Below are 54,992 nucleotides of genomic sequence, written 5' to 3'. Positions count from 1 at the left end.
CCGAGGATGTCGCGCGCGACGTCGCGGTCGCCCCCGGTCGCCTTGCGCGCGAGATTCGCCTTCACGCCGCGCAGCCACTTTTCGGTCGCGGCCTCGCCGTCGTGCGCGATCATCGCGGCGACGAGCGCGGTGTTGTACGGATGCTGGCCCGAGCGGATGCAGACCTTGCCTTTCCAGGTCGGATCGGCGAGCGATTCGTACGTGATCGCGTCGAGCTTCATGTTCTTGTCGACGTACAGCACGCGGTCGCGCAGCGACAGCGCGTACCAGTCGCCGCCCGCGCCGCGCAGGTTCGCGGGAATCGCGTCGTCGAGCGAGCGCGAGCGCACCGCTTGAGTGAGCCCGCCGTCGACGAGGTCGAGCAGGTTGCCGATGTCGACCGTCATCAGCACGTCGGCCGGCGAGCGCGCGCCTTCCGCCTTCACACGCTCGAGCAGGCCGTCCTTGACGAACACCGTGTTGACGGCGATGCCGCTCTGCTTCGCGAACGCGTCGACGAGCGGCTGGATCAGCTTCGGCTCGCGGGTCGTGTACAGGTTGACTTCGTTCGCGGCGTGCGCGGCGGGCGCGGCGGCGAGCGCAAACGCGAGTGCGAGCGCGCGCAGCGGCGGACGGACTGGCTTCAGGAACATGGAGGGCTCCGGCGAAAGACGTGCGATGGACGAACGCTCCGGCAGGCGGGGCATGCGGCCTTCGCGGAGCAAACATTACAAATTGAAAGATTTTGATTGTAATGCGAAACGGGAATGATTCACAAATGCGAGCCGTTTGCAAAAAACTGACGAATCGGGCGGCGCGCGGCCGGCCGCGATGCGCACGCGGTTGCGCGTAGAATGCCGGCTTGACGATTTTTTGACGGAGCGCAGCAGGCGATGAACGACCCGCGCAGCAAGAAGAATCCGGTTTTCGGCGTGGCGATCCTGATCGTCGTGGTCATCGGGCTCGTGATCGGCACGGTCCTGTACAACGCGATTTCGCAGAAACGCGAATACGACGAAGCGCATCCGCAAACGTCGTCGGCGCCGAGCGCGGCGTCCGCGCACGGCTGAGCGCCGGCGGGCGGAGGCGGCGCGCCCGCGCCTGCGTGCGCTTGAGCGTCTGAGCGTCTGAGCGTCTGAGCGCCGGCGGGCGCACGCCGTGCGCCGGCGTTCGGCCGCGCGCGGGCGTTCGGATGTCGCGTCAGCGCGCGACGGCCGCGAGCCGCGGCCGGATGCGCGTGTAGAACACGAGCGCGAGGATCGCGAGCCACGCGCCGCCGACGAAGAGCGCGACGCGCGTGTCGTCGAAATAGCCGAGCATCGCGATCACGAACGCCATGAACGCGATCGTGAGCGCCGGGCCGAGCGGCCAGAACGGCACCTTGAACTTGAGCGCGGCGGTCTCGGCCGCGCTGAGCCGGCGGCGCATCGCGACCTGCGACAGCAGGATCATCAGCCAGACCCAGACCGTCGCGAACGTCGCGATCGCGGCGACCATCAGGAACACGTCCTTCGGCATCAGGTAATTGAGCACGACGCCGACGAGGAGGGCGCCCGCCATCACGAGCACCGTGACCCACGGCACGCCGCGCGCGGACGTCGCGGCGAGCGCGCGCGGCGCCTGGCCCTGCAGCGCCATCCCGAACATCATCCGGCCCGCGCCGAAGATGTCGCTGTTGATCGCGGAAATCGCCGCGCTGATCACGACGAGGTTCAGGATCTCGGCCGCGGAGCGCACGCCGAGCGCCGAGAAGATCTGCACGAACGGGCTGCCGCTCGAGCCGACGCCCGTCCACGGGAAGATAGACATCAGCACGACCATCGTCAGCACGTAGAAGAGCAGGATGCGCACCGGCACGGCGTTGATCGCGCGCGGAATCACGCGCTCGGGCTCCTTCGCCTCGCCGGCGCTCATCCCGATCACCTCGATGCCGCCGTACGCGAAGATCACCACCGACAGCGACGCGACGAGCCCGCCCATGCCGTTGGGCAGGAAGCCGCCGTGCGACCACAGGTTCGCGACCGACGGCGCGCCGCCGCTGCCGAGCTTCATCCCGGTGAAGAGGATGGCGGCGCCGCCGCCGATCATCGCGACGATCGCGCCCACCTTGATGATCGACAGCCAGAATTCCAGCTCGCCGAACACCTTCACGTGGCACAGATTGAGCCCGCAGATGATCGCGACGATCGCGAGCACCCAGATCCACTGCGGGACGTCCGGAAACCAGAAGCCCATGTAGATGCCGAACGCGGTGATGTCGGCGATCGCGACGATCACCATCTCGAGCGTGTAGGTCCAGCCGGTGACGAAGCCCGCGAACGGCCCGAGGTTCTCGGTCGCGTAGTGGCCGAACGAGCCGGGCACGGGCTCGCGCACGGCCATTTCGCCGAGCGCGCGCATCACCATGTAGACGGCCGCGCCGCCGAGGATGTACGCGAGGATGACGGCGGGGCCCGCCAGCTGGATCGCGGACGCCGAGCCGTAGAAGAGGCCCGTGCCGATCGCCGAGCCGAGCGCGAGAAAGCGGATGTGCCGCGCGCTCAGATGGCGCTGCAAGTTCTTCATCGTGTCTCCGAATGATTGGTGTCGTCGGCCGGACGAAGCGGCCCGGCGCTCGCGCCCGTGAAGTTGTATAGACAACTTGGCGCGGGAAAGATCATACCAATCGGCGCGCGTGCGCAGTAGTCAGGGAATCCCTGAGTGCGTGCGCGGCGCGAAACGGTGCAGGGGAAAGGGGGACGCGGGCGACTCACTCGGGCAGGCGGATCACGCTCGCGTCCTTGCGGATCAGCAGCGACGACGCGAGCATCTGCTTGCACTGATGCGCGAGCACCTTCAGGTCGTGCGCGAGATCGGCGCTCGCGTCCGAGCGCTCGGCGTCGACGACCATCGAATCGAGCTCGCGCGCCAACTGCTTGCTCGTCTCGGCCTGGTTCGACGGCGGCGGCGCGCCGGCCTCCGCCTGCTCGAGATGCTCGCGCACGGCGGCCATCCCGCGCTCGAGCGCGGGCGGGTTGCCTTGCTCGCACGCGTGGCGCAGCAGCGGCGCGGCCGCGGTGATCTGCGCGCCGAGCACGTGGGTTTGCACGAGCAGGTCGTTCAGCTCCGGCACGAACCTCTGGTGCGCCTTCGGCTCGAGCATCATCCGCTGGAACGCCTGGCCGAGGTTCGCGAACGCGATGTGCACGTTCTTGCGCGCGAGCCGGTACGGGTAGTCGCCGTCGAGGCCGGGCGCCGCGGCATCGACGACGGCCGCGACCGCTGGCACGGCCGCCGCGCCGTCGGCCGCGGGCACGGCGGCCGCCGTCTTGCCGCGGCCCGCGCGCCACGTCGCTTCGAAGTACTTGCGGGTGGTCGTGAGCGTGTCGGCGACGAGCTTGCCGATCGCGCGGTATTCCCAGTACGGGAACAGCCGGCTCGCGGCGATCGCGATCATGCAGCCGACGACGGTGTCGATCGCGCGCTCGCCGATGATCCGCATGTTGCCGGGCGCGAGCAGGTGGAACAGGAGCAGCACGTACGACGACGTGAACACGACGCTCGCCGCGTAGTTGAAGAGCAGCAGGCTGTAGCTCATCACCATCGACGCGAACATGAACGCGATCAGCACGTGCGGCTCGTGGACCGTGTAGATGAGCGCGAGACTCGCCGTGCAGCCGATCAGCGTGCCGACGATACGCTGCACGTTGCGCTGCTTCGTCAGCGAGTAGCCCGGCTTCAGGATGATGATGCTCGTCATCACGATCCAGTACGCGTTCGTGAGCGGCAGGAGCCGCCCGAGCCAGAAGCCGACCGCGACCGCGATCGTCACGCGCAGCGCATGCCGGAAGCTCGGCGAGCCCATGTTCAGGTTCGAGAAGATGAGCAGCGGCGACATCCGGCGCTTCTGCAGGAAGCGCGTGAGCGCCTTGTCGATCTTCAGCTCGGTGCGCTGCGCGTCGGCGCTGCCCGACAGGTTGCGGCGCATCTTGTCGATCAGGCGCGTCGCGCTCCAGATTCGGCGGAAGGTCGCGAGCACGGCCGCGTACGCTTCCGGGTTGGTCGCCGCGAACTGCTTCTTGCGCATCAGCTCGATCTCGTATTCGATCGCGCGCAGCTCGGCCTTCACGCTGATCCGCGAATGCGGCAGCCGGTTCTCGAGCACCGCGAAGCCGATCTCTTCCAGATCGGCGGCGGCCTTGCGGATCAGGTCGCGGTAGAAGATCATCAGATCCGAGCCGCCGAAGGTGCTGCGCACGAGCGGGTAATCGGTGTGCGCGCCGACGAACATCTCGTGCAGGTCGACGCTGTTGATGAACAGGTTGAACATCATCGTGCGGCCCGGATCGAGCTTGCCGCGGCGCAGCTTCGGCAGGTTGCGCAGCACGATGTCGCGCGCGGTTTCCTGCGTCTCGACCGCGGTGATCTGCTTGGCGACGAGATTGCGGTAGCACTCGTCCAGGTCGGCGTCGAGATCGTAGAAATCCGCGCGCGCGAGCAGGTACGACGCGCATGCGAAGAGGCTCTCGGCGAGCGCCTGCTGCTCGATGCGGCGCGCCTGCCAGCGCGACACGAGCGTCGCCCAGTACGTGTACCAGAGCCCGCCCGCGAGAATCCACGACGCGTTGACGAGCGCCTGCAGCGGCGTGAACTTTTCCTCCAGCGTCATCACCATCATGAACAGCGTCGCGAAGCTGATCTGCGGCCAGCGGTTGCCGTAGACGACGATGAGCGACAGCATGAACGTGAGCGGCACGATCGTGAGCCACAGCGCGAAGATGTTCGGCGTCGCGAGCCCCGTGGCGAGCGCGGAGAAGAAGCCGATCACGCTGCACGCGAGCATTTCGTTGTGCTTGTACTTGAGCGGGCCCGGCATGTCGACGACGCATGCGCCGAGCGCGCCCGTCGCGATCGTGAAGCCGAGCTCGCGGTCGTGCAGCACGATGAGGCTCAGCACCGCGGGCAGCGAGACGCCGAGCGCGATCCGTAGGCCGCCGAAGAAATACTGGCTGTAGAAAAACTTTCTGATTTCGACCGAATAGCGCATCGATGGGCGAGTGAGCTGGCGACGGGGCGTCGGGGTGTTCTGGTTGGCGACGAGTCTATCGTATTTCCGCGTCGCGAAAGCCGCGTTTCGGGGCCGGGCGCCTGATGTTCGCGCGTTCGGGCTCAGACCGCCGGGCGGGCTGCAGGTTCGGCGCGTCGCCGGCGCGTCGGGCCGCGACGGCGCGCGGGCACGGGCCGGGATTCGGCCGGGCCGCGCGCGTCGCGCTTGCCGATGCGGCAACGGCGCGGGATCGAGGCGTGGATCGAAGCTGGATCAAAGCGCGGATCGGCCGATCGGCCAGGTTTTCGCGCGCTTCGCGCTTTGCTATCCTTGGCTCCTCGACTGGCCGGCCGTCCATCCGGCGTCCTTTGCTCCGTTTCATGCTCCATCTCTTCTACTCGAACCGCCACGAGACGCTTGCCGACGCGCTGCTCGACGATCTCGCCGTCGCGTCGGACGGCGCGGGGCCGTGGGCCGCGCAGCAGGTGATCGTGCCGAGCGCGGCGCTGCGCCGGCGGCTCGAGCTCGACATCGCGAAGCGCCACGGCGTGTGCGCGAACCTCCGCTTCAGCTATCTCGCGCAATGGCTGTGGGCGCAGATCGGCGAAGTGCTGACGGTTCCCGTGCATTCTCCGTTCGCGCCCGATCGCCTCGTGTGGCGCTGCTACCGGCTGCTGTCCGGCGACGGCGCGCAGCCCTGGCGCGCGTCGCCGCGGCTTGCCGCCTATCTGGCCGCGGCCGACGCGCCGATGCGCCACGAGCTCGCGCACCGGGTCGCGACCGTGTTCGACCACTATCTGACGTATCGTCCGGAGTGGCTCGCGCAATGGCAGGACGGCGAATCGATCTTCGCGCTCGAAGGCGCGCCGCGTCACGGCGGCGAGGCCGCGCGCGACGACGAGGGGTGGCAGGCGGCGCTCTGGCGGGCGCTTCTCGCCGAGCTGTCCGACAGCGGGATGCCGCCCGCGCACCGGTTCTTGCGCGACGTCGGCGCGCTCGGTTCCGACGTGATCGCGCAGGCCCGAGCGAAGTGGCCCGAGTCGGTCAGCGTGTTCGCGCTGCCGACGATGCCGCCGCTGCACGTCGCGCTGTTGCGCGAGCTGTCGCGTTGGATCGACGTGCGCATCTACGCGCTCAATCCGTGCCGCGAATTCTGGTTCGACATCGTCACCGCCGCGCGCGCCGAGTCGCTCGACGCGGCCGGGCAGCTCGACTATCAGGAAGTCGGCCATCCGCTCCTCGCCGAATGGGGGCGGCAGACGCAGGCGCAACTGCACATGCTGCACGAGCTGACCGAGAGCGCGGCGGCGAGCGACGCGTCGCGCTACGCGGAGAATCCCGCGCCGACGTGGCTCGCGCGCGTGCAGAACGCGATCCTCGACCTGCAGCCGGAGGACGCGCTCGGCGCGCGCCCCGCCGAGCGCGGCATCGAAGTGCACGTGTGCCACAGCCTCGCGCGCCAGCTCGAGGTGGTGCACGATCGGCTGCTTGCGTGGTTCGACGCGGACCCGAGCCTCGCGCCGTCGGACGTGCTCGTCGCGATGCCGGATCTCGCGGCGGCGGGGCCGCTCGTCGACGCGGCGTTCGGCACCTCGTCGGGCTCGGACGCCGCGCGCATCCCGTATCGGATTACCGGCTTGCCGCCGTCGCAGGCGAATCCCGTCGCGCGCGTGCTGCTCGATTGGCTGGCGCTGCCCGAGCGCAACGTCGGCGCGCCGGAGCTGGTCGAATGGCTGCGCGTGGATGCGATCGCCGCGCGCTACGGCATCGACGCGGCGGCGCTCGAGACCGTGCAGACATGGCTCGCCGCGTCGGGCGCGCGGCGCGGGCTCGCGCCCGACGCGGCGCAACAGGCGGGCGCGGACGCCGCCGTGCCCGCGCCGCGCCACACGTTCGCCGATGCGCTCACGCGGCTCTTCCTCGGCTACGCGATGCCCGACGGCGCGGCGCCCGTTGCCGCGTGGCTGCCGATCTCCGGCGCGGAAGGCGGCGAGGCCGAGCTGCTCGGCCGGCTCGCGCGCTTCACCGACGACCTCGACGGTTTCGCGAAGCGGATCGCCGCCGATCTGACGCCGCAAGGCTGGGGCGACGCGTTCGCCGATGCGCTCGCGCGCTTCTTCGATTCGGGCCCGGCGTTCGCCGATGCGTTGTCCGGCGTGCGCGACGCGCTCGATGCGATGCTCGCCGCGATGGCGGAAGGGGCGGGCGACGTCGAAATGCCGGCCGCCGTCGTGCGCGCGGGCCTTGCCGCCGCGCTCGACGATCCGGCGCGCGGCGGCGTGCCGTGGGGCGGCGTCACGTTCTCGTCGCTCACGAGCCTGCGCGGGCTGCCGTATCGCGTCGTGTGCCTGATCGGGATGGACGACGGCGTGCTGCCGAGCCTCACGCGCGCGGACGAATTCGACTTGATGGCCGTGTTCGCGAAGCTCGGCGATCGGCAGCGCCGCGACGACGAACGCAACCTGTTCCTCGATCTGCTGCTCGCCGCGCGCGACCGTCTGCTGATCGCGTACACGGGCCGCAGCATTCGCGACAATGCGCCGCTGCCGCCCGCGGCGCTCGTCGACGAGCTGCTCGACCATCTGGCGACCGTGTCCGCCGGCCCGGACGCATCGCCCGATGCGATCGAAGATGCTCGCCGCGCCTACGTGATCGAGCATCCGCTGCAGCCGTTCTCGGCCGAATACTTCGCGCCGGGCGGCGCGCTGTTCACGTACGACGCGTCGCGCGCGACGCTCGCGCGCCTGCTTGCCGAAGGCGCGCAGGCCGCGGCGCGGCCGTTTTTCTCGACGCCGCTGCCGGCCGAGCCCGCGGAGCCCGTCGCATTCGCCGATTTCGAGCGCTTCTGGCGCCATCCGGCGCGCTCGCTGCTGCGCGCGCGGCTCGGCATCGTGCTCGCGGACGCGCAGGCGGAGCTCGTCGATATCGAGCCGTTCGAGCTCGATTACGCGGGCAGCGACGCGCTCGCCGAACGCGTGCTGCCGCTTCTGGTCGAGACGGCCGACGCGGCGGCGTTCGAGCACGCGCTGCGCGTCGCCGACGCGAGCCCCGAGGTGCCGGGCGGCGCGACGGGCGCGGTGCGGCGCGACCACGAGCTCGACGCGCTCGCGCAGCTCGCGGGCAACGTGCGACGCGCGCTCGCCGACGGCGCGACGCGGGTGCCGTTCGCGTTCGAGATCGCGCCCGTGTGGCCCGCGGCGGGCGATGCGCCGTGGTTCGGCGCACACGATGCGGAGCTCGCGCCCTCCGCGACGCGCGAGCCGCTGCGGTTGCACGGCGCGCTCGCGCGGCTCACGCCGGCGGGGCAGGTGATCTACCGCTATGCGCGGCCGGGCGCGCGCGACTATCTGTCCGCGTGGCTCGCGCATCTCGTCTACTGCACGATCGATCCCGACGGGCCGCGCCGCACGCTGTGGTTCGGCAGCGGCGATACGTTCGAATTCGCGCCCGTCACCGCGCCGATCGAGCGGCTCGCGCCGCTCGCCGCGCTGTTCCGCGCGGGCCGCCGGATGCCGCTCGCGTTTTTTCCGAGAAGCGCCTGGGCGCTCGTGTCGGAGAGCGAATCGAAGGCGGCGGGCGTATGGATCAACGATCGCGTCGCGGGCGAGGCCGACGACGCGGCGCTCGCGCTCGCATGGCGCGGCGCGAATCCGTCGCTCGACGAGCCGTTCGGCGCGCTCGCGCACCTCGTGTTCGATCCGCTCGTCGAGCATCTGCGGAGGGCGTCATGAGCCGCGCCGCACCGGCCGCCGCGTTGCCGCGCGAGCTCGACGTCTTCGCGTGCCGGCTCGACGGCGTGAACCAGATCGAGGCGTCCGCGGGCACCGGCAAGACGTGGAACATTTGCGCGCTGTACGTGCGCCTGTTGCTCGAAAAGGATCTCGGCGCGGACGAGATTCTCGTCGTCACCTTCACGAAGGCGGCGACGGCCGAGCTGCACGAGCGAATTCGCGCTCGCCTCGCGCAGCTCGCGCATGCGCTCGACACCGGCGACGACGGCGGCGATCCGTTCGTCGCGCGCCTGTTCGAGACGACGCTATCGCCCGAATGCGGCCTCGATCCGCAGACGGCCGCCAAGCGCGTGCGTCGTGCGCTGCGCGCGTTCGATCAGGCGGCGATCCACACGATCCACGCGTTCTGCCAGCGCGCGCTGCAGGAAGCGCCGTTCGCGGCGGCGATGCCGTTCGCGTTCGAGATGGAGGCGGACGACGGCGCGCTGCGCTTCGAGCTTGCCGCCGACTTCTGGCGCACGCGCGTCGAGCCGGTCGCGGCCGCGCATCCGGCGTTCGCCGAATGGCTCGTCGAATACGGCGCGGGGCCCGCGGCGCTCGACGCGCAGCTCGCGCGGCGGCTGAAGAAGCCGCTCGCCGAGCTGCGCTGGGACGGCTTGCACATGGCCGACGACGACGCGCCCGCCGCCGCGCGCGCGCACTTCGACACGGCGGCGGGCATCTGGCGCGACGAACGCGGCGCGCTCGACGCGCTGCTCGCCGACGCGCAGCCGTCGCTGAACCAGCGCTCGCACAAGCCGGAAGCGGTGGCCGAGGCGCTCGACGCGTGGGCGCGCTATTTCGAGCAGGCGAGCGCGGTGGCCGCATTGCCGCGCGCGGCGCTCAAGCTCACGCAGGCCGCGCTCGAGAAGGCGACGAAGAAGGGCGGCGCGACGCCGCGCCACGCGTTCTTCGACGTCGCGCAGGCGCTCGAGGCGGCCGTCGCGGCGGTCGAGGCCGCGCAGCGTGGGCGCTGGCTGGCGCTCGTCGCGCAATGGCTCGACACGGCGCCCGCCGAGCTCGCGCAGCGCAAGCGCACGCGCCGCGTCGTGTCGTTCGACGATCTGCTCACGAACCTGTATCGCGCGCTCGAAGCGCATCCGTGGTTGCGCGAGACGCTGCGCGCGCGCTATCCGGCCGCGCTCATCGACGAGTTTCAGGATACCGATCCGCTGCAGTTCGCGATCTTCGACACGATCTTCGCGCCCGTCGGCCCGCTCTTTCTCGTCGGCGATCCGAAGCAGGCGATCTACAGCTTCCGCGCGGCGGATCTGCATACGTATCTCGCCGCGCGCGCACGGGCATCCGCACGCTACACGCTCGCGGTGAACCAGCGCTCGACGCCCGCGATCGTCGACGCGTGCAACCGCGTGTTCAGCGCGAACCCGCGTGCGTTCGTGCTCGACGGGCTCGATTACGAGCCGGTGCGCGCCGGCTCGCGCGTGCGCGCGCCGCTCGCCGACGCGACCGATCCGCTCGCGGGCGCGGGCGATTTCCGCGTGTGGACGCTGCCCGCCGGCGACGACGCGCTGACGAAGCGCGACGCGCAGCGGCGCGCCGCGCATGCGTGCGCGGCGGAGATCGCGCGATTGATGCGCGGCGCGCGCGAGGCGACGCTCGGCGGCGAGCCGATCGCGGCGTCCGATATCGCGGTGCTCGTGCAGACCCACAAGCAGGGCAGCCTCGTGAAGCGCGTGCTGGCCGCGTGGGGCATCGGCAGCGTCGAGCTCGCGCAGGCGTCGGTGTTCGCGACGATCGACGCCGAGCAGCTCGAACGCGTGCTCGCCGCGATCGACGCGCCCGGCGATTTGCGGCGCCTGCGCTCGGCGCTCGCGTCCGACTGGTTCGGGCTCGACGCGGCGGCGCTCTGGCGCCTCGAGCAGGGCGATGCGGCGCAGGGCGATGCCGAAGGGGCCGAGCGCGACGCGAAGGCGGGTGACGCACGACAAAGCGACGGCCGCGCGCGCGCATCGGCGGGCGCATCCGCGAAGCCTTCGGCGGACGCCGACGCGATGGGCTGGGTCGAGCGCTTCTCGCGCTACCGGCTGCTGTGGCGCGAGCGCGGCTTCGCGGTGATGTGGCGCACGCTCGCCAACGAGCTGCGGATCGCCGAGCGGCTGATGGCGGGCCCCGACGGCGAGCGGCGCGTGACCGACATCAATCATCTGGCCGAGCTCACGCAGGCGCGCGCGTCCGCGCAGCCGGGCATCGCGCCGACGCTGCGCTGGCTCGCCGCGCAGCGCCTCGAAGGCGGCGGAGACGACGCGCAACTGCGGCTCGAATCCGATCGCAACCTCGTGCAGATCGTCACCGTGCACAAGTCGAAGGGGCTCGAATACGCGATCGTGTTCTGCCCTTTCCTGAACGACGGCGGGCTGCGCGAGCCCGGCGGCTCGGGCTTGCCGGACGCGCGCGAGTATCACGACGAAGCGGGCGGCGCGGTGCTGCATTACGGTTGCGACGACGAGGCGGCCGAGCGCGCGTCGCGCGAGGCGATCCGCGAGCAGGCGGCGGAACGCGCGCGGCTCGTCTACGTCGCGCTCACGCGCGCCGTCTATCGGTGCTATCTGGTCGCGGGCACCTACGTATCGTCGCGTTCGACGAAGGAGGCGCGGCGCAGCGTGCTGAACTGGCTCGTCGCGGGCGCGGGACGCGATTTCGATGCGTGGCTGAAGGAGCCGCCCGAAGACGCGGAGCTCGCCGAGCGCTGGCAGGCGCTCGCGAGCGGTCCGGTGACGCTCGGCCCGCTGCCCGTGCCCGCGCATCGCGAGCCGCTCGCGGCCGGGCACGACGCGAGCGCGACGCAAGCGGCGCGGCGCGCGACGCGCGGGCTGAGAGACGCATGGCGGATCGCGAGCTTCAGCTCGCTGACGTCGGCGATCGCGCGCGAGGAAAGCGGCGTCGCGAGCGTCGCCGACGAAGAGATGCGGCCCGATCACGACGCGCTCGCCGACGCGCCCGATGCGGCGGTCGACTCGGGCGCGCCCGATGCCGTCGCGCGAGCGGCGGCCGCGGTCGCACCCGAGCCCGCGGAAGACGACATCCTCGCGTTTCCGCGCGGCGCGGCGGCGGGCGAATGCCTGCACCGGCTTTTCGAGCTGAGCGATTTTTCCGACGCGTCGACATGGCCGGCGGCCGCGCTGCGCGCGCTGCACGAGCGTCCGGTCGAAGCCGAGCTCGCGCTCGCCGAGCGGCTGCCCGCGATGATGACGCGGCTCGTCGCCGATCTCGCCGCCGCCGAGCTCGTGCCGGGCATGCGCCTGGCGGCGCTCGATCCGGCGCGGCGCCTGACGGAAATGGAGTTCCTGTTCCCGGCGCCCGCGCTCGATTTCAACGCGTTGCGGCGATTGCTCGCCGCACACGGCTATCCGGACGTCGCGCTCGAAGCGGGCACGCTCGCCGGATTCGTCAAGGGATTCATCGACATGATCGTGGAGCACGACGGCCGCTTCTGGATCGTCGACTGGAAATCGAACCATCTCGGCACGACGCCCGACGCGTACGGTGCGCGCGCGCTCGACGCCGCAATGGCGCACCACGCGTATCACCTGCAGGCGCTGCTCTATACGGTCGCGCTGCATCGCTATTTGCGCGTGTGCGTGCGCGATTACGACTACGACACGCACATCGCCGGCTACCTGTACCTGTTCGTGCGCGGCGTGCGGCCCGACTGGCGCAGCGGCGGCGCGCCGGCCGGCGTGCATGTGCGCCGGCCGGCGCGCGCGCTGGTGGAGGCGCTCGACGCGCTGATGCGCGAGGGGGCTGCATGACCACGGTCGACGATCGCTTCGCATGGACGGGCGGCCTCGCCGACCGCTTGCCCGAGCCGGCCGATTTCGGGCTCGCGCTCGCCGAGGGCTTCGCGCGCCGCATCGGGATGCTGTCGCGCCGCCTGGGCGCGCCCGCGGCGGCGGCGCGCTGGGCGGCGCGCGCGGCGTTCGCCGCGAGCCGCGCGACGGCGGCGGGGCACGTGTGCGTGTCGTTGCGCGCGCTCGCGCAGCGCTACGACGAGCCGTTCGACGACGTGCGCGACGCGCTCGCCGCGAGCGGCGTGACCGCGTTCGGCGCGATCGCGCGCGGCGGCGAGTGCCCGCTCGTCGTCGATCGCGACGCGCGCCTCTATCTCGCGCGCTACTTCGAATACGAGACGCGCCTTGCGAGCGCGCTCGTCGCGCGCAGCCGTCTCGCCGGCGACGCATCGTCGGGCGGCGCCGGCGGGCTCGCATCCGACGCGCCCGATGCGCTCGGCGAGCGGCTCGCCCGCTATTTCGGGCCGCAGAAGGAGCGGGGCGTCGACTGGCAGCGCGTCGCGGCGCTCGTCGCGCTCACGGGCCGCGTGACGATCGTGAGCGGCGGGCCGGGCACCGGCAAGACGACGACCGTGGTCGGCGTGATCGCATGCCTGCTCGATGCGCATCCGGACTTGCGAATCGCGCTCGCCGCACCGACCGGCAAGGCGGCGCAGCGGATGCAGGAGGCGCTGCACGCGCGCGCCGGCAGCCTGCCGGCCGAGCTCGCGACGCGCCTGCCGCAGACGTCCTATACGTTGCACCGGCTGCTGGGCGGCGGCCCGAACGGGCGCTTCGCGCATCACCGCGACAACCCGTTGCCGTACGATCTCGTCGTCGTCGACGAGGCGTCGATGATCGACGTCGCGCTCGCCGCGCACTTGCTCGACGCGCTCGCGCCGAACACGCGCCTCGTGCTGCTCGGTGACAAGGATCAGCTCGCGGCCGTCGAGGCGGGCGCGGTGTTCGCGGAGCTGAGCGCGCAGCCCGCGTTCAGCGCGACGGCGTGTGCGGCGATCGCGCGCGCGCTCGGCATCGGCGAGGCCGAGTTCGCGGCGGCGCTGCCGGACGGGTTCGCTCGCGGCGCGGCCGGGACGACGCACGCGGAAACGGGCGCCGATACGCGCGCGGTTTCGGTCGATGCGGACGCAACGGCTTTCGCGTCGGCTGGCGACGCCGCTCGGGCTGCGCGAGCGGCGGCCGCCGCTGCGTCGGCCAAAGCCGTTTCGGTATCCGCGCCGAGCGCGGCGTCGCCACGCGCGGGCCGGCGCGGCGGCATGCGCGGAACCAAACAGGCCGTCGACGACGCGCAGGGATCGCTGTTCGCATTCGACGACGAAGACGTGCCGGGCGGCGATACGCCGGGCACCGATCAGCCGGGCGGCGGTGCATCCGCATTCGTCGACGATCCGCGAAATCGGCGCAACACGCCGCAGTCGCACTCGCCGTCGGGCCCGCAACACGTTCATCGCGTCGAGCACGCAAAGGGCGCGCAGGCGAAGGCCGAGGAAGGATTCCCCGACGGCTTGCCGTGGGGCGCATCCTTTGGCGAGCCGGCCGCGTGGATCGACGCGGGCGAACTCGCGTGGCTCGACGACGCGGATTTTCCGGCGCCCGAACGCGCATCGACGAATACCGCATCCGATGCGCGGCGAACCGCAGCGGCCGCCGATGCAGGCGAGCGCACGCGTGCCGGTCGACTGACGGTCGCGAGCGTCAAGCCTGACGCCGAACCGGAAGAGGCGATAGCGACGATGCCCGCCGGGCCCGCATCGTCGGCGCTGCCCGCCGTCGCGCCGTTGACCGACTGCGTCGTCTGGCTCGAACGCAATTATCGTTTCGGCCTCGACTCGCCGATCGGCAGACTGTCGCTGGCGATTCGCAGCGGCGCGGTGCAGGACGCGCTCGATGCGCTGTCGACGGAAGACGACGCGGCCGCGCGCTTTTTCGACGATGGCGGCGCGACGCTGTCGGCCGCGACGATCGAGCGGCTCGCGCAGGGGTTCGCCGGCTACGCGGCCGCGCTGCGCGACGCGCTCGCGACGGCCGAGCCCGATCCGCTGCCGCTCTTCGACGTGCTCAACCGCTTTCGCGTGCTTTGCGCGACGCGCAGGGGCGGGCGCGGCGCGGACGAGGTCAACGCGCTCATCGCGGCCGAGGTGCGCCGCGCGGTGCGCGTGCCGCTCGCGATCGGCGCGCACTGGTTCGCGGGGCGGCCCGTGATGGTGACGCGCAATGATTACGCGCTCGGGCTGTTCAACGGCGACATCGGCATCGCGCTGCCCGACGCGCGCGGTGCGCTGCGCGTCTGGTTCCGCGGCGCGGACGGCCGCGCGCGCGCGGTGTCGCCCGCCGCGCTGCCGCCGCACGACACGGCGTTCGCGCTGACCGTCCACAAATCTCAGGGCTCGGAGTTCGACGACGCGGCGCTGATTCTCCCGGCGTCGTTCAACCGCGTGCTGTCGCGCGAGCTCGTCTATACGGCGATCACGCGCGCGCGTTCGCGCGTGCAGGTGATCGGCTCGCGCGCCGTGCTCGCGCTCGCGATCGCGACGCGTACGGCGCGCGACTCCGGCCTCGCCGCGCGGATCGCCGACGCGCTGCGTGCCCGACAGGAGGCGGCGCGATGACGCTGCATTACGCATTCTCGCCGGACGAAGTCGAGCTGAGCGCGGTGCGCGCGCAAGGCGCGGGCGGGCAGAACGTCAACAAGGTGTCGAGCGCGATTCACCTGCGCTTCGACATTCGCGCATCGTCGCTGCCCGATGAAGTGAAGGCGCGGCTGCTTGCGCGTTCCGATCAGCGGATCACGCGCGAGGGCGTCGTCGTCATCAAGGCGCAGGAGTACCGCACGCAGGAAAAGAACCGCGCGGCCGCGCTCGCGCGGCTCGACACGCTCGTCCGCGGCGCGGGCGTCGCGCCGCGCAAGCGGGTCGCGACGCGGCCGACGCGCGCGTCGAAGGAACGCCGGCTTGCGGAGAAGAGCCGGCGCGGCGAGGTGAAGTCCGGGCGCGGCAGGGTCATCGAATGAACGCGTTCGGCCTTCCGGGTGCGGTGCGCCGTTTGCGGTCGGCATGCGCCGGCCGTTAGCGGTCATGCTCGGCGCGATGGCGGCGGGCAAATTCGCGCAACCGCCGTTTCGCCGATGTCGCCGCATGCCTCGAGCGGCGGCGCGTGCATCCCGAAGACCCTCGTCCCGTGCGCCGAACGCGATGCGCGACCGTGTCGCCGTGCCTGGCCCTCGCCCCAGCCCTAGCCCTCGCCCTCGCCGTAGCCCTCGTCCTCGCCCGACGACGAGAAATCGAAGTCGACGCAGAACACCTTCAGCGTCGTTTCGAGATGGATCGCGACGGCAGCCGTGTAGCAGTCGCGGCCGTCCGTCAGCGAGAAGTGCGGCCCCATCAGCGCGACGCGTCCGGGCACCGCGATCGCGCGCTGGAAGTACGCGCGCCGCGACCAGTTGCTGTGCAAGTCCGGCAGCAGCGGCGCGAGCCGGCGCGTCGTCGCGTCCGGCGCATCCGGCGTCTCGGCCGTGACGGACGGCTCGATCTGCTCGCCGTTCGCCTCCACGATGAACACGCGCCGCACGATCGAATTCGTGAGCAGCCGCTGCGCGGTGCCGCGCAAATTGCGGGTCTGCGTATAGTCGGCGGCGCCTGTGAGCACGATCCGCTCGATCGTGTCGAAGCCGGGGTGCACGGCGTCGCTGCGCCGCTCCTTCGCGCGCTCGGCGAAACGCTTCCACGCGGCCTCGATGCGCGCCGGCGCGTCGCTGCGCGCGCGCTCGATCGACTGATCCGGCTGGCCGAAGCAGAAGCCCTGGACGAAATCGACGTCGGCGTCCATCAGGATCTGCAGCGCGTCTTCGTTCTCGACGCCTTCCGCGAGCACCATCGTGCCCGCATGGTGCAGCATCGTGACGAGATGATGGACGATCCGGTGCGCGTCGCTTGCCGCGAGCGATCGCTCGAGAATCGAGCGGTCGAGCTTCACGATGTCGGGCTTCATTTGCCAGATGCGATCGAAGTTCGAGAAGCCGGTGCCGAAATCGTCGATCGCGATCAGGAAGTCGCCGTGCTGGATCATGTCGAGCGTGCAGGCGAGCGCGGCCTCGTTGCGCGACGGCTGCTCGATCACCTCGAGCACCACGCGCGTCGGCGGCAGCTTGAAGTGCGCGCAGAGCGCCTCGATGAATTCGCGCGGCGCGACGCCGGCGTCGAACATCTGCGGCAGCACGTTCAGGAACAGCCAGCACGTGCCCGTATCCTGCGCGGCGAAGTTCGCGGCATGCAGGCAACGTGTCATCCGGTCGAGCAGCATCGTCTCGCCGCGCGCCTGCGCGCGCGCGAACAGCGTGTCGGGCGAGATCGGCGCGCCGTTCGCGTCGGTCGCGCGCACGAGCGCCTCGTAGCCGACGACGCGCTTGTGCGTGATCGAAATCACCGGCTGAAAGGCGCTTGCAAGGGCGACATCGTGATATTGCGCGCACCAGCCATCGTCGCAGCGGGCGAGCTGCGAGAGCAGGCTTTCGAGTGAGAGCCCCTGCGTTTTCGGCATGTTGTCAGCTTCGCCGCTATGAGCGGAAAACGGCGCGCATCGCGCGGCGGACGTGCGCGCGAGCGCTGGGGAAGGCCACGCGGCGAAAGACGATACGCGTCATTTCTGCTGTCCGGCGGGGAATTGAATCGAGTGTAACGAATGTCGGTGGGTCTTGCGCATCGGGGATACGCTTAACCCGGCGTCGCAATGTCGCGTCGCGGGCCGGGCGAGCGCCGGCTCGCGGCGGCCGACGAGGCGCGCGCACGAAGCGGCGGCGAGCCGGCGGAGGCCGGCGGGGCGGGGGATTCCGACATCCGTGCGGCGTCGCCGGAACGAGGGTATTCGCGGATTTTCCGTGGCGACGGGCGAGGCTGCGCGCCGATCGAGGCGAATCCGACTCACCAGTCGGTTCAGACGGGCGACGCCGGACGCACGTCGGCCGCGCACTGCGGATCGGGCCGCGCGCCGTCGGCCGGCTGACAAACGGTTGCGCGTGCGCCGCGGGTCGGCGCATTCACTGCTTGCAGCGCGCGTTTGCTACCGGTGCCGGGCTGCAGCGCCCGATCATTCGCTTGTCGGGCGAACCATGGCGTCTGAAACATGAGGGATCGTCGCGCGCGGACGACATTCGCGACTCGCCGGCCGTCCGGCCCGCCGCACGCGCTGTGTCGCGTCGCACGCCCGGCCGTACCGCCGTACCGCCGTACCGCCGTACCGCCGTACCGCCGTACCGCCGCAACGGCGCAACGGCGCAACGGCGCAACGCCGGCCGGCGTTGCCGCGCGGCATCCGACTTTCGTTCGACTGTCAGGCCACGCCGTTTCGTCGAACCTGAACGCCGGGAACCTGCTCGATCACGCCGATCGCGAGCGCAGCGCCGAGTAGCGTGCTCGACCGGCCTTCAAGTTTCGCGAACGACCTCCGCGCCATCCACTGACGACGCGGCACGCCACGCCGTTTCGTCGAACCTGAACGCCGGGAACCTGCTCGATCACGCCGATCGCGAGCGCAGCGCCGAGTAGCGTGCTCGACCGGTCTCCGAGCTTCGCGAACGACCTCCGCGCCATCCACTGACGACGCGGCACGCCACCCCGTTTCGTCGAACCTGAACGCCGGGAACCTGCTCGATCACGCCGATCGCGAGCGCAGCGCCGAGCAGCGTGCTCGACCGGCCTTCAAGTTTCGCGAACGACCTCCGCGCCATCCACTGACGACGCGACACGCCACCCCGTTTCGTCGAACCCGAACGCCGGGAACCCGCTCGATCACGCCGATCGCGAGCGCAGCGCCGAGTAGCGTGCTCGACCGGTCTTCGAGCTTCGCGAACGACCTCCGCGCCATCCGCCGACGACGCGACGCGACGCGATGCGGCGTGCCGCCCGGTTCCCGCACGACCGTCAGGCCGCCTCGTTCCGCCGAGTCCGAACGCCGGGAATCCGCTTGATCACACCGGTCGCGAGCGCGGTGCCGAGCAGCACGATCGCGCAGCCTTCGAGCATCGCGAGCGACACGTGTTCGCCGAGGAAGAGCGCGCCCCACAGAATGCCGAACACCGGGATCACGAACGTGACGGTGATCGCGCGTGCCGGCCCGATGTGCGCGATCAGGTAGAAGAAGATGAAGTACGCGATGCCCGTGCACGCGATGCCGAGCGCGAGCACCGATCCCCACGCGTGCGCGGAGACGGGCGCGGCGGGCCACGTCGCGAGCGCGAACGGCAGAAGCAGGATCGTCGCGCCGATCATGCTGCCCGTCGCGTTGACGAGCGGATCGACGCCCGTGAGCTTGCGCTTCGTGAAGTTCGCGGCGATTCCGTACAGCAACGTCGCGCCGAGCGCGGCGGCGGCGGCGAGCGCGGCCGTCGCGGGCGAGCCCGGATTCGCGCCGTGCGGCGAGAACACCTGATCCCAGACGAGCGTCAGCACGCCCGCGAAGCCGACCACGAGGCCGAGCGCGCGCGGCAGCGACAGCGAATCCTTGAGCCACAGATACGCGACGAGCGCGCCCCAGAGCGGCGTCGTCGCGTTGATGACCGACGTCACGCCCGCCGACAGCGTCAGCTCGGCGAACGCGAACAGGCAGAACGGCGCGGCGGAGTTGAGCAGCCCGACGACGAAGAGCGGCCATGCGTGCTTGCGCAGCAGCGTGGCCAGCTCGCGCGGCGAATGGCGCGCGAGCATCAGCGCGACGAGAAAGAGCGCGCCGATGCCGACGCGCAGCGCCATCAGCGGCGCGACGCCGAATTCGGTGACGCCGACGCGAATGAAGAGGAACGACGCGCCCCAGAGCGCGGCGAGGACGATCAGCAGGAAGGCGTTCTTGAGGTTCATCGAGGATCGGGCACTTGGCTGTCGACGGAGGGCTGGCCAAGCATCTTACACCGCGCTGTTACGCGATGTTTCAGGCTGAGATGAAACAGCAAGATTCGAGAACGAACGCCCGGGCCGCGCATCGACGGCGCGCGGCGGATGCGAAAGCGGGGCCGTCGCGCCGCGCGCGGGAAGTTCGCGCGCGGCGCGGGGTCAGTGGCGGTGCCAGCCGCGGCCGCCGCCCCAGTAGCCGAAGTTCAGCGACAGGGACGGCGCTGGATAGTAGTACGACGGATACGCGGGCGCGACGTACACGGGCGCGGTTTCCACCGGCGCCGCGTAATAGCCGCCCGCCGGGTAGTAGCCGTACGGGTAATAGCAGCCGGCGAGCGCGACGCTCGCGAGCGCGGCGGCGACAAGTGTCTTGTTCATGATGGTTCCGCAGTCGTGCGTGCGGGGCAGGATTCGATGCTTGCGAGCTTAGACCGCTCTCGTGTGAAACGCTGTGTGAAACGGTAACGGATCATTTCCGCCGCGGGCGCGGCGCGGGCGTCGCGTGCATCGCCATGCTCGCGACGCTATGCGGCGCGACCGGGCAACGACCGGGCAACGACCGGGCAACGACCGGGCAACGACCGGGCAACGACCGGGCAACGACCGGGCAACGAGCGGGTAAAACGGCCGGGTGAAACGGTTGCGTGAACCGGCTGCGCGAAACGGCCGGACGGTGCGCGCCGCGACGAAGGCGGCGCACGCCGTCCGCATTCAAGGGCGCGGCCCGTCTGCACGGTGCGCCCGATTCGCGGGCTTACTTGCCGACTTGGCTGCCGATCAGGCCGCCCGCGGCCGCGCCGCCGATCGTCGACAGGGCGTTGCCGCCGATCGCCGCGCCGGCGACGCCGCCGATGCCCGCGCCGATTGCTGCGTTACGTTGCTGATGGGTCATCGTGTCGCAAGCCGACAGACTGGCGGCTGCCGCGATGAGCATTGCGCATACCCCAATACGCCGAATCGATTTCATTGTTCATTCCTCGGATGAAAGAGACGCGTGGGCACGCATGCTTCGATGCAGCCCACATTCAAAATCTACGCGGGCGGTCCGTTATGCGCTGTAAGGACTTGTTAGAGCGCCGCGGCTTTCGTAATCAATTGTTTCGTCCCCCGAAGCGCCGTTGCGCGGACGCAAAAAAGCCCGCGCGAGGCGGGCTTTCGGGGCGCGGCGGAGCGTACGCCGGCATTACTGCCGGTGATAGATCTCCGAGCCGCTCTTCACGAACTCGACGGCCTTCACTTCCATGCCTTTCTTCAGCGCGTCGTTTTCCGACATGCCCTGCTGCGCGGCGAACTCGCGCACGTCCTGCGTGATCTTCATCGAGCAGAAGTGCGGGCCGCACATCGAGCAGAAGTGCGCGACCTTCGCCGAATCCTTCGGCAGCGTTTCGTCGTGGAATTCGCGCGCCTTGTCCGGATCGAGACCGATGTTGAACTGGTCTTCCCAGCGGAACTCGAAGCGCGCCTTCGACAGCGCGTTGTCGCGCACCTGCGCGCCCGGGTGGCCTTTCGCGAGGTCGGCGGCGTGCGCGGCGAGCTTGTACGTGATGATGCCTTCCTTCACGTCGTCCTTGTTCGGCAGGCCGAGGTGCTCCTTCGGCGTCACGTAGCACAGCATCGCGGTGCCGAACCAGCCGATCATCGCCGCGCCGATGCCCGACGTGATGTGGTCGTAGCCCGGCGCGATGTCGGTGGTGAGCGGCCCGAGCGTGTAGAACGGCGCTTCCTTGCACCAGTCGAGCTGCAGATCCATGTTTTCCTTGATCAGCTGCATCGGCACGTGGCCGGGGCCTTCGATCATCACCTGCACGTCGTGCTTCCACGCGATCTGCGTGAGCTCGCCGAGCGTCTTCAGCTCGCCGAGCTGCGCTTCGTCGTTCGCATCGTAGATCGAGCCGGGGCGCAGGCCGTCGCCGAGCGAGAAGCTCACGTCGTACGCCTTCATGATTTCGCAGATCTCTTCGAAATGCTCGTACAGGAAGCTTTCCTTGTGATGCGCGAGGCACCACTTCGCCATGATCGAGCCGCCGCGCGACACGATGCCCGTCATCCGGTTCGCGGTGAGCGGCACGTACTGCAGGCGCACGCCCGCGTGGATCGTGAAGTAGTCGACGCCTTGCTCGGCCTGCTCGATCAGCGTGTCGCGGAAGATTTCCCAGGTCAGGTCCTCGGCCTTGCCGTTGACCTTTTCGAGCGCCTGGTAGATCGGCACCGTGCCGATCGGCACCGGGCTGTTGCGGATGATCCACTCGCGCGTTTCATGGATGTGCTTGCCGGTCGACAGGTCCATCACCGTGTCGCCGCCCCAGCGGATCGCCCACGTCATCTTGTCGACTTCCTCGCCGATCGACGACGTGACGGCCGAGTTGCCGATGTTCGCGTTGATCTTCACGAGGAAGTTGCGGCCGATGATCATCGGCTCGGTTTCCGGGTGATTGATGTTCGCGGGGATGATCGCGCGGCCGCGCGCGACTTCGTCGCGCACGAACTCCGGCGTGATCTGCGCAAGCGCGCTCGCGCCGAAGGCCGCGGCGCCGAACGCCTGGCCCGCGTGCTGGCGGCCCATCATCGCGGCGAGCTTCGCGCCGTTCGGGCCGCTCGCCTTCAGGCTTTCGAGATACTCGGCGCGGCGCTGGTTCTCGCGGATCGCGATGAATTCCATCTCGGGCGTGATGATGCCCTGACGCGCATAGTGCATCTGCGTGACGTTCTTGCCCGCCTTCGCGCGGCGCGGATGGCGGTGCAGGTCGGGGAAGCGCAGCTCGGCCGTCGCCGCATCGGCCGCGCGCTCGCGGCCGTACTCGCTCGTGAGGCCCTCGAGCGTCTCGGTGTCGCCGCGCGCGTCGATCCAGCGCTGGCGCAGCGCGGGCAGGCCGGCGCGGATGTCGATTTTCGCGTCGGGGTCCGTGTACGGGCCCGACGTGTCGTACACGTAGATCGGCGGATTCCGTTCGCCGCCGAAGCTCGTCGGCGTGTCCGACTGCGTGATCTCGCGCATCGGCACGCGAATGTCGGGCTGCGAGCCCGTCACGTAGATCTTGCGCGAGTTCGGCAGCGGGGCGACGGCGGCGGCGTCGACGCGGGCGTCGGCCGACAGGAATTTGGGATTGGCGTTCATGCGATCTCCTGTGTCGACTCGAGCTGGCGCTTGAGCGCTGACTCGGGTCCCATGCAAAGCGGGTGTGGGGCGCTAAGCAGGAGACGAGATTCGCGACGCGACGGGATTCTGACGTGGAACGGCGGCGAAACCCGGACGCTTCCCTGCGCTGGCATTACCCAGATCAGGTTCAAAGGGTATTTCTCACCCGCGCCGCACGATCGCTTGACCGAGCGCAATGCAGGACCCCCGCGTTAGCAAGCGCAGAAGATACACCGGGTCGGCCGAGGTTTCAACAGGGGACAGATCGGTTGCGCGCGAATGCGCGGTCGGGCGCGCATGCTGCGGCGCGGCGCGGCGGGTGCGGATCGGGCCGGCGCGCAGGCATCCGGGCCGCGCGGGCGCCGCTTCTTGGGGCGCGGGGCCCCGGTCGGCGCGCGCGGCGGCGCGATGGTGCGCCGCGCGAGCGCCCGTCGCCCGCGCAAGCGCCGGTGCCGAAAAAAAATTTTGCGGCCGTTGTCATATTCGCCGTCGCATCCCGACTATTCGGCTCCTCAATCAATAACGATGGAGCTATCCCATGAAAAGGAATCTGTTTGCTTTCGCCTGTGTCGCCGGTCTCGCGCTCGCCGCGCCGCTCGCCCATGCGCAGAACGACGCGATGTCGAAGGATGCGATGTCGAAGGATGCGATGTCGAAGGATGCGATGTCGAAGGGCGAGATGTCGAAGGGCGCGATGTCGAAGGACGAGATGGGCATGAAGAAGCAAGATCACATGGCGAAGGGCGGCATGAAGAAGGGCCACACGCCGAAGGACGCGATGAAAAAGCCGATGTCGTCCGACAAGATGAGCCCGATGTCGAACTGAGCGGCGTCGTCGAACGCGCGCTTGAACGCGCGATCCGGCTCGGCCCGCCCGCCCGCTCGCTCGCCGTGCGGGCGGCCCGTGTTTCGCGGCGCGGTGCGTCGCGCGATGCCGGATCGCGTCGCGCAGTTCGCGTCGCGCATGCCGGCGCGCGCGGCGCACCGCGCCCGCGCTCCGGCGCCGAACGATGAGCTTTTCCATGTCGAATTCATTTTCCGTTTCGATGCGCGCCGTTGCGGCGGGGCTCGCGCTTGCCGCCGCAGGCATCGCGCAGGCGGCCGCGGGCGGCGCCTGCGTCGCCCGCAGCCCCGACGGCCGGCAGGCGCTCGTCGAGCTTTATACGAGCGAGGGCTGCAGCAGCTGCCCGAGCGCCGACGACTGGCTCGCGCGGCTTGCCCCGCATCGCGCCGCGCTGCGGGTCGTGCCGCTCGCGCTGCACGTCGATTACTGGGACGGCCTCGGCTGGACCGACCGCTTCGCGCAGCATCGCTTCACCGAACGGCAGCACGCGCTCGCATCGCGCGGCGGCGGCCGCTTCGTCTATACGCCGGAAGTCGCGGTCGCGGGCCGCGAGCTGCGCGACTGGCGCGATGCGAGCGCGTTCGAGCGGCGCGTCGTCGCGACGGCGGGCGAGCCCGCGCGCGTCGGCATCGCGCTGTCCGCCGCGCGGCGCGCGGACGCCCTCGACGTCGAGCTGTCCGTGACGCCGCGCGCCGGCGCGCCGCGCGCGCTCGACGCGTATCTCGCGCTGTACGAGAACGGCATCGAATCGCCGGTGCGCGCGGGCGAGAACCGCGGCGCGACGCTGCGCCACGAGCGCGTCGTGCGGCAGTGGATCGGGCCGCTCTCATTCGGGCCGCTCGCGTCGACGGCCGGCGCGGTCGCGCCGCTCGACGTGCGGCGCACGCTGCCGCTGCCCGCGAACCTGCGCGCGCAGGACGCCGCGCGCTACGGCGTCGCCGCGTTCGTCGAGGATCACGCGACGGGCGACGTGCTGCAGGCGCTCGATCTGCCGCTGTGCGGGTGAGCGACGTGCGCGCGCCATCGACCAACGAAGGAGGGCATCGCCAATGAACGCAATAACGACGAAGGGCGCGAAGGGCGCGAAGGGCGCGTGGACCAGGGCCGCGACCGGCGCGCGGGCGGACGCGGGGGCGGGTGAGTCGACCGGCGCGTCGACGAGCGCGGCGGCTGACGCGGAGGTGCGCGGGAAGGTGTGCGGGAAGGTGCGCGCGGTGGCCGGCGCAACCGGCGACGCGAAGGCCGATGCAACGACCGGCGCGACGCCCGGCGCAATGACCGATGCCGCGGCCCCCGCGATGGCCCGCGGAGCGGCCGGCGCAATGCCACACGCCATGCACCACGCGCCGCCCCGCGCGGCGAACCCGGCACCGACGGACGCGCAAGCGACGGACGCGGCAACGTCCGCTTCCCGCCCGCGCCGCCCGATCCATCCGCTGTGGGTGCGCGCGAGCCACTGGCTCAACGCGGTCGCGGCCGTGACGTTGGCGCTGTCGGGCTGGCGGATCTACGACGCGTCGCCGATCTATGCGGGCTTCACGTTCCCGCGCGGCGCGACGCTCGGCGGCTGGCTCGGCGGCGCGCTGCAATGGCACTTCGCCGCGATGTGGCTGCTGTTCTTCAACGGCGTGTTCTATCTGACGATGAGCGCGGCGACCGGGCGCTTCAAGCGCAAGTTCCTGCCGCTCAGCGCGACGGGCGTCGCGCGCGATCTGCGCGATGCGCTGCGCGGCCGGCTGTCGCACGACGATCTGTCCGTCTACAACGCGGTCCAGCGCGCGGCGTACGTCGCGACGATCGCCGATCTCGTGCTGCTCGTGCTGTCCGGGCTCGTGATCTGGAAATCGGTGCAGTTTCCGCTGCTGCGCGAGCTGCTCGGCGGCTACGACAGCGCCCGCGTCGTGCACTTCTGGGCGATGGCGTTTCTCGTCGCGTTCTTCGTCGTGCATGTCGCGATGGCGGCGCTCGTTCCGCGCTCGCTCGTCGCGATGCTGCGCGGACACTAAAAGGAGTCACTCATCATGTCCGAAAGCGACAGAAAAAAGCCGGCGGGCGACCTTGCGCGGATCGATCGCGCGTCGCTCTTGATCGACGTGCGCAAGGAGCTCGCGCTGCCGTCGCGGCGCCTCTTCGGCAAGCGCGTGCTGACGCTCGGCGGCCTCGCGATGCTCACGGGCTGCACGCTGCGCGACGACGCGTCGGTCGACGATTTTCTCGAGAAGGTGTCGCGCGCGAACGATCGCGTGCAGGCGTGGCTGTTCGGCCCGACGCGGCTCGCGCCGACGTACGCCGAAGCCGACATCACGCGCCCGTTTCCGTTCAACGCGTTCTACGGCATCGACGACGTGCCGCGCGTCAGCGCCGACGATTTTCGGCTCGCCGTGTCGGGGCTCGTCACGGGCAAGCGCAGCTGGACGCTGCCGGAGCTGTACGCGCTGCCGCACGCGGAGCAGATCACGCGGCACATCTGCGTCGAGGGCTGGAGCGCGATCGGGCGCTGGGGCGGCACGCCGTTTCGCGAATTCCTGCGCCGCGCCGGCGCGGACACGACCGCGAAATACGTCGGCTTCAAATGCGCGGACGATTATTACGAGAGCATTGACATGCCGACCGCATTGCATCCGCAAACGCTGCTGACGTTCGAATACGACGGCAAGCGCCTGCCGCCCGAATACGGTTTTCCGATGAAGCTGCGCATGCCGACCAAGCTCGGCTACAAGAATCCGAAGCACATCATGGAGATATTCGTCACCAATACGTATCCGGGCGGATATTGGGTCGACCAGGGCTACAACTGGTTCGGCGGGTCGTGACGCGCTCGGGCGACGCCGCGCGGGCGGGGCGATGCGTGGCGCTCGTCCGCTCGCGGCTCGCGCCGCTCGTGTTTTTGCGGCTTCGTCTCGACGGTCGAAAAACGAAAACGCCGGTGTGCCGCGAATGAAATGTCGCGCCGACGCGTCACCGAGCGCGCGTTCGATTCGCGCCGGCATTCGTTTTCCATTCCTTAATGCATAATGCTGGCGGTATGCGGCCGCCCGGCCGCGCACATATTCATTCGAGTCCGTTCGCCTTCTTCGGTCATGTTCGCCGCCGCACGCTCCGATTCGTCGTTTCGCACGCCGCCGTCTCTCGTCATTCCGGATATATCGGGGCCGCTCGCCGGCAGTCGCGCCGCTTTGCGCGCGAACGCGCGAAGCGGCACGCGTCACTCCGTGCGGGCACGCTGACCGATGACGCCGTTCGATCGCCCCCTCGCGTTCCTCGCACGCCGTCCGCTCCGTTTGCCGCAAAGCCGCGGCGGCCGCGTCGCGCTCGCGCTCACGTTCATCTATTTCGCGTGGGGCTCGACGTATCTCGCGCTGCACGTCGCGCTCGAATCGTTTCCGCCGCTGCTGCTGTCCGGCTTGCGCAACCTGCTCGCGGGAATCGGGCTCTTCATCTTCGCGATGCGGCGGCGCCCGGTGCGGCCGACGCTCGTCGAGATCCGCAACGCGGCGCTCGTCGGCACGATGCTCGTCACGATGTCGTCCGGCCTCATCGCGCTCGGGATGCGCACGGTCAGCAGCGGCTCGGCCGCCGTGATGGTCGCGACCGTGCCGCTCTTCGCGACGGTGATCGCATCGGTCGCGGGGCGGCGCGTGACGGGCGGCGAATGGGCGGCCGTCGCGCTCGGGATGGTCGGGATCGTCGTGCTGAATTCGGGCGGGCCGTCGTCGCCCGGCTCGACGCTCGGCAGCATCACCGTGCTCGCGGGCGCGCTCTTCTGGGCGGGCGGCGCGCATCTCGCCGCGCGGCTCGCGCTGCCGCACGACCTGTTCCTGTCGACCGCGCTGCAGATCGGCCTCGGCGGCGCGGCGTCCACCTGCATCGCATGGGTGCTCGGCGAGCGCATCGAGCACGTCGCGTTTGTGCCCGGCGTCGCGTTCGTCTACCTGATGCTCGCGGGCACGATGGCCGCGTACGTCGCGTACGGCTACCTGATCCGTCACACGAGCCCGATCATCGCGAGCAGCTGCATGTACGTGAATCCGGTCGTCGCGGTCGCGCTCGGCGCGCTGCTGCTCGGCGAGCCCGTCACGCTCGCGACCGTGATCGCGACCGTCGCGATTCTCGGCAGCGTCGGGTTGTCGTTCGCGTTCGATCCGGCGCGCAAGCGGATGCAATAACGCCGCGGGTAGCGTCGCGACGATGCGCGGCGCGGAGCACGAGGCGAAAGCGGCGCGAGGCGTCGTGCGTCATGCTTCGTGTGGCGTGCATCGTGAACCCGTGAACTCGTGAATCCGTGAATCCGTGAATCCCTGAGTCGTGCGGCATGCGGCATGCGGCGGCCGTGCGCCGCCGCGCCGGGCGGTTACTGCCCGCTCGCGCGGCCGCGGTAATGCACGATCGCCGCGACGGCCGAGAACAGCAGGCCGACCGCGCACATGCCGATCCAGCCCATCGCGCGCCATGCGGCGACGCCCGCCGACGAGCCGATCGCGCCGCCGATGAAATAGCAGGCCATGTAGACCGTGTTCACGCGGCTGCGCGCATCGGGCTTCAGCGCGTAGATGCGCGACTGGTTCGAGATCTGCGCGGCCTGCACGCCGACGTCGAGCACGATCACGCCGATCACGAGGCCGACGAGGCTGCGGCCCGACATCGCGAAGATCACGAACGCCACGGCCATCAGCGCGATCGCGAGCGTGATGATCGCGCGCGGCCCGCGCTTGTCGGCGAAGCGGCCCGCATACGGCGCGGCGAGCGCGCCCGCCGCGCCGACGATTCCGAACAGGCCCGCCGCCTGCGGCCCCAGATGGAACGGCTCGCCCGCGAGCAGCAGCGTGAGCACGGGCCAGAACGCGCTGAACGCCGCGAAGATCGCCGCGCCCGTCATCGACGCGTCGCGCAGTCCGCGCAACTCGCGCGCGAGTTGCCACATCGACGCGAGCAGCTTGCCGTACGGCAGCGTCGACGTCGGCGAACTGCGCGGCAGGCGCGCGACGATCACGGCCGCGAGCGCGGCGAGCGCCGCGACCGACGCGGCGAACACCGCGCGCCAGCCGAAATATTCGGCGACGAAGCCCGCCGCCGTGCGCGCGAGCAGGATGCCGAGCAGGAGCCCGCTCATCACGGTGCCGACCGCCTGCCCGCGCGCGGCGGGCGGCGCGATCTCGGCGGCGAACGGCACCGCCTGCTGCGCGATCGTCGCGAGGATGCCGATCGCGAGGCTCGCGGCGGCGAGCACGGCGAGCGTCGGCGCGGCCGCGGCGATCACGAGCGCGGCCGAGAGCCCGGCGATCTGCAGCAGGATCAGCTTGCGCCGGTCGAAGCGGTCGCCGAGCGGCGCAAGCAAGAACATGCCGGTTGCGTAGCCGAGCTGCGTCGCGGTCGGCACGACGCCGATCCACGACGCGCTGCCCGGAAACGACGCGCGGAATGCGTCGAGGAGCGGCTGGTTGTAATAGATGTTGGCGACGGACACGCCCGCGATCGTCGCGAGCAGCAGCAACAGGCTGCGCGAATAGCGGTCGGGCGCGTCGGCGCGAGGGCGGGGCTGCGAGGGCATGGTGCGTGTGGGCGAAACGCGGCGCGCACGGCGCGCGCGGACCGCGTCGTCGATCGAAACAGGGGAGGCGAAATGCCGCGAGCGCCGATCATACCGGACGTCCCGAAACTCTGCTGGCGGGCGGCGCGTTCGCGGCCCGGCGGCCGCCCGCCGCCTCGTTAATGTCGCCTTAAGCGGCCGGCCTGCATAGTGGCGTCCGAGCGAGCCGTGGGAGCGTTCGTCATTCGCCGCGCCGCCGTTGCCGGAATCCGGCTCGCTCTGCGCAACCGGCGCGACCAGGAGAATCCGATTGAACCAGCCAGCCCGTCCGCCTGCAGCCGCAGGCATGCTCAACAAAGTCCCGGAAGTCACGCTCGCGTTCTGGATCGTCAAGATCATGTCGACGACGGTCGGGGAGACCGGCGCCGACTATCTCGCCGTGCACGTCGGGCTCGGCGCCGCCGTCACGGGCGCGCTGATGTCCGGCCTGCTGATCTGCGCGCTCGCGCTGCAATGGCGCGCGCGCGCTTACGTGCCGTGGATCTACTGGCTGACCATCGTGCTCGTCAGCGTCGTCGGCACGCAGATCACCGACGCGCTGACCGACGGCCTCGGCGTCAGCCTCTACGTCAGCACGCCGCTGTTCGCGGCCGCGCTCGCGGCGACGTTCGCGCTCTGGTATCGCAGCGAGCGGACGCTGTCGATCCATACGATCGTCACGCCGCGCCGCGAAGGGTTCTACTGGGCCGCGATCCTGCTGACGTTCGCGCTCGGCACGGCGGCGGGCGATCTCGCGACCGAGGCGCTCGGCCTCGGATTCCGGCTCGGGATCGTCGCGTTCGGCGGCGCGATCGCGCTCGTCGCGGCGGCCGCCCTCGGCGGGATGAACCGCGTGCTCGCGTTCTGGCTCGCGTACATCCTCACGCGCCCGCTCGGCGCGTCGCTCGGCGATTTCCTGTCGCAGGCGCAAGCGTACGGCGGCCTCGGGCTCGGCACGATCAAGACGAGCGCCGTGTTTCTCGCGGTGATCGTCGTGCTCGTCGCGGGGCTGAGCGTCACCGCGGCGCGCGCGGATCGGCTCGGGGCGCCGGCGCGCGGACGGTGATGTTGTTGCTGTTGTCGTCGCAGTCGCAGTCGCAGTCGCAGTCGCAGTCGCTGTCGCTGTCGCTGTCGATGTCGATGTCGCAACCGAGGCCGGCGTCGCATTCATCCGTTTCGTTCACATTCACCACCAGGAGATTGAACATGATCAAGCGCAAGCTCATCGCATTCGCCGTCGCGCCCGCGCTGGCGGCCGCCGCATTCGGCATCGGCGCCGTGTCGCCCGCAGGCGTCGCGCCGAGCGCGGCCGAAGCCGCGACCGTCTCGAAGCTCGGCGATCTGTCGCCGTTCCGCGCGATCGCCGTCGACACCGCGAAGCTCGTCGACAAGGGCGATCTCGCCGGCGCGAAGGCGCGCATCAAGGATCTGGAAACGTCGTGGGACGACGCGGAGCCGTCGCTCAAGCCGCGCGCGGCGGCGGATTGGCACGCGGTCGACAAGGCGATCGATCGCGCGCTCGCCGCGCTGCGCGCCGACCGGCCGCAGGCCGGCGCGTGCAAGCAGGCGCTCGCCGAATTGCTCGCCGTCATCGACCGGACGAGCGGGGCGCGCTGATAGCGGCTTCGGCATGAAACGGCCGGCTCGTGCGGGGGCGCGATGCCGGCCGGCTGGAGTGAAGGGCGGTGGGTGAAGAGCGCTGAGCGATGAGCGGTAGACGGTATTGCCCGGATGTTCGCCGCGTGGACGACGGCGTACACGTCAGCCTACACGTGAGCGTGCGTGCTCCCGGTGTTTGTCGCGTGGGTGATCATGATGCCGCCGCACGCCGCACGCCGCACGCCGCACGCCGCACGCCGCACGCCGCACGCCGCACGCCGCACGCCGCAGACCGCAGACCGCAGACCGCAGACCGCAGACCGCACATCGCACATCGCATTTCGCATTCCGTATGAGCATGTCGCAAACCGTATGCCGCACGCTATGCGAAGTGCGACGTGTGCGATGTCGGTTGCTGGACGGGATGCACGGCGGCCTATGCGGCCCGATGTCGCGGCACCGTTCTGCGCGGCCCGGCAGAAGCGCGCACAGGCGCGGCGACGCGCTTGCTGCGCGTAATGGCATCGCTCAGGCGATCAATCGGTGATCCGACCAGTCGGTTGCCGATCGACGATCGCTGAATCGTTCAACCGCCAACCGCCAACCGCCAACCGCCAACCGCCAAACCGCCAAACCGCCAAACCGCCGAACGGATCACCTCCCACCCGGTCGCTCAATCGATCAACACCCCCGTCGTCTCGAAGAACGGATGCGGCCCGTCGCTCGCATCGACATACACGTGATGCGACGCGAGCCCCGCGTCCGGCGCATAGCGATGCACGGCGAACGCGGGCGGCTCCATCGAGAACGACGACGGCCCGTCGTCGCGCAGGTCGAACGTGACCTGATGCGCGGGGGCGGGCACCGCCGACGCGATCGTGCCGCCGAAGCGCGCGAACATCGTCCGGTGCACGTGCCCGCACAGCACGCGCTCGACGTTCGGAAAGCGCCGCAGCAGCGCGTCGAGCCGGCCCGACGCGGCCGGCTCGAGCCGCATCGCGTCCATGTGGCCGATGCCGCACGCGAACGGCGGATGATGGAGCGCGACGATCACCGGGCGTTCGCGCGCGGCGTCGAGCTGGCCGGCGAGCCACGCGAGCCGCGCGTCGCACAGCGTGCCGCCGCTCGCGCCCGGAATCTGCGAATCGAGCGCGATCACGCGCAGCGGACCGAGATCGAGCGCGTACTGGACGAACTCGCCCGATTGCAGCTCCGCGCGATCGGGGAACGCGCGTCGCAGCGCCGCGCGGTCGTCGTGATTGCCGACGAGCAGGTAGTACGGAATCGCGAGCGGCGCGAGCAGCGATTTCAGATGCGCGTATTCGTCGTCGTCGCCGAAATCGGTCAGGTCGCCCGTGACGAGCACCGCGTCCGGGCGCGGCTCGAGCGCGTTCAGCCGCGCGACGCAGCGCGCGAGATGCGCGGCCGTGTCGACGCGCCGATACGCGAGCATGCCGGGCCGCTTGATGTGCAGATCGCTGATGTGGGCAAGCAGCATCGTCTTCCTCGTTGTGTTCGTCGTCGCTTGAATGTTTCGAATCGAGCGCGGGGCGTCCGTCACGCGAGCGCGATGAGGCCCTCGGCCGCGATCGCGACGCCGACCGCGGTGCCGCGCGCGAGGTCGACGCGGCCCGGCATGTCGATGACGAGCGCATCGGGCGCCGCCTGCTCGACCGTCACGCGCGTGCGCTCGCCGAGGAACGCGCAGTGCGCGACCGCTCCGCGCAGCGTGGCGCCGGACGGATCGACGAGGCGCGCGTCCTCCGGTCGAAAGAATAGCTCGTTTGCCGGCGACGCGGCGGCGAGCTTGCCGCCCGTCGTCACGAGCGCGCCGTCGCGCCACACGCCTTCGATGCGGTTGAGCGTGCCGATGAAGCGCGCGACCGCGCGGGTCGCCGGCCGATAGTAGACGTCGCGCGGCGCGCCGATCTGCTCGATCTTCCCCGCGCTCATCACGACGATCCGGTCGCCGAGCTCCATCGCCTCGGCCTGGTCGTGCGTCACGTAGACCGTCGTCACGCCGAGCTCGCGCAGCAGCGCGTTCATCTCGCGGCGCAGCGCGTCGCGCAGCTGCGCGTCGAGCGCGGTGAGCGGCTCGTCGAGCAGCAGCACGCGCGGGCGCACCGCGAGTGCGCGCGCGAGCGCGACGCGCTGCCGCTGGCCGCCCGACAGCGCGTCGATCGGCTTGTCCGCGTGCGCGGTGAGCCGCATCATCGCGAGCAGCTCGTCGACGCGCTCGCGCAGCGCGCGCGGATCGGTGCGGCGAATCCGCAGCCCGTAGCCGACGTTGCCGCGCACCGACAGGTTGGGGAACAGCGCGTAGTTCTGGAACACCATGCCGACGCCGCGCTTTTCGATCGGCAGCGCGGTCACGTCGTCGGCGCCGAACGCGATCGCGCCGCCCGCGTCGGGCACGTCGAGCCCCGCGATGAGGCGCAGCGTGGTCGTCTTGCCGCAGCCGGACGGGCCGAGCAGCACGAGCGTCTCGCCCGCGCCGATCGCGAGGTCGAGCGGCTCCAGCACGCGCGCGCCGTGGAAGGTCTTCGCGCAACGGGTCAGGGTGATCGGTACGGATTCGAGTTTCATCGGCGGGGCGGCGAGAAGGCGGAGAAAGAGGCGGTGAAATGAAGCACGAAATGAGCGGCACATTGAGCGGCGAACGCGCCGCGCGATGACGGCATCAAATCAGCGGCGCTTGCGCGCATCGCGGCGCGCGCCGGACGGATCGACGCCGAGGCGCTGCATCGCGACGAGCAGCGGCAGCGTCATCAGCAGGAACAGGATCGTGTACGCGCTGCCGATCTCGAGGCGCAGCGACGCGTACGTGTCGGCGAGGCCGACGGGCAGCGTTTTCGTGTCGGGCGTATGCAGCATCCACGTGAGGTTGAATTCGCCGATCGACAGCGTGAGCACCGCGAGCGCGCCCGCGACGATGCCGGAGCGCAGGTTCGGCAACACGATCGTCGCGAAGCGCGTGACGAACGATGCGCCGAGGCTCGCCGCGCCTTCCTCGAGCGTGCGCAGGCCGGCGCGCGCGGCGACGGCCGCGACCGCGCGGACCATGAACGGCAGCGTGAACACGACGTGGCCGACGACGATGAACCACACGCTCGTGCGGAACGCGGCGAAGCCGCCGTAGACCGAGAGGAGCGCGAGCGCGGACGCGAGGCCCGGCAACGCGACGGGCAGCACGAGCGCCTCTTCGATCACGCGCGACACGCGGCTGCGGCTGCGCGCGAGCGCATAGCCCGCCGGCACGCCCGCGACGAGCGTGATCGCGAGCGTCGCGGCCGCGACCTCGAGCGACAGAAACACGGAGCCGTGATATTGCGTCCACACTTCGCCGAGCCAGCGCAGCGTGAGCCCGCTCGACGGCCCGCGGAAATAGTTGACCGTGAGCCCGGCCAGCACCGACATCGCGACGGGCACGATGAGGAACGCGCAGAGCGCGAGCGTGACCGCCCATTGCGCGGCGGCGAGCCAGTCGAACGCGGCGCGGCGCGGGCGGCGGGCCGTCGGCGGCTCGTCGGAATCGGTCACGGCGGCGGCGGGGCGGACGAGCGCGGCGGCGTCCTTGAAGGTTGGCGTCATGATGCGTGCGGAAGCGATGTAAACGTTTTCGTCGAGGGGATTATCGAAGGCGTCGATGAAGAACTGATGACGGCGCGACGGGAGCCGTCGGCGCGCGCGCGGGGCGGCGAGCCGGACAGACGATGGGCGCGCTGTGCGCACGCCAAGCGCATGCCGAGAGCAGACCAAGCGCCGACCAAGCGCACACGATGCCCGCTTGCACGATCGATTGAACGCGCATCGTGGCGCGACAGTTTTAAACGTTTGAACGAAGAGCGGGGGCGCGGCCCGTGCCGCATTCGTCGAATGTGGCGAGCGCGGCGATTCGAGGCTGGGCCTCCGCCGTGCCGCCGCCGCGTCGAATCACGCGAGCGAAACGAGAGCGAAGTACGAGCGGAACGTGCGCGAGCCGTTTCGAAGCGCATGCGAAGCGCGACAGGGAAGCGCAGGCGCGCGCGACCGCCGCAACGCCCGCGCGCATCGCCGGGAACGACGCCGAGCAATCCGTCTAATTGCCGGTTCCCCCGATGTCGCCGCGCATGCCGTTACGCTATATTGAATCGCCGAATGGTGTTGAGGACTCCGGGCAAACGGGCCGAGCACCAGGCGCGTCGTACGACGGCATGCTTCGGCCGGCGTGTCATGCGGCACGTTGCGGGGCGATTGTTGATGACCAGGAACGAGAGTGGCGACCCCGCTCTTTTTTGTTGTCTACGAGGAGGGAGTAATCGATGCAAACGATATCGATGGAGCAATGCCGGCGCATTCACGGCGGCGATAACCTGATCAACGGCACGTTCAATCTGCTGGGCGGCACGTTCACGATCAACAGCAGCGCGTTGAGCACGCTGCTCACCAATGCCAATACGCTCGTCGTCAATGCGAACAACTGGTTGACCAACCCGAAGGGGCAATTGTCGTCGGCGAAGGCGTAAGCGCCGGCGCGACGCGCGGCCGACGCCCGCATCCGGGCTCGCGGCCGCGGCGCGTCGATCCGACCCGGCCGGCAAGGACGCGCTTTCCCGGCGTCCCGATTCGAGCGGTCCGGCGTCGGATCTTCTTTCCCTCCCTTTCCTTTCCATTGCGGCGACGATTCGTTCGCCGTCGCGCCCGCTTCACGCGGAAGCCGCCGTCGCCTGCCCCGTCAGGTTGCGCGCGAGCGCAAGCACCGCCCACGTGACGATTCCGAGCAAGATCGACAAACCGGCCGCCGTCGCGATGTTCGCGTTCAGCGTGAACTCGGTGTAGATCGTCATCGGCAGCACGTCGAGATCGGTCGCGAGCGTGAACGCGGTGCCGAACGCGCCCATCGCGGTCGCGAAGCAGATCGCGCCCGCGGCGACCAGGCCCGGCGCGAGCGCGGGCAGCACGATGTCGCGCAGCACGTGCCACGGCGACGCGCCGAGCGAGCGCGCGGCTTCCTCGAGCGACGGGTCGAGCTTCGACGCCGCGGCGATCACGGTGACGATCACGCGCGGAATCGAGAAGTACAGATAGCCGACGAACAGGCCCGCGACCGAATACGCGAACACCCAGCGATCGCCGATGAACCGTTGCGACAGCATGCCGATCAAGCCCTGCCGTCCGGCGAGCATGATCACCATGAAGCCGACGACGACGCCCGGAAATGCGAGCGGAAACGTGAGCAGCGCGATCAGCGTGCGCTTGCCCGCGAATTCGCGCCGCGCGAGCAGCAGGCCCGAGATCGTCGACAGCGCGAGCGTCGCGAGCGTGACGGCGGCGGACAGCGCGACCGTCGACGCGAGACTCTTCATGTAGCGCGCGTTCGACAGCAGCGCGGCATAGGCGTCGACGAACGCGCCGTCCGCCGACACCCGCACGAGCGAGACCATCGGCAGCAGCCAGAACGCGACGAACACGGCGAGCGCGGGCGCGACGAGCGCGATGCGCCAGCGCGACGGGAACGTGAGATCGGACATCGTGATATCGACTCGTGTGGACAGGGGAGAGCGGCGCGCCGCACGTTCATTGCATCACTTGCAGATACTGCTTGCCGAACGCCTGCTGGCCGGCCGCGAGCTTGCCGAAATCGACGCTCTTCGCGCGCGCGTATTCGCTCGCGGGCAGGAATTTCGCGGCGACGTCGGCCGTGAGCGCCGGCGCGCGCACCGGGCGCAGATATGCGTTCGCCCACAGCTTCTGGCCTTCGTCGGACAGCACGAAGTCGAGCACCTTCTTGCCGTTCGCGTCGTGCGGCGCGCCTTTCACGAGGCTCATCACGTACGGCACCGCGATCGTGCCTTCCTTCGGAATCACGAATTCGACGTTCGCGTGGTCCTTGTATTTCGCGCGATACGCGTCGAAGTCGTAGTCGAGCAGGATCGGGATTTCGCCCGACAGCACGCGCGCGTACGCGGTCTGCTTCGGCACGATCGGCTGGTTCGCCTTCAGCTTGCGGAACCAGTCGAGCGCGGGCTGGAAGTTCTCGAAGCCGCCGCCGAGCGCCTCGTTCACCGCGACCGCGCCCGCGTAGCCGACGAACGCGCTCGACGGATCGAGATAGCCGACCATGCCCTTGTACTCGGGCTTCAGCAGATCGGCCCACGAGCGCGGCACCGGCTTGCCGTCGAGCGCGTCCTTGTTGACGAAGAAGCCGAGCGTGCCCGAATGGATCGCGAACCAGTAGCCCTGCGGGTCCTTCAGGTTGGCGGGGATGTCGTTCCAGTGCGCGGGCCGGTACGGCGCGGTCACGCCCTTGTCCTTCGCCTGGAACGCCGACGACACGCCGAGATAGACGACGTCCGCGACGGGGCTCTTCTGCTCGGCGATGAGCTGCGCGATCGCCTGGCCCGAGTTCTTGTTGTCGAACGGCACGCGGATGCCGGTCTTCTGCTTGATCGCGGCGATCTGCGAAGCCCAGTCGGCCCATTCGGGCGGGCAGTTGTAGCAGATCGCGGTGTCTTGCGCGTGCGCGGCGCGCGCGCCGAGCGACAGCGCGAGCGACGCGAGCGGGATGAGCGCGGCGGCGCACGCGCGACGCACGGCGGCGAGCGGCGAGCGCGGGAAGAAAGAGCGGCGGACGGTCACGGCGGGTCTCCTTGGGCGGGCGAAACGAATGAAGTCAGGGCGGGTTCGATGCGCATCGACGGCGGGGGCGAGGCGAACGCGGCGCGAATCCGGCACGAATCCGAAGCGAAGCCGAAGCGAGAGGGGAACGAACCCGACGCGAATCGGGCACGAACTCGGCACGAATCCAGAACAAATCTGGAACGAACCCGACGCGAATCGGGCGCGAACGCGGCGCGCGTTCGGCGCGCATTCATACGGCTCGCCGCGGCATGCGCGCATCGCGCGGCGGCGCGACGGTCGCGCCTTCGCGCACCGTGTGCGGCAGCGTGAGCCACGGCTGCGCGTGACGCTCGCCGGCGATGCGCTCGGCAAGACGCCGCCACGCGGCGCGGCCGATCTCGCGATTCGGCGTCGCGACGCTCGCGAGCGGCGGCGCGAGCAGCGCGCCGACCGCGAGGCCGTCGAAGCCGAGCACCGACATGTCGTCGGGCACGGCGAGGCGCGCATCGCGCAGGCCGCGCATCACGACCATCGCGAGCCAGTCGTTGCTGCAAAAAAGCGCGGTCGGCCGCGTCGCGCGCGCGCTCAGATGCGCGAGCATCGCGTGCGGCAGCGTCGGCGCGTTGAAGTCGATTTCGAGCGCGGGCAGCGGCTCGAGCCCGTGCTCGTCGAGCGCCTGCGCGTAGCCGCGCACGCGCAGCCGCGCGCGGTCCGACGCGTCGAGCGAGCCCGCGAGCATCAGCACGCGCCGATGGCCTCGCTCGATCAGCATCCGCACGCCGTCGTACGCGGCGCGGCGATTGTCGACCGCGACCGACGGGCGATGCGGCGTGTCGTTGTGCATCAGCACGTAGAGCGAGCCGTCGCGGTCGAGCTCGTCGAGGAGCGGATGCGCGTCGGCGTCGGCGACGGTCAGCATCAGGCCTTCGACGCGCTGCGCGCGCAGCGTCTCGATCGCGTGGCGCTCGCGCGCGGCGTCGTATTCGGTCGACATCACGATCAGCTTGAAGCCGGCGCGCGTCGCGAACTCGTCGACGCCTTGCAGGCATTCGGCGAAGACGGGGTTCGACAGCGTCGGCAGCACGACGCCGATCAGTTGCGTGCGGTCGCTGCGCAATTGCCGGCCGAGCGGGTTCGGGCGAAAGCGCAGCGTGCCGATCGCGGCGCGGATGCGTTCGAGCGTCGCGGGATTGACCGTGTGCGGCGCGTTGATCGCGCGCGACACGGTCGCGATCGACACGCCGGCGAGCGCGGCGACGTCTTTGATGGTCGGCGTCATGAAGCGTGTGGCGGATGCGTGTAAACGTTTTCGTCGTCGGGATTATCGGCGGCGTCGATGAAGAACTGATGACGCAGGGGCAGGGCCGTTCGTCGAGCGATCGATCGCCGGCGTTGACGCGTTGGCGGCGGCGGATTCGAGGCGAACCGCGGCGATGAGCGGTGCGCCGACGGGCCGCCGCGGGCCAGGCTATCGAGGGGCGAAAGCGTATTGGGGAGGGCGCAGCGGTGGTAGAATGCGGTCCGCCCTTGCCGGGGTGATGAAATTGGTAAACATAGCGGACTTAAACGATTGAGTGCCCGGCCGGAAACGGCCGGTGCAGAACCCTTCAAATTCGGCGAAACCCCTGGCGCGCGATGCGCCGAGGCAACGCCGAGCCAAGCCCGAAGCGGTCGCGAAAGCGGCGGCGGGGAAGGTGTAGAGACTAGACGGGGGGCGCCTAAGGCGCACGAGCGGCAGCAACGCTCGCGCGCGACGGCGAAGGCATAGTCCAGCGCACGAACGGCGCCGCGCGGCGCCGGCTTCGAAAGAAGCAGTGTGACGAAAATCCGCCGCCTTGATTGGCTTGCCGGTTCGAGTCCGGTCCCCGGCACCATCACATTCCGTAGCGAAAGCTATCCTGTCTGTAGTAACTCCAATCCAGTAAAGGCTTTCCGTGCTATCGTCCCGATTCGGGATGGTAGCCGCGTTGTAGCGAAAACAAGTCGTTTTTGCATCCGCGTGCACCAGAAATGCACCACGATTTGCACCAGGGGCACGATGGCTACATACACGAAGCGGGGCGGCGTATGGCGCGCGCAGGTGCGCCGCAAGGGCGTCAGCATGTCGGAGACGTTCTCGAGCAAAGCCGACGCGGTCGCGTGGGCGACGCGGATCGAGCACGAAATCAACGTCGGGAAGCTGACGCCCGGCACGAAGCACACTTTCGCGGATGCACTGCGCGAGTATGAGAAGCGCGTCAGTCCGACGAAGCGCACCGCGCGATGGGAAGTGATCCGGTTCGCCGCGTTCGTCAAGCACTTCCCGGATCTCGCAGCTATGCCGCTCTCCGACGTTACGGCCGACCACATGGGCCGATGGCGCGACGCGCGGCTCGCTGGCGATGAGGCCGCCGGCCGCGGCAAGGTCGGCACGGCGACGGTGCTGCGGGAGATCAACCTGCTATCGCACGTGTTCACGACCGCGCGTGATGAATGGAAGTGGATCAGCGAAAGCCCGCTCACCGGGATGCGCCGTCCGACCGAGCCAGAGCCGCGCAAACGGCGCATTACCGACGAAGAGATCGCGCTGCTGCTCGCGCGGCTCGGCTATCGCGATGACGAGACTCCGACCACGAAATCGGCGCGGATCGGCGCGATGCTCGTTTTCGCGATCGAGACGGCGATGCGCGCCGGCGAGATTGAGGGAATGAGGTGGGATGAAGTCGATTTTAAGAAGCGGTACGTGCATTTGCCGCGCACGAAAACAGGTGTCGCGCGCGACGTGCCATTGTCGCCGCGCGCGCTCGCGCTGCTGAAGCAATTCGAACCGCTCAGGAAGGAATTTGGAGGGAGTGTGTTCGGCGTCGAAGCAGCGCTACGGAGTACGCTGTTCGCGAAGGCGAAGAAGGCGGTGATGCTGGACGACCTGCATTTCCACGATGCGCGCCGCGAGGCGCTGACGCGACTGTCGAAGATATTCAGCGTGATGGAACTGGCGAAGATCAGCGGCCACCAAGACCTGCGCATCCTACAGGCGGTGTACTACGCGCCGCACGCCGCTGATCTTGCCGACAAGCTCCATCAGGCTTCGACGTGAGACTCGGCCCACGCGATCACATCCTTCGCGCGCCAGAGCGGCCGCGCGCGCTCGACCGCACTTTTCCCTGACGGGATGCGGATCGGCCGCGGGAACCCGTCCTGCGTGATGATCCACTGGCGCGTGTGCTGCTCGCTTCGATGCAGGTATGCGGCCAGCTCGGCCAGATCCCAAAGCGCGTGCGGCGTCAGGCGCGCGGCAATTTCCTGTGCGAGTTGAGAGAGTTCGGTCATCGTGCCCTCGTGGTCATGGCAAGGTCGACGCGGCGGCTGATCTCGCGATCGTAGCCGGCGAGCGTGGATTGCAGGTTGGGGGCGAGGCGCGGCCCGGCGGCCGGCGTGTCGAGCGCCGCGCGCGGAACAGCGACCGGCGCCAGCTCGTAGCCGGTGTCGCGCTGCACGCGCCGATCGATCCGGATCTTCCCGGCATAGAACAGCATGTCGATGAAGTGCTGGACGACAACGGTCGACGTGCGTAGCTCGTTCGCGATCTGGCCGACGGTATGCGTGCCGGCGCGCAGTACGCCGGCGACGGCTTCGCTGTTGATGCGACGGCTGGTCATGATGCATCTCCTGCGTATGAGGCATCGCGGGCCAGCTCGAACGCTTGACGTTTGATGATGATGACGAAAACCACGTTTTCCCATTCGCCGGTGGCGATGTCGCGCATCGAGATGCAATCCGTGCCGAAAGAAACTTCCACGTAGCCGCGTCTCTGCTTGCCGCCCGTGATCGACTCGGCCAGGAATTGCACGCCGACGTTATCCACGCCGACACGCTGAATCAGTTCATCGAGCTTCATTGGCTGCCTCCCGCTTGGAAGGCAGCACGATCAAGCCGTTCGATCTCCGCGAGGATGAGCGCGCCAGCCTTCACCAGATTGCGGCGCTCGTCTGTTGGCTTCCACCAATCCAGATCCCAGGGCCAGAGATCGGGCGGCTCGGTCGGCGGGTAGTTCTCGTTATCGGCCACGGCATAGCACGCCGCAGCAAGCGCCATGTCGCCGGTCGAATGTGCGTCGTCGTGCTTCGGCGTCCATCCTTCGGCTTCAACCTGCCGGCGGCGCTCGGCGAGCACGTCGCGCGCGGCGTCCGTCTCCCGTTCTTCTCGTTTCCAGCGCTCGCGCAGCGATTCGTGCTTCTTCTCGCGTACATACAGCGCGACCGGGCCGTTCTCAGTGTCGAAGATTTCGAGCAGCAGCCAGCCATCACCGGCCGGCGCACTCGGCGTCCAGAAGCTGCAGTTCGGATCATTCGATTCGACGTACTGGTCGTACGCATCGCCATCGACGTCGGTTTCCATGTTGACGAACGTCGATTCGAGGCCGAACGCGCTGAAGAACGTCTGGTAGTTCACGTCCTCATCGAGGTACGGGATCGCCGGATGACTGAGCATCCCGTACTGGTCGCGCACGATCGCGCGCGTCGTGAGGATCGCACGGCGCAGCCCTTGGAGGTCGGCCGGCGCGGCGTCGCGCGGGGTGTCGGTGGTGGTCATGCTGATTCCTCCTCGCTGAAGAGGCGCGGCTGGATCGCGCCATTTGCATATACGACGTCGAGCACGACGTCTCCTGTCGGCTCGTCGCCTTCCCATCCCTGCGGCCACGTCCCCGCGGCGATCAGCTCGCGGATCCGGGCCTCTTCTTCGGCATCGATCAGGTCGATCGACGGACGCCCAGTGGCGCGCGCGATGTGGTTGCATTCGGCCTGGATCGAAAGGATCCGATCGAGCGCCATCAATCGCGCTTCGAACGTCAGCGGTCCGAGGCGCTGCGGATTCTTCGCGACGCCGCCGCTTTTCAGCTTCTCGAGCCCCGGTTTGCGCAGGCGATGCTGCGGCTCGCGCAGTTCGCGCCATAGCGGCTTGATGCCGCGCAGGGGTGTGAGATAGGCCCACTGCGGTGTCGCAAGCACCGTTTCGAGAGCCTTTTCCTCCTGGGCAAGTGCGCATCCGATACAGCCCGTGCGCGCGTTAATCTCCTCGGCCTCGTCGCCGCCGTACGCGTCCGCGATTGCGGCCGTCGACCAATCGCCGAACTCAGCCGCCGGCGCCCAGTGGCGCAGCCATTCCCACACGTGGCAGACGCGCCAATGCAGCAGCGGGGCGAGCGTCGCGATCCGGCCGCGCAGGCCGCGTGCGTTCGGTAGCACCTGCTGATACCAGCCCTGACCACACTCGGCGCCATCCTTGCCGCAGCTCATCTCGATCCGACGATCGCGGATTGCGCTTTCGCCCTGACGGACGCCGGTGATCATGAGGATCGAGCCGTCGATGCCGTCGAGTCGTTTGCGAAGCGCCTCTTCCATCGGGTCGATCTTGATCTGCCGCGTACACCAGCGAAGCGTGTTGTTGTTCGGCGGCGGCACGCCGCGGCCGAGGATGTAGACCATGAATCGCTTGTCGAGCGGCGCTCGCACGACGTCCACCTGGATGCCGCGCTCGTGCAGCTCGTCCATGATGTGCAGCGCGGAAATCGCGAGTGGTGGAAGCTCCTGCCGCGTGTCGGCATAGAACACCGTGAGCGTCTTCGGCGCGGCGATCTTGCCCGTGTCGATCAACCAGCAGATGATCGTGAGTGTCGCGGTGCTGTCCTTCCCACCGGACCACGCAATACCCCAGTGGTCATGATCGGGGCCGTATACCTGCATCGATTGGATCGTTAGCTCGATGGATTCGGTCATCTGCAGGCGCTGCGCGCCGGCAGCGAAGATGTCGGTCTGGTGGCTCATTTGCATTCCGATTCAGAACGTCTTGGTGAGGTCGCGATCTATGGCTTTACCGAGCGAACGCAGGCGGTTTGCGAGGCTCGCGCGGTCCTGATGGCTGGCGGTTGCCTGGCGGAGCAGCCCGAAATACGAATTCGCGACGGGCATTAGGTCGGCGGCCGGCGTCTCGGCAACGCGCCGTAGCGCTTCGTTGCGCGTGCGTTTCCGCGTTTCACGGCGCCAGGGCTTGATGACCTGACCGACGAAGTCGATGCCGCGGTCGATCGGCTGCAAAATGGTCTTGCGCGGGTTGATACGCGCGCCGAGCCGTGCCGGCAGAAAGGCGGTGACATCGGCGAGGATCGCGTTCAGGCGCGCCGGCGACTCGTGCAGGAACACGAAATCGTCGACGTACCGGATGTAGTGCCGCGCGCCGAGCATGTGCTTCGCGCGCTGATCGAGCACGTCGAGGTACACGTTCGCGAAGAACTGGCTCGACAGGTTTCCGATCGGCAGCCCGAGATCCGGCGATTGCTCCATCAGGCGCTTGTGCGGCGGCACGCGCTCCATCATCGCCGGGTCGCCGCGGTAGACGTAGTCGGCCCGTGGATCGTGCATCAGCACGAGCTCGGTCAGCTTGCGCCAGAATGGCTCGTGGATCTTCGCGACCAGCAACTCGCGCAGGATGCGCTTGTCGATGCTGACGAAGAAATTCGCGAGATCGCACTTCAGATAATGCGCGGGTCGCGACCAGTTCTGCGTGATCGAACGCACCTTCGATTCGAGGCGCTGCGCGGCGTACAGGGTGCCGCGCCCCTCGATACAGGCGCACGAGTCGACGATGAACGACCGCTCGAAGCGAGGGCCGATCCGGTTGTAGAGCAGGTGGTGCACGATGCGATCGCGGAACTCGGCCGCCCAAACTTCGCGCGGCTTCGGTCGCGTGATGACGAAGCAGATCGAGCGGCCGGGCCGATAGCTGCCGTCGGCCAGCTCGTCGTGCAGTAATCGCAGGTTGCGTTCGAGGCCGATCTCGAACGCGAGCGCGGTATTGCTGTTTCGTTTCGTGCGCCGGCAGTCGAGATAGGCCTCGACCAGCTCGGCGAACGTGAATCGATTTTCCCAATCTGCGGACGGCGCGGGCGCGGAACTCGTTGTTCTGGTTGTTGTAGTTCTGGTTGCCGTTGTTGAAGTTCTGATACCAGGCCCAGCCGGAAGTATCGTGCTATCTACGTCGCTCTGCTGAAGGTCCTCGCCGATCAGCGGAGAAACTGCGCTGGACCTTCCCGCACGCCGGCGGTCGGTTTCCTCATTGCGCATGGCGGTGGCCTCGTGAGCCAGCGGCACGACCAGATTGAAATATCGCTCAGCCATGGAAGCCTTGACCTCCATGGAGCGGGCGACGGTCTGCGGACTTCTTCCACCCGGTGGCCTGCTTCCCGATACTGGTCGTCTGTTCGATTGCACGCGCATACGCCGGACGCAAGATCAGACGTTTATCCATGCCGAGCCGGAGAAGCAACTCGATCACCTGCAGGCGTTCGAGCAGCTCGGTAAGGTGAGGCGACTTGTCAGTCGCCACATTGGCGCGAAACACCAACACCATGATCTCGATGCATTCCCCGCTGATCTTCTCGCCGATGCTGCGCTTGAAGTCGCGGGGCATGTTCTTGACCAGGTCAGTGACGACGTCGAGCAGCGCGTAGGCCGCTCGATAAATCGGGAGTTGAGTGTGCAGGGCCATGATGGTCTAAATGATCAAATTACCGAAGGAATAAATCTGCGGACGGCGCGGGCGCGGAACTCGTAGAGCTGGTAGTGGCAGGTCTGGCTGCCGTAGTGGAAGCCCTGAGACCAGGCCCAGCCGGAGTTTTCTTCGTGCTGCTCGCAGGACCAGTAATAGCGCTCGTCGAACTCGTGCTTCAGGTTCGCGAAGAGCAGCGACTGCTCGCGTCGCGTCGGCAGTTCACCGCCATGCTCGGCCGCCCATGCGATCGCACCCTTCCAGTTCACGTCCTCGGCCTGACCGGGCAATAGGATCAGGTAATGGCTCAGCGTGCCATCGTCGTTCAGGATCGCACCTGCGAAACGTTCGCCGGCCGCGAGCGGGATGATGGCCGCGTCGACGCGATATTCCGTCGCCTGCGACTGCGTCTTGAATGTCTCGATCATGGCGCTGATGCGCGCATGCTCGTTCTCGATTGCTTGAAGCGTGATCGTCATTGCGATGCTCCGTTGTGAATGGATGAAGGGTTAAATCGACAATCTGCGGACGGCGCGGGCGCGGAACTCGTTGTACTGGCGGCTGTAGTGCTGGGTGCCGTTGGTGAAGAGCTGACACCAGGCCCAGCCGGGATCTTCAGCGTCTTCGGTGTTCGACCAGTACGCGGCCTTCTCGAACAGGTCGGGATGCTTGGAGAATGCGAATGCTTGCTCGTAGCGGTTCAGCAGGTCGCCGCCGAGGCTCTCGGCCCATTCCTTGGCCTTGTGCCACGTCGCGCGGATGTCGCCGGGCAGGAGGATGACGTGCTCGACGTCGCCGGTGGCGTTGACGAAACCGCCGAGATAGACCTCGCCTTCGGCGAGCGGGGGAAGTTGGATCTGTTGCATGGTTTCTCCTGGATGATGTAGAACAACTGGTCGCAACGATGGACGCTCGGCTCGCATGAGGCAGCGGGTTAGCATGAAAGCGCCGGGAGTCGAGTCGGGGCAGTGACGGCGCCCACCCGTCACACCGAGCGCCCACCATTGAGACCTAGGGAAGAGAAAAGAGGGCCGGCGCGGTCGGCCCGTGGATGCTTATCGCGCGCGCCACTCGCTGCCGCGCACCATGCGACCGATGGGTTCGAGCACAAGCACTTCCGATTCTCGCTCGGAGCGGATGAGCGCCGATGCACGGCGCTGTGCCTTCTCGATTGTCGTGTGGCGCTTCGGCTTCGCTTCGCGGCCCATGGTGACGAACACCGACCCGAGCGGCCGCACGTCGCCACTGAGCGCGTCGATGCGTTTTTCGAGGTCGGCATTGTTGGCTTTCAGGCGGGCATTCACGTCCTTCAACGACTCGATCTCGGAGATGAGCCCTTTCTGCTTGTCGCGTCCTTCCTGGGCGGCTTGGGCGCGCTCGCGCGCCACCTCGATCGCGATTGTCAGCGACGACGGCAGATCGAGAATCTTCAGCAAATCGAGCACATCCGACGAAATCATTTCGGCCGCGAGTCTCGCCATGGTCGACTGAGCCTCGATCTGCGTCGGCTTGATCACCTTCGCATCCTGATCGACAGTCTGTTCGACGATCCCGACCGCCATCGGCACGTTCTCAGCAGCGGCCGGTGCCGCCTGCTTGCCGCGCACGAGCCAGTACGCATACTCGTTGCCGCCTCCGGCGCGTTTCTCGCGCTCGACGACGCCCTCGGTATGCATCCGATTCAGTTCCTTGGCGACGTCGAGCTGCGGCAGTCCGACGTTGATCGAAATCTTCTTCGCGGTCGAATCGACGACGGTGCCGAGATAGGTTTCGATTTCGGATCTCATGCTTCCTCCGCCTCGTTGGCCGGATGTTCCTCGTGCCACGACTTCCAGCCCTTGACCCATGCGATGCACAGCTCGCCGCCCATGACCGGGCATTCGCTTTCGGGCTTGCCTTCCTCGGCAGCACGGCGCCCGGCCGCGAACTGCTCGTCGATCTCGGACTGCAGCGGCCCGTCGCCGAGCTGCGGCACCTCGCGCGCGTCGACATCGACGATGTCGCCCGGACCATCCATGCCGTCGCCATCGTCATCGGTGTATTCGCGACCGAGATCGAACCCGCGCTGATCCGATTCGCCGCGCACGTCATTCATGCCGCCGGTGTGCTCGTCCGGATTCGCCACGACGACCAGCACCGCTTTCCCGCTCGCGTCGTACAGCTCGTGCAGGTTCGGCGCGGCGCCACTGAATTTCACGACCGCCTTCACGCCATCCTTGATCGTGATCTGTTCGAGATCACCGGCCACGACCGTGCGGCCGTTGCTCGCGATCAGGTGCGTCGCCATCTTCACGTTGTGCTCGACGCGCGAGCGCAGGCGGTCGATGACGTCGTTCTGCTTCTTCTCGGACAACTTCACCCAGACGTCGGGCAGCAGCTTCAGCTCGGTCACGAGCGCAGACAGCAGGTCTTTGCCGATGGTGTCGGCGGTCATCTGGAGAACGTTTTTATCGGTCATGGTCGGATCGTCCTGATCAATGGAGAGAAGGGTTTATGCAGCGCGTGCAGCGATCACATCGTCTTCGAACACGTGCACGCCATCGAGCGGGCAGTTCTTCTTCAGCGCGAGCGCGATTTTGTTGACGGCCGGCATGTTCGCGTCGAGCAGGTCGACGTATTCCGGATGGGCGGCCACGTAGCGGATCAACGCGAGCTTGTCGCTGACTTCGGCCTTCCAGACCTTGCGCGTCGAGACGCCGGCCGTGCGAACTGGCGCGGCTACGACGGGCGCCGTGACGAGCGTCGCCGTCGTCTGTAGCGTGGCAACCTCGGCCGCGCCTTGCTCGACACGGCTTTCCGCTTCTGCATTCAGGCGCGCAGCCGATTCGACATCGCCGGCTGCCGCAGCCTGTTCTGCCTGGCGCTGGATGGCCTGCGCCTCTGCCTGCGCCGCGGCTTCGCGCGCCGCCGCCTCCTGTTCCAGGCGTGCGCGCTCCTGACGTGCGGCCTCTTCGAGGCGCGCCTGCTCGGCGATGCGCAGACGTTCCTGTTCGCGGTCGTAGCCCTGAATCGCCTTCTTCAGCAGCGCTTCGGCCTGCTCGAGGTAGTCGGTCGGCGCGCGAAACAGATCCATCACGGCTTTCTTCGCAGCGTCGATCGGTTGCGTGATGCCTTTGCGCTTCGCCTCGACGTCCTTCTGCAAGCCCTTGATCTTCGTGAGCTCGCGCGCGGCCAGGTCGCGCATGTCGGCGCTGTCGATCGTGTATGCCTTCGCCATTTCGAGGGCGTTGGTTGCCGACTTGAACAGCGTCTGTTCAGGCTGCGGCACCTGGAGATTCACCAGCGGTTGCGTGTCCATTTTTTTCCTTCCAATTGCGGAGAGTGAGAAGCGACAGGAATACGGACCAGTCGCCTTTGTCGGTGTACGGCACGAGCCGATAGCTGCCGTCGGCGCGTAGGCCGAGGCCGTAGCGGTCTTCGATGACAGTGCCGTTCTTCGCGAACAGCTCTCGGTACGCGGCGAGCTGCAGGCCAATCGAGGGACCGAGCGTCAGCATCTTCTTGATGTCGATCACCGCGCGGCGGCCGCTGATCAGGCCCGACCGGTCCGGCGTGCCGGCGAAGTGCAGCGCGGGATGAAACATCCGCTGTTCGATCGTCTCGGGCACGAATCCGGTTTCCGCGCGAAACTTGATCCAGGCCGTGAGGTACGGCCGGAGTTCGTCCGCGAGGGAATCCATGTCGAGATCGTCGAGGTCGTACAGCTCGGTCATGCGGTGCACGGCCTGCCCGAGCTGTCGCGCGCGTTCGAGCGTCTCGCGCGGCACCATCGAGTAGTCGACGAGCGGGGCGAGAACCTGCGTCACGCTCGGCACACGCCGGCCCTCGACGGTGTAAGCGTGCTCAACAGGATCGAAAAGAAGCGCGGCCATCATTCGCCCATCGGGTTTTCGATCCAGGCAACTGCGGCGTGATAGTTCGTCTTGGTCACGCCCTCGTAGCCGAAACCGAAGCGCTTGCGCAGATCTGCCTCGCCGAGCGCGGCCTGTTCCATCTTCGTTTTCAGGATCTTCAGCACGCTGTCGCTGACGGGTTCGCCGCCTGCCCGCGCGCCGAGTTCGAATGATTCATCGTCGGCGCCGGGCTCGCGCGCGGCGCCCGCAGCCGGTTGCGTGTTGTCGGCAGCGGTGCGGCGCGTCGAGCGGCTTTGCTGGACCGGTTCGGGCTGCTTCTGCGTGGCGGCCATTTCGATCACGCCGTCTGCATCCGCCTGAGCGATTGCCGGCGGTTCGGCGGCTCGTTCGCTTTTCGATTTCGGCTGCGGCACTTCGACGGCGGCCGGCGCGCGTACGCTGCCTTCCTCGACACCGCCGAACGACACAGTGCCGTCCGGGCGCACGTCGATGATGTCGTGCAGTTCTTCCTGCGTCGGCAGGCCCATCGAGATTTCCGGCGCGGCCGTGTTGATCATCCAGCCCGCGCTGCGGTACATCAGCATCAGTTGCGGAATGGTCTTCCACTTCGAGCCGTTCTTCCCGTACCAGCCTTCGTCCTTCGCCATCTGGATCGTCACGTCCGGCCCGACGATCTTCTCACCGCTGGTGATCTCGATCGACGATGCGCGGCAGCCCCACGAATCGGTGCCTTTCTCGCCGAAGAATTCGTACTTCACGGCAGTGAAGCGGCCGCAGTGATTGAAGGTCGCGATCAGAAACTTCGCGGACCAACCGGGCCGACCGTGCACGACGTACAGGTTCTGCATCACCATCAGCTCGTCGGCCTTCAGGCGACTCGCGAGGTTCAGCGCGATCATGCAGTTCGCGACGTTGTTCTGGTACTGCTGCGGGACGAGTGACGACGACGCGAATGCCTTGGCGACGCGCTGCAGCAACTCGAAACCTTCGAGGTCGAAGAAGCCGGCGCGAACGGGGGCGGACGCGCGCGGCTGCTCGATAACGGCAGGTGTGGACATGGAATCCTCTGGAAATGGGGGAAAGGGCGCGAGCCAGCGTTACGCGGTAGCGGGAACGATCGGCGCCGGAATCGGCATCTTCTCGATGCACACGTAGGGGAAGCGCTCCGGGAACGGCTTGATGAACTTGTAGAAGTGCGAGCCGATCGACTCGGCGCTCTTGAACGCGTCGAAGTTCGCCTGCGTGACCTGCGAGTAGTGGTAGAGCGACGACGGATCATTCGCTTTGTTCTTGAACCGAATCGCGAGCGTTTCGCTCGCCGCGTCGTATCCGATGCTGTGGATTTGTGACGACTCGACCGGCTGCATTTCGATGGTGTTCATTGCGGGTATCCTCTTGATGGATGACGGGTTGTTACTGGATGCCGACGGCCTTCAGGGCGCTGTCGACGACGACGGCGAGAAACGCGACGGCCGCGAAGATTGCGAGCGTCAGCAGACGGGCCGCGCGCGGGTGGTGAATCTCGAAGCGCTCGGCGTGATCGGTGAAGCGGCTCATGCTGTCCTCACGGGAACGGTCAGGACGGATGCGCCGTCTTGGTTGAGCGCCGCGATCGCGAGCATGCAGACGAATGCGATGACGATCATCAGCGCGATGGCGCGCACGGGATGGCGCTCGTACAGGCGATCGAGCGCGGCGCAGAGGTAGTCGATCGGAGTCATCCGAGGCTCCGCAGGTACGGGCCGGCGACGAGCGCTCCGTACCACAGGAAGCCGATCGCGACGCCGTAGGCGGCCGCCCATGCCGATCCTTCGAGCACGTACCGCGCGCGCGATACAAACGATCGGCTGTAACCGCGAAATACAGGCTGTAGGCTGTTGAGAGGGGTGCGCATCATGCCTCCCGGGCCAGTTCTGCGCGACCGATCGCGCCGATGGAGCGCTTCACGGCGCCGAGTGCCTTCTTCGCCACCTTCCGTTCGAGCACAAAGCCGTACGCCTTCAGGCAGCAATCGCAGTTCTCGAAGAGGTATTCGCGAATTTCTGCTTCTTCCATCCAGACCTTTCGGTGACCTCCCCATTCCAATTCTTCGGTCTCCGGCGTGAACGCATGCTTCAGGTGCGTAATGTCATCGTGGTCGCCGTACTTCATGCCGTCGGCGCCGACGCCGCACGTCCCGCGCACGCCCTTGCAGTAGTGAAGCGTGCTGGCGATGGCTCTCGTCAGACGCTTGATTTCAGCGTTGAGGCGCGCGTAATCCGCGCATGCCTTCAGGGCCTTCGCGCTCATCGATCCACCCCCGCGATCGTCACGTGCCGCACCGGCTCCGGCGCAGCCTTGCGGCCGGCCTTGATGAGGGCGGCGTCGATGGTCAGGCGCAGGCCGGACGGGATCATGACGACACCAGCATCAGCGTCGGCCGCGATCATTTCGAGGACCAGCGACATATTGGGCGCGGCGGCGAACAGCGTTGCAAGCGTCGAGCCGCGTTCCTTCGCCGCCGAGCAGTCTGCGACGAGCCAACCGGCCGGATCGACGTCGGTGCGCTTGGTTAGCACGTCCCAGCCGCACGCTTCCAGCTCCGGTAATTGCTTGATCTCGTTCATGTGGTTCCCCGTTCGATTCGAAAGGATCGAATTACTGAATGATCAATCTGCGGACGGCGCGGGCGCGGAACTCGTAGAACTGGCCGTAGCAGTCCTGGCCGCCGTAGTGGAAGAGCTGATACCAGGCCCAGCCGGAGTTCGATGAATGCTGTTCAGCGGACCAGTACCAGTCGCGCTTGAATTGCTCGCCGAGGTTGGCGAACAGGAGCGATTGCTCGCGGCGGCTCGGCAGGTCGCCGCCGATCGATGCGGCCCATTCTTTCGCGGCCTTCCAGGTCAGATCTTCGGCATCGCCGGCAAGCAGGATCACGTGGTGGCTCGGTGCGCCGTCCTTGCCGATCAGGATTCCGGCGTAATGCTCGCCTTCGTTGAGTTCGGGCAGTTCGATTGCATTCTTCGTGGCTTCCATTGAGGATCTCCGGTGAGGTGGCAGTTGGTCAGTCGACGCGCGCCCGGCGCCCGATGTGATCGATACAGCTACTGAATCCCGCATTCCCGGGCCGAAGCCCTGGCCGCATGCGGAACAGCGGACATTCGAGAAGCGCGGCCCGTCATCGTCGAGCGAGCGCTCGGCCTCGAGCTCCGCGTCCTCGCTCATCGCGTGCACGATGATCGACATCACCAGATCGCCAAGCGCCTCCGGCGACTCGCGGAACGCGGCGCGCAGGGCGCGAGCGTGCTTCTGTTGCGTCACGCTGTGCATGCCGCCGATCAGGTCGTCGTCAGCCAGCGCGGCGATCTTGGCCTTCAGGCGTTCCTTCGCGATCTGCGCGACGAGCTCGCTGCGGTCCGCTTCAGCAGCGATCGCGTCGTTGAACTGCTGATGCTGGCGATCGGTCCAGAAGTCGGCCGTGCGCTCGGTTAATTGAGGGTTGAGCATATGCACTCCTAACAGGTTTGCCGGGAGACATGGCCGGCTGTACTGACTGCACTGATGGGCGGATACGCGGCGTTCGCATGAGGCAGCGTTTTCGCGAGGCAAGCGTGTCTTCAGACTCAAAAAACGGTTGGCATGACGGGGCCCGGCCGTCATCGCTGCATATCCGCTCATCAGGGCAGTTACCGCTCGCGCGCCTGGCTACTCCCGGCCGTGCCGGCTCCGGGCTGCGCGAGGTTTTGTGCCGATTACCATGCCATCGGTCACGTGCTGCTGGCTGTCTTGCATCAGGTTCGTTCAGATATCTGTCCGGTAGCCAGCGTCGGCCTAGCGCGGTTCGTCTGTCCTGATTCACGACGCTGATCGCGCCGGCAGGGCGAGTCCCGTGAGGGAGGCTCCTGCGTACCTTCGATTGTTAAAGAGCAGACCGCTGGGGCGGTGGCGCAGCGCGTTGTGTGCTGCGTTGGATTCCATTAAACACCATGTTTATTCGCATGTCAAACATGGCGTTTAAGTTTTTGAGGAAAGGGGGAAATTGGGGCGCAAAAAAGCCCGCGCGCGGCGGGCTTCGATTTGGCGAAATGCGACGTCTAGCGGTACTTCCACCAGGCGAGGGCGCGAGCGAGAAGGCGGATGCAGACACCGAGCACGATGCCCCAAACCGCAAGGCGGTTATGGTTTGGAATCGAGCTTGTGAAGATCAAAAACACCGAACAGATGATGATGAAGCTGCCGAGCAGCGATAGCAGCTTGGCGTCTTTCCCGGTGGCTTGAATTGTTTGCTTCGCCATGGTCTCTCCATCGATTCAGTTGCCACCGGCCCAGCCCGATCCCGAGCGATAGATCACTTCGCCCATGATCGAAACCGAGTCGAGGTGTTCGGGTGTGATGGTCTTATCAGGATACTTGCCCGAATTGATCGAATGCAACGTGATCGCACCGCCGGCCATCTTAAAGATCTGCTTGACGAGCGGCTCGTCGGCGAAATAGATCGCGTACACCTTGCCATCCCGGATGTTGTTCTTCGCCGTATCGACCATGATCATGTCGCGGTCGAACAGGTAGGGCTCCATGCTGTCGCCGTGAACCCGCACGAGCCGGCAGTCTTTCGGCTTCGAGCCGAGCGCGCGGAAGAAGCCAACGTCGAACGGCAGGGCCTTCTTCTGCCGAATTTCCCACTGAATCAAACCTGTCCCCGCGCTGAACCTGTAATCGTATGTGCCAAGCCAGACGCGATTGTCGTCCGGCGGCAGGTCGTCCGGGTGCTCCCACACCAGGACGTTCCCTTGGTCTTCGGGCAGAGAGTGCCGAGCGGCCGCGCCAGCAGCCGGCGCTTCCGATGTTAGCGCCGCGCCGGACCCGTCTTCGATCCACGTAGCGCTGATGCCCAGTTCCTTCTGGGCCAGCAGGCGACCCTGTTTCGATACGCCGCTGCCACGGTATGACCAGTTGTTGATTGTCTGCTCGCTCTGATTGAGTGCGCGCGCCAGATCGGCCGGCGTTTCGATGTCGGGCCGAACCTTCCTTGCCGCCTCAAATAGCCGGCTTGCCGTGGGATGCATCACTTTTTCCATGGCGCGATTTTCTCGCGGGTAAACGTCTTGTTGATACACGTGGTGTTTGCAAACATCCTAAACATGGTGTTTAATGATGGCCATGGATACGATCGATACCTCCCCGCACCCCGACTGGCAGCTCATTGAGCGCCTCGGCGGCGCCACGAAAGTTGCTCGACTCCTTGGCTATGACGAGAAGGGAGGCGCGCAACGCGTCCACAACTGGAAATTTCGGGGCATCCCGCCCGAGGTGAAGATCCAGCGCCCCGATCTTTTCCTGGCGGAACTGATCGAGCGCGCGAAATCCTCGGACGGCAATCTGACGCCGCCTCAACCCACTCAGGTGCCCGCATGAGTACCGTGGAAACAGTTTCTCCTGAAGAAATCGAAAGCACACGCATGCTCGGTGCACGGAACGAATCCGAAATCTTGCGCGCAGTTGCACGCGTTACCCAGGCGCGTGTGGCCGATTGCATGAGCGTCTCGGCCAGCACGATCAGCCGCACGCTGGAAGACCTGAACCGATGGGCGACGCTGCTCGCGGCCGCCGGCCTGCAGGTCGTTCCGATTGATTCCATGGTCGTCGATGCGCATGAACTGACGGCGCTCGAGAGCATGGCGTTCAAGTATCTCGAGACGCGGCAGCAGCAGCGCGTCAAGGAAGGGCGGTCATGAATTGCAAACCTGGTGACATGGCGATCATCGTCAATGACGGTGGTTCTGGCGCTCTCGGCTACGTCGTCGAAGTCATTCAAGCCGCTCCGCCTCGCGAGGAAGGTCCGCGCTGGGAAATCCAATTTCGCGCTGATCAACCCATCTATTTCCGCGACACTGGCGAGCGCATCAACGGAACACGAATCTGGATCCTCGATGCATGGCTCCGGCCCGTTTCGGGCCTGCCCGTGACCGACGACGTCGAAGACGAGGTGACGGCATGAACCAGCTCCAGATCGCCCTCATCGCCTACATCGCGCTCGTCGTCGCGCTTTGCGCGCTGCTCGCTTGGCTCATGCGGAGGTAGGCGTGGCCGGCGACTGGATCAAGATGCGCACGAACCTGTGGGACGACCCGCGGGTTTCGAACCTGTGCGACCTCACCGGGTGCAGCGAAGCGGCAGTGATCGGCGGTCTGTACTGGCTCTGGGCCACGGCCGATGACCATTCCGCTGACGGCGAGATGCACGGCCTGACGCTTGCCGCAATCGCTCGCAAAACCGGCGTCCCGAATCTCGGCACCGCGCTGCGCGACATCGGCTGGATCGAGGAAATCGACGGCGGCATCCGCCTCATTCGGTTCAACGAGCACAACGGAACGTCCGCCAAGAAGCGAGCCCAGACGGGCAAGCGCGTTGCCACGCATAGAAGT

56 protein-coding genes, 1 pseudogene and 1 riboswitch (2 of these 58 running past the window's edge) are annotated in these 54,992 nt (G+C 68.1%); of the genes and pseudogenes, 18 read left to right on the top strand and 39 right to left on the bottom strand.

The window, feature by feature from the left end; translation table 11 throughout:
• Nucleotides 1-632, bottom strand: the 5' portion of a protein-coding gene (locus WS78_RS13020) for a Fe(3+) ABC transporter substrate-binding protein (RefSeq protein WP_038744778.1). It extends 409 nt beyond the left edge of the window; only the first 632 of its 1,041 coding nucleotides appear in the window; the start codon lies at nt 630-632; its stop codon lies beyond the left edge, outside the window.
• A 240-nt stretch (nt 633-872) separates the two neighbouring features.
• Here WS78_RS13020 and WS78_RS13015 point away from each other — a divergent pair, with 240 nt between their 5' ends.
• Nucleotides 873-1,049: a hypothetical protein gene (locus WS78_RS13015; protein WP_038744779.1), complete on the top strand. Its 177-nt coding sequence runs from the start codon at nt 873-875 to the stop codon at nt 1,047-1,049.
• 130 nt (nt 1,050-1,179) lie between these two features.
• Here WS78_RS13015 and WS78_RS13010 read toward each other — a convergent pair whose 3' ends face one another.
• Genes WS78_RS13010 through WS78_RS13000 form a run of 3 tightly spaced genes read right to left on the bottom strand, consistent with a single transcriptional unit; the run spans nt 1,180 to nt 5,005 of the window.
• Nucleotides 1,180-2,544 (bottom strand): amino acid permease, encoded by a 1,365-nt coding sequence (locus WS78_RS13010; protein ID WP_059575315.1) that lies wholly within the window; start codon nt 2,542-2,544, stop codon nt 1,180-1,182.
• Complete coding sequence (locus tag WS78_RS13005; RefSeq protein ID WP_081989369.1) at nt 2,541-2,732, bottom strand: rod shape-determining protein MreB; 192 nt, start codon at nt 2,730-2,732, stop codon at nt 2,541-2,543. Before WS78_RS13005 ends, WS78_RS13010 begins: the two co-directional genes overlap by 4 nt.
• Nucleotides 2,729-5,005 (bottom strand): FUSC family protein, encoded by a 2,277-nt coding sequence (locus tag WS78_RS13000; protein WP_038744781.1) that lies wholly within the window; start codon nt 5,003-5,005, stop codon nt 2,729-2,731. Before WS78_RS13000 ends, WS78_RS13005 begins: the two co-directional genes overlap by 4 nt.
• 380 nt (nt 5,006-5,385) lie before the next feature.
• On the opposite strand from WS78_RS13000, the gene recC reads away from it, so the two are divergent.
• The 4 genes from recC to arfB are packed head-to-tail and all read left to right on the top strand — an operon-like array spanning nt 5,386 to nt 15,594.
• On the top strand, nt 5,386-8,736 hold the full coding sequence (gene recC, locus WS78_RS12995; RefSeq protein WP_059575317.1) for an exodeoxyribonuclease V subunit gamma: 3,351 nt from the start codon (nt 5,386-5,388) through the stop codon (nt 8,734-8,736).
• Nucleotides 8,733-12,545 carry an exodeoxyribonuclease V subunit beta gene (gene recB / locus WS78_RS12990; protein WP_059575319.1) on the top strand — a complete coding sequence of 1,271 codons (3,813 nt, stop codon included), beginning with the start codon at nt 8,733-8,735 and terminating at the stop codon, nt 12,543-12,545. The genes recC and recB overlap by 4 nt, the downstream gene beginning before the upstream one ends.
• Complete coding sequence (locus tag WS78_RS12985) at nt 12,542-15,193, top strand: AAA family ATPase (protein WP_059575321.1); 2,652 nt, start codon at nt 12,542-12,544, stop codon at nt 15,191-15,193. Before recB ends, WS78_RS12985 begins: the two co-directional genes overlap by 4 nt.
• The gene (gene arfB, locus WS78_RS12980) at nt 15,190-15,594 is read left to right on the top strand and encodes an alternative ribosome rescue aminoacyl-tRNA hydrolase ArfB (protein WP_038744785.1); all 405 of its coding nucleotides are present in this window, start codon (nt 15,190-15,192) and stop codon (nt 15,592-15,594) included. The genes WS78_RS12985 and arfB overlap by 4 nt, the downstream gene beginning before the upstream one ends.
• 221 nt (nt 15,595-15,815) lie before the next feature.
• On the opposite strand, the gene WS78_RS12975 is transcribed toward arfB, so the two are convergent.
• The 5 genes from WS78_RS12975 to thiC all read right to left on the bottom strand — a co-directional run bounded on the left by WS78_RS12975 (nt 15,816) and on the right by thiC (nt 22,580).
• Nucleotides 15,816-17,120, bottom strand: coding sequence for a sensor domain-containing phosphodiesterase (locus tag WS78_RS12975; RefSeq protein WP_059575322.1), 1,305 nt, complete (start codon nt 17,118-17,120; stop codon nt 15,816-15,818).
• A 1,379-nt stretch (nt 17,121-18,499) separates the two neighbouring features.
• Nucleotides 18,500-19,432 carry a DMT family transporter gene (locus tag WS78_RS12955; protein ID WP_059575328.1) on the bottom strand — a complete coding sequence of 311 codons (933 nt, stop codon included), beginning with the start codon at nt 19,430-19,432 and terminating at the stop codon, nt 18,500-18,502.
• 192 nt (nt 19,433-19,624) lie between these two features.
• Complete coding sequence (locus WS78_RS12950) at nt 19,625-19,843, bottom strand: hypothetical protein (RefSeq protein ID WP_059575330.1); 219 nt, start codon at nt 19,841-19,843, stop codon at nt 19,625-19,627.
• A 376-nt stretch (nt 19,844-20,219) separates the two neighbouring features.
• Complete coding sequence (locus WS78_RS12945) at nt 20,220-20,432, bottom strand: glycine zipper 2TM domain-containing protein (RefSeq protein ID WP_038744789.1); 213 nt, start codon at nt 20,430-20,432, stop codon at nt 20,220-20,222.
• Between the two features lie 216 nt (nt 20,433-20,648).
• Nucleotides 20,649-22,580 (bottom strand): phosphomethylpyrimidine synthase ThiC, encoded by a 1,932-nt coding sequence (gene thiC, locus WS78_RS12940; RefSeq protein WP_038744790.1) that lies wholly within the window; start codon nt 22,578-22,580, stop codon nt 20,649-20,651.
• 122 nt (nt 22,581-22,702) lie between these two features.
• Nucleotides 22,703-22,820: riboswitch (TPP riboswitch) on the bottom strand.
• Between the two features lie 319 nt (nt 22,821-23,139).
• Between thiC and WS78_RS12935 the strand changes: the two genes are divergently transcribed.
• From WS78_RS12935 to WS78_RS12910, 5 genes are all read left to right on the top strand, one after another.
• Entirely contained in the window at nt 23,140-23,427 is a 288-nt protein-coding gene (locus WS78_RS12935) for a pentapeptide MXKDX repeat protein (RefSeq protein WP_059575332.1), read from the top strand.
• Between the two features lie 184 nt (nt 23,428-23,611).
• Nucleotides 23,612-24,451 carry a DUF1223 domain-containing protein gene (locus WS78_RS12930; protein ID WP_059575334.1) on the top strand — a complete coding sequence of 280 codons (840 nt, stop codon included), beginning with the start codon at nt 23,612-23,614 and terminating at the stop codon, nt 24,449-24,451.
• 43 nt (nt 24,452-24,494) lie between these two features.
• Nucleotides 24,495-25,451, top strand: coding sequence for a cytochrome b/b6 domain-containing protein (locus WS78_RS12925; protein WP_059575336.1), 957 nt, complete (start codon nt 24,495-24,497; stop codon nt 25,449-25,451).
• Between the two features lie 15 nt (nt 25,452-25,466).
• Entirely contained in the window at nt 25,467-26,258 is a 792-nt protein-coding gene (locus tag WS78_RS12920; RefSeq protein WP_038744793.1) for a molybdopterin-dependent oxidoreductase, read from the top strand.
• A 417-nt stretch (nt 26,259-26,675) separates the two neighbouring features.
• Nucleotides 26,676-27,611, top strand: coding sequence for an EamA family transporter (locus WS78_RS12910; protein WP_038744795.1), 936 nt, complete (start codon nt 26,676-26,678; stop codon nt 27,609-27,611).
• A 185-nt stretch (nt 27,612-27,796) separates the two neighbouring features.
• On the opposite strand, the gene WS78_RS12905 is transcribed toward WS78_RS12910, so the two are convergent.
• Entirely contained in the window at nt 27,797-28,993 is a 1,197-nt protein-coding gene (locus WS78_RS12905; RefSeq protein ID WP_038744796.1) for an MFS transporter, read from the bottom strand.
• Between the two features lie 325 nt (nt 28,994-29,318).
• Here WS78_RS12905 and WS78_RS12900 point away from each other — a divergent pair, with 325 nt between their 5' ends.
• Nucleotides 29,319-30,077 (top strand): COG4705 family protein, encoded by a 759-nt coding sequence (locus WS78_RS12900; RefSeq protein ID WP_059575342.1) that lies wholly within the window; start codon nt 29,319-29,321, stop codon nt 30,075-30,077.
• On the opposite strand, the gene WS78_RS12895 is transcribed toward WS78_RS12900, so the two are convergent.
• Nucleotides 30,028-30,219, bottom strand: a complete 192-nt coding sequence (locus WS78_RS12895; protein ID WP_059575344.1) for a hypothetical protein — start codon at nt 30,217-30,219, stop codon at nt 30,028-30,030. The genes WS78_RS12900 and WS78_RS12895 overlap by 50 nt on opposite strands.
• Here WS78_RS12895 and WS78_RS12890 point away from each other — a divergent pair.
• Complete coding sequence (locus WS78_RS12890) at nt 30,218-30,628, top strand: hypothetical protein (protein WP_038744838.1); 411 nt, start codon at nt 30,218-30,220, stop codon at nt 30,626-30,628. The genes WS78_RS12895 and WS78_RS12890 overlap by 2 nt on opposite strands.
• A gap of 655 nt (nt 30,629-31,283) precedes the next feature.
• Here WS78_RS12890 and WS78_RS12885 read toward each other — a convergent pair.
• The 3 genes and pseudogenes from WS78_RS12885 to WS78_RS12875 all read right to left on the bottom strand — a co-directional run bounded on the left by WS78_RS12885 (nt 31,284) and on the right by WS78_RS12875 (nt 34,320).
• Nucleotides 31,284-32,108 (bottom strand): phosphodiesterase, encoded by an 825-nt coding sequence (locus WS78_RS12885; RefSeq protein ID WP_059575346.1) that lies wholly within the window; start codon nt 32,106-32,108, stop codon nt 31,284-31,286.
• A gap of 59 nt (nt 32,109-32,167) precedes the next feature.
• Complete coding sequence (locus tag WS78_RS12880; protein ID WP_038744799.1) at nt 32,168-33,196, bottom strand: ABC transporter ATP-binding protein; 1,029 nt, start codon at nt 33,194-33,196, stop codon at nt 32,168-32,170.
• 99 nt (nt 33,197-33,295) lie between these two features.
• Nucleotides 33,296-34,320 (bottom strand): annotated as a pseudogene (locus WS78_RS12875) (ABC transporter permease).
• Between the two features lie 591 nt (nt 34,321-34,911).
• Between WS78_RS12875 and WS78_RS37070 the strand changes: the two are divergent.
• Nucleotides 34,912-35,115, top strand: coding sequence for a hypothetical protein (locus WS78_RS37070; protein ID WP_038744802.1), 204 nt, complete (start codon nt 34,912-34,914; stop codon nt 35,113-35,115).
• A 180-nt stretch (nt 35,116-35,295) separates the two neighbouring features.
• Here WS78_RS37070 and WS78_RS12860 read toward each other — a convergent pair whose 3' ends face one another.
• From WS78_RS12860 to WS78_RS12850, 3 genes are all read right to left on the bottom strand, one after another.
• Entirely contained in the window at nt 35,296-36,120 is an 825-nt protein-coding gene (locus tag WS78_RS12860; RefSeq protein ID WP_059575350.1) for an ABC transporter permease, read from the bottom strand.
• 46 nt (nt 36,121-36,166) lie between these two features.
• Nucleotides 36,167-37,228 carry an ABC transporter substrate-binding protein gene (locus WS78_RS12855; protein ID WP_059575352.1) on the bottom strand — a complete coding sequence of 354 codons (1,062 nt, stop codon included), beginning with the start codon at nt 37,226-37,228 and terminating at the stop codon, nt 36,167-36,169.
• Nucleotides 37,229-37,460: 232 nt separating this feature from the next.
• Nucleotides 37,461-38,489: a LacI family DNA-binding transcriptional regulator gene (locus WS78_RS12850; RefSeq protein WP_059575354.1), complete on the bottom strand. Its 1,029-nt coding sequence runs from the start codon at nt 38,487-38,489 to the stop codon at nt 37,461-37,463.
• A gap of 537 nt (nt 38,490-39,026) precedes the next feature.
• Here WS78_RS12850 and WS78_RS12835 point away from each other — a divergent pair.
• A complete protein-coding gene (locus tag WS78_RS12835) occupies nt 39,027-40,286 on the top strand; it encodes a tyrosine-type recombinase/integrase (RefSeq protein ID WP_226377147.1) in 1,260 nt (419 codons plus the stop codon).
• Here the strand turns inward: WS78_RS12835 and WS78_RS12830 are convergent.
• The 22 genes from WS78_RS12830 to WS78_RS12730 form a co-directional block, all read right to left on the bottom strand.
• Entirely contained in the window at nt 40,271-40,519 is a 249-nt protein-coding gene (locus WS78_RS12830) for a helix-turn-helix transcriptional regulator (protein ID WP_059575359.1), read from the bottom strand. The two genes, WS78_RS12835 and WS78_RS12830, sit on opposite strands and share 16 nt — an antisense overlap.
• On the bottom strand, nt 40,516-40,848 hold the full coding sequence (locus tag WS78_RS12825; protein WP_059575361.1) for a hypothetical protein: 333 nt from the start codon (nt 40,846-40,848) through the stop codon (nt 40,516-40,518). Before WS78_RS12825 ends, WS78_RS12830 begins: the two co-directional genes overlap by 4 nt.
• Entirely contained in the window at nt 40,845-41,087 is a 243-nt protein-coding gene (locus tag WS78_RS12820; RefSeq protein ID WP_059575364.1) for a hypothetical protein, read from the bottom strand. Before WS78_RS12820 ends, WS78_RS12825 begins: the two co-directional genes overlap by 4 nt.
• Nucleotides 41,084-41,782, bottom strand: coding sequence for a hypothetical protein (locus WS78_RS12815; protein WP_059575366.1), 699 nt, complete (start codon nt 41,780-41,782; stop codon nt 41,084-41,086). The genes WS78_RS12820 and WS78_RS12815 overlap by 4 nt, the downstream gene beginning before the upstream one ends.
• Nucleotides 41,779-43,014, bottom strand: coding sequence for a phosphoadenosine phosphosulfate reductase domain-containing protein (locus WS78_RS12810; protein WP_059575470.1), 1,236 nt, complete (start codon nt 43,012-43,014; stop codon nt 41,779-41,781). Before WS78_RS12810 ends, WS78_RS12815 begins: the two co-directional genes overlap by 4 nt.
• A gap of 12 nt (nt 43,015-43,026) precedes the next feature.
• Entirely contained in the window at nt 43,027-44,364 is a 1,338-nt protein-coding gene (locus WS78_RS12805) for an RNA-directed DNA polymerase (RefSeq protein ID WP_449374868.1), read from the bottom strand.
• On the bottom strand, nt 44,357-44,734 hold the full coding sequence (locus WS78_RS12800; protein WP_059575368.1) for a four helix bundle protein: 378 nt from the start codon (nt 44,732-44,734) through the stop codon (nt 44,357-44,359). Before WS78_RS12800 ends, WS78_RS12805 begins: the two co-directional genes overlap by 8 nt.
• Before the next feature lie 14 nt (nt 44,735-44,748).
• On the bottom strand, nt 44,749-45,213 hold the full coding sequence (locus WS78_RS12795; RefSeq protein WP_059575370.1) for a DUF1566 domain-containing protein: 465 nt from the start codon (nt 45,211-45,213) through the stop codon (nt 44,749-44,751).
• Between the two features lie 30 nt (nt 45,214-45,243).
• Nucleotides 45,244-45,600, bottom strand: a complete 357-nt coding sequence (locus WS78_RS12790; RefSeq protein ID WP_059575372.1) for a DUF1566 domain-containing protein — start codon at nt 45,598-45,600, stop codon at nt 45,244-45,246.
• Between the two features lie 189 nt (nt 45,601-45,789).
• Nucleotides 45,790-46,614 (bottom strand): 1-pyrroline-5-carboxylate dehydrogenase, encoded by an 825-nt coding sequence (locus WS78_RS12785; RefSeq protein WP_198174675.1) that lies wholly within the window; start codon nt 46,612-46,614, stop codon nt 45,790-45,792.
• Nucleotides 46,518-47,192 carry a hypothetical protein gene (locus WS78_RS12780; RefSeq protein WP_059575375.1) on the bottom strand — a complete coding sequence of 225 codons (675 nt, stop codon included), beginning with the start codon at nt 47,190-47,192 and terminating at the stop codon, nt 46,518-46,520. The genes WS78_RS12785 and WS78_RS12780 overlap by 97 nt, the downstream gene beginning before the upstream one ends.
• 33 nt (nt 47,193-47,225) lie before the next feature.
• Nucleotides 47,226-48,032, bottom strand: a complete 807-nt coding sequence (locus WS78_RS12775) for a hypothetical protein (protein ID WP_059575377.1) — start codon at nt 48,030-48,032, stop codon at nt 47,226-47,228.
• Nucleotides 47,989-48,609: a hypothetical protein gene (locus WS78_RS12770; RefSeq protein WP_226377146.1), complete on the bottom strand. Its 621-nt coding sequence runs from the start codon at nt 48,607-48,609 to the stop codon at nt 47,989-47,991. Before WS78_RS12770 ends, WS78_RS12775 begins: the two co-directional genes overlap by 44 nt.
• On the bottom strand, nt 48,606-49,646 hold the full coding sequence (locus WS78_RS12765; RefSeq protein ID WP_059575381.1) for a hypothetical protein: 1,041 nt from the start codon (nt 49,644-49,646) through the stop codon (nt 48,606-48,608). Before WS78_RS12765 ends, WS78_RS12770 begins: the two co-directional genes overlap by 4 nt.
• Nucleotides 49,647-49,685: 39 nt before the next feature.
• Nucleotides 49,686-49,970, bottom strand: coding sequence for a KTSC domain-containing protein (locus WS78_RS12760; protein ID WP_059575383.1), 285 nt, complete (start codon nt 49,968-49,970; stop codon nt 49,686-49,688).
• A gap of 31 nt (nt 49,971-50,001) precedes the next feature.
• A complete protein-coding gene (locus WS78_RS37065; protein WP_197419394.1) occupies nt 50,002-50,145 on the bottom strand; it encodes a hypothetical protein in 144 nt (47 codons plus the stop codon).
• Nucleotides 50,142-50,309: a hypothetical protein gene (locus WS78_RS37060; RefSeq protein WP_197419395.1), complete on the bottom strand. Its 168-nt coding sequence runs from the start codon at nt 50,307-50,309 to the stop codon at nt 50,142-50,144. Before WS78_RS37060 ends, WS78_RS37065 begins: the two co-directional genes overlap by 4 nt.
• A gap of 172 nt (nt 50,310-50,481) precedes the next feature.
• A complete protein-coding gene (locus tag WS78_RS12750; protein WP_059575387.1) occupies nt 50,482-50,877 on the bottom strand; it encodes a hypothetical protein in 396 nt (131 codons plus the stop codon).
• Complete coding sequence (locus WS78_RS12745) at nt 50,874-51,194, bottom strand: hypothetical protein (RefSeq protein ID WP_059575388.1); 321 nt, start codon at nt 51,192-51,194, stop codon at nt 50,874-50,876. The genes WS78_RS12750 and WS78_RS12745 overlap by 4 nt, the downstream gene beginning before the upstream one ends.
• Nucleotides 51,195-51,225: 31 nt before the next feature.
• Nucleotides 51,226-52,074 carry a DUF1566 domain-containing protein gene (locus tag WS78_RS37570; RefSeq protein WP_226377145.1) on the bottom strand — a complete coding sequence of 283 codons (849 nt, stop codon included), beginning with the start codon at nt 52,072-52,074 and terminating at the stop codon, nt 51,226-51,228.
• Between the two features lie 587 nt (nt 52,075-52,661).
• Complete coding sequence (locus WS78_RS12735) at nt 52,662-52,862, bottom strand: hypothetical protein (protein ID WP_059575390.1); 201 nt, start codon at nt 52,860-52,862, stop codon at nt 52,662-52,664.
• A gap of 15 nt (nt 52,863-52,877) precedes the next feature.
• Nucleotides 52,878-53,645 (bottom strand): S24 family peptidase, encoded by a 768-nt coding sequence (locus WS78_RS12730; protein WP_082717578.1) that lies wholly within the window; start codon nt 53,643-53,645, stop codon nt 52,878-52,880.
• An 82-nt stretch (nt 53,646-53,727) separates the two neighbouring features.
• Here WS78_RS12730 and WS78_RS12725 point away from each other — a divergent pair, with 82 nt between their 5' ends.
• The 4 genes from WS78_RS12725 to WS78_RS12710 all read left to right on the top strand — a co-directional run.
• The gene (locus WS78_RS12725) at nt 53,728-53,982 is read left to right on the top strand and encodes a hypothetical protein (protein WP_059575474.1); all 255 of its coding nucleotides are present in this window, start codon (nt 53,728-53,730) and stop codon (nt 53,980-53,982) included.
• Entirely contained in the window at nt 53,979-54,302 is a 324-nt protein-coding gene (locus WS78_RS12720; RefSeq protein WP_059575393.1) for a CII family transcriptional regulator, read from the top strand. Before WS78_RS12725 ends, WS78_RS12720 begins: the two co-directional genes overlap by 4 nt.
• Nucleotides 54,299-54,565, top strand: coding sequence for a hypothetical protein (locus tag WS78_RS12715; protein WP_082717579.1), 267 nt, complete (start codon nt 54,299-54,301; stop codon nt 54,563-54,565). Before WS78_RS12720 ends, WS78_RS12715 begins: the two co-directional genes overlap by 4 nt.
• Nucleotides 54,566-54,650: 85 nt before the next feature.
• Nucleotides 54,651-54,992, top strand: partial view of a lipocalin/fatty acid-binding family protein gene (locus tag WS78_RS12710; protein ID WP_059575398.1) — the start only. It continues 480 nt past the right edge of the window; only the first 342 of its 822 coding nucleotides appear in the window; its start codon is at nt 54,651-54,653; the stop codon falls past the right edge of the window.

The organism is Burkholderia savannae, from assembly GCF_001524445.2.
Classification (GTDB): Bacteria; Pseudomonadota; Gammaproteobacteria; order Burkholderiales; family Burkholderiaceae; genus Burkholderia; species Burkholderia savannae.
Note: the sequence above shows the minus strand (reverse complement) of the source record. Positions and strands in the feature narration are given on the sequence as shown.

Excerpts from the sequence above, each read along its gene's own strand:
- WS78_RS13015 (WP_038744779.1), top strand. The coding sequence starts at position 873 with ATGAACGACCCGCGCAGCAAGAAGAATCCGGTTTTCGGCGTGGCGATC.
- WS78_RS13010 (WP_059575315.1), bottom strand. The coding sequence starts at position 2,544 with ATGAAGAACTTGCAGCGCCATCTGAGCGCGCGGCACATCCGCTTTCTC.
- WS78_RS13000 (WP_038744781.1), bottom strand. The coding sequence starts at position 5,005 with ATGCGCTATTCGGTCGAAATCAGAAAGTTTTTCTACAGCCAGTATTTC.
- recC (WP_059575317.1), top strand. The coding sequence starts at position 5,386 with ATGCTCCATCTCTTCTACTCGAACCGCCACGAGACGCTTGCCGACGCG.
- recB (WP_059575319.1), top strand. The coding sequence starts at position 8,733 with ATGAGCCGCGCCGCACCGGCCGCCGCGTTGCCGCGCGAGCTCGACGTC.
- WS78_RS12985 (WP_059575321.1), top strand. The coding sequence starts at position 12,542 with ATGACCACGGTCGACGATCGCTTCGCATGGACGGGCGGCCTCGCCGAC.
- arfB (WP_038744785.1), top strand. The coding sequence starts at position 15,190 with ATGACGCTGCATTACGCATTCTCGCCGGACGAAGTCGAGCTGAGCGCG.
- WS78_RS12975 (WP_059575322.1), bottom strand. The coding sequence starts at position 17,120 with ATGCCGAAAACGCAGGGGCTCTCACTCGAAAGCCTGCTCTCGCAGCTC.
- WS78_RS12955 (WP_059575328.1), bottom strand. The coding sequence starts at position 19,432 with ATGAACCTCAAGAACGCCTTCCTGCTGATCGTCCTCGCCGCGCTCTGG.
- WS78_RS12950 (WP_059575330.1), bottom strand. The coding sequence starts at position 19,843 with ATGAACAAGACACTTGTCGCCGCCGCGCTCGCGAGCGTCGCGCTCGCC.
- WS78_RS12945 (WP_038744789.1), bottom strand. The coding sequence starts at position 20,432 with ATGAAATCGATTCGGCGTATTGGGGTATGCGCAATGCTCATCGCGGCA.
- thiC (WP_038744790.1), bottom strand. The coding sequence starts at position 22,580 with ATGAACGCCAATCCCAAATTCCTGTCGGCCGACGCCCGCGTCGACGCC.
- WS78_RS12935 (WP_059575332.1), top strand. The coding sequence starts at position 23,140 with ATGAAAAGGAATCTGTTTGCTTTCGCCTGTGTCGCCGGTCTCGCGCTC.
- WS78_RS12930 (WP_059575334.1), top strand. The coding sequence starts at position 23,612 with ATGAGCTTTTCCATGTCGAATTCATTTTCCGTTTCGATGCGCGCCGTT.
- WS78_RS12925 (WP_059575336.1), top strand. The coding sequence starts at position 24,495 with ATGAACGCAATAACGACGAAGGGCGCGAAGGGCGCGAAGGGCGCGTGG.
- WS78_RS12920 (WP_038744793.1), top strand. The coding sequence starts at position 25,467 with ATGTCCGAAAGCGACAGAAAAAAGCCGGCGGGCGACCTTGCGCGGATC.
- WS78_RS12910 (WP_038744795.1), top strand. The coding sequence starts at position 26,676 with ATGACGCCGTTCGATCGCCCCCTCGCGTTCCTCGCACGCCGTCCGCTC.
- WS78_RS12905 (WP_038744796.1), bottom strand. The coding sequence starts at position 28,993 with ATGCCCTCGCAGCCCCGCCCTCGCGCCGACGCGCCCGACCGCTATTCG.
- WS78_RS12900 (WP_059575342.1), top strand. The coding sequence starts at position 29,319 with ATGCTCAACAAAGTCCCGGAAGTCACGCTCGCGTTCTGGATCGTCAAG.
- WS78_RS12890 (WP_038744838.1), top strand. The coding sequence starts at position 30,218 with ATGATCAAGCGCAAGCTCATCGCATTCGCCGTCGCGCCCGCGCTGGCG.
- WS78_RS12895 (WP_059575344.1), bottom strand. The coding sequence starts at position 30,219 with ATGTTCAATCTCCTGGTGGTGAATGTGAACGAAACGGATGAATGCGAC.
- WS78_RS12885 (WP_059575346.1), bottom strand. The coding sequence starts at position 32,108 with ATGCTGCTTGCCCACATCAGCGATCTGCACATCAAGCGGCCCGGCATG.
- WS78_RS12880 (WP_038744799.1), bottom strand. The coding sequence starts at position 33,196 with ATGAAACTCGAATCCGTACCGATCACCCTGACCCGTTGCGCGAAGACC.
- WS78_RS37070 (WP_038744802.1), top strand. The coding sequence starts at position 34,912 with ATGCAAACGATATCGATGGAGCAATGCCGGCGCATTCACGGCGGCGAT.
- WS78_RS12860 (WP_059575350.1), bottom strand. The coding sequence starts at position 36,120 with ATGTCCGATCTCACGTTCCCGTCGCGCTGGCGCATCGCGCTCGTCGCG.
- WS78_RS12850 (WP_059575354.1), bottom strand. The coding sequence starts at position 38,489 with ATGACGCCGACCATCAAAGACGTCGCCGCGCTCGCCGGCGTGTCGATC.
- WS78_RS12830 (WP_059575359.1), bottom strand. The coding sequence starts at position 40,519 with ATGACCGAACTCTCTCAACTCGCACAGGAAATTGCCGCGCGCCTGACG.
- WS78_RS12825 (WP_059575361.1), bottom strand. The coding sequence starts at position 40,848 with ATGACCAGCCGTCGCATCAACAGCGAAGCCGTCGCCGGCGTACTGCGC.
- WS78_RS12820 (WP_059575364.1), bottom strand. The coding sequence starts at position 41,087 with ATGAAGCTCGATGAACTGATTCAGCGTGTCGGCGTGGATAACGTCGGC.
- WS78_RS12815 (WP_059575366.1), bottom strand. The coding sequence starts at position 41,782 with ATGACCACCACCGACACCCCGCGCGACGCCGCGCCGGCCGACCTCCAA.
- WS78_RS12810 (WP_059575470.1), bottom strand. The coding sequence starts at position 43,014 with ATGAGCCACCAGACCGACATCTTCGCTGCCGGCGCGCAGCGCCTGCAG.
- WS78_RS12805 (WP_449374868.1), bottom strand. The coding sequence starts at position 44,364 with ATGGCTGAGCGATATTTCAATCTGGTCGTGCCGCTGGCTCACGAGGCC.
- WS78_RS12800 (WP_059575368.1), bottom strand. The coding sequence starts at position 44,734 with ATGGCCCTGCACACTCAACTCCCGATTTATCGAGCGGCCTACGCGCTG.
- WS78_RS12795 (WP_059575370.1), bottom strand. The coding sequence starts at position 45,213 with ATGACGATCACGCTTCAAGCAATCGAGAACGAGCATGCGCGCATCAGC.
- WS78_RS12790 (WP_059575372.1), bottom strand. The coding sequence starts at position 45,600 with ATGCAACAGATCCAACTTCCCCCGCTCGCCGAAGGCGAGGTCTATCTC.
- WS78_RS12785 (WP_198174675.1), bottom strand. The coding sequence starts at position 46,614 with ATGCCCGGTCATGGGCGGCGAGCTGTGCATCGCATGGGTCAAGGGCTG.
- WS78_RS12780 (WP_059575375.1), bottom strand. The coding sequence starts at position 47,192 with ATGACCGATAAAAACGTTCTCCAGATGACCGCCGACACCATCGGCAAA.
- WS78_RS12775 (WP_059575377.1), bottom strand. The coding sequence starts at position 48,032 with ATGGACACGCAACCGCTGGTGAATCTCCAGGTGCCGCAGCCTGAACAG.
- WS78_RS12770 (WP_226377146.1), bottom strand. The coding sequence starts at position 48,609 with ATGATGGCCGCGCTTCTTTTCGATCCTGTTGAGCACGCTTACACCGTC.
- WS78_RS12765 (WP_059575381.1), bottom strand. The coding sequence starts at position 49,646 with ATGTCCACACCTGCCGTTATCGAGCAGCCGCGCGCGTCCGCCCCCGTT.
- WS78_RS12760 (WP_059575383.1), bottom strand. The coding sequence starts at position 49,970 with ATGAACACCATCGAAATGCAGCCGGTCGAGTCGTCACAAATCCACAGC.
- WS78_RS37065 (WP_197419394.1), bottom strand. The coding sequence starts at position 50,145 with ATGAGCCGCTTCACCGATCACGCCGAGCGCTTCGAGATTCACCACCCG.
- WS78_RS37060 (WP_197419395.1), bottom strand. The coding sequence starts at position 50,309 with ATGACTCCGATCGACTACCTCTGCGCCGCGCTCGATCGCCTGTACGAG.
- WS78_RS12750 (WP_059575387.1), bottom strand. The coding sequence starts at position 50,877 with ATGAGCGCGAAGGCCCTGAAGGCATGCGCGGATTACGCGCGCCTCAAC.
- WS78_RS12745 (WP_059575388.1), bottom strand. The coding sequence starts at position 51,194 with ATGAACGAGATCAAGCAATTACCGGAGCTGGAAGCGTGCGGCTGGGAC.
- WS78_RS37570 (WP_226377145.1), bottom strand. The coding sequence starts at position 52,074 with ATGCTCAACCCTCAATTAACCGAGCGCACGGCCGACTTCTGGACCGAT.
- WS78_RS12735 (WP_059575390.1), bottom strand. The coding sequence starts at position 52,862 with ATGGCGAAGCAAACAATTCAAGCCACCGGGAAAGACGCCAAGCTGCTA.
- WS78_RS12730 (WP_082717578.1), bottom strand. The coding sequence starts at position 53,645 with ATGGAAAAAGTGATGCATCCCACGGCAAGCCGGCTATTTGAGGCGGCA.
- WS78_RS12725 (WP_059575474.1), top strand. The coding sequence starts at position 53,728 with ATGGATACGATCGATACCTCCCCGCACCCCGACTGGCAGCTCATTGAG.
- WS78_RS12720 (WP_059575393.1), top strand. The coding sequence starts at position 53,979 with ATGAGTACCGTGGAAACAGTTTCTCCTGAAGAAATCGAAAGCACACGC.
- WS78_RS12715 (WP_082717579.1), top strand. The coding sequence starts at position 54,299 with ATGAATTGCAAACCTGGTGACATGGCGATCATCGTCAATGACGGTGGT.